This is a genomic window from Nostoc sp. UHCC 0252, from assembly GCF_034931145.1.
Lineage (GTDB): Bacteria > Cyanobacteriota > Cyanobacteriia > Cyanobacteriales > Nostocaceae > Nostoc.
On the sequence record NZ_JAYGHE010000062.1, the window covers coordinates 1 to 43472 of the forward strand.

The window sequence follows — 43472 nt, forward strand, 5'->3', positions numbered from 1 at the left end:
ACAGGATTGGTCTTTAAACTTGACTGCTATTTTAGAAAAGTGTGACATGAGAATTTTGTCCCTATAGTAAAAGTGCGGTATTCTTTTTGAGATGTATATGCATTTTTCGTTTAAGGTATTTAGTCTTGAGCGAATGCACCCTCGCCCAAGACTGTTTTTTTACCGGAACTTAAACGACATTACGGTAGCTTTCGATAAGCCCACGTCGTCAGCCGCAAGTGATTGTAGATTGCGCTGTTCGTCTAACAACTTGATCCGAATTTCTTCCATCTTTTGCTGTAATTGATTGCGCGTATCACTGCCCAGATTCTTAGCTTCAATCGCTGGGTCGGTGACAATCGAATCCAAATGCTCCATCATCTGCTGTAAACTGCTGCCAGCTTCAGGTGAGGCATTTGCTAGTAGCACTTGAACCTTCATCAAATGGCGTTCCATTTTCCTTTTGAACTGTATGGGTTTCCTCCCTGGTTCCCAATCAGCCAACTCTTCAAGCAATTGGGCGGCGAGTTGTTCACCACCAGCGATCGCTGATTCCCGTAGCTTTTGCTCCAGATTTTGGTCATACTGTTGGATGAATTTGGTAATCTGGTCAAGACATTCGGCTTGCTGCTGATTGAGTTGTTCAGAGAGGGCAGGGATAATTACCGGGCGACCAATGACGACTTGCAAATAGTCTTCAAGATCGGTCAGAGTTGGGAATGCTCTTAGCAAGTTGGCTTTGACTGACTCTTGCTTATCCTGTGCTAATTCCCAGGTGTTAAGTGAAAGGAACTGGTCAATCCGCTCTTGATAATCAAGAAGTCCTGCTTCGTAATCAGCTTTTAATTGATTTCGTAAACCAGGGGCGATATTATCTCTGATATTGATTAACTGATTCCAGACGAGTGGAGCTAAATCAATCGGACAAACCCAATCACCAGTATCAGCAGACATCCACTCTTGAACTGAAGCAATCTCTTGCCTTAATTGAGCAGCAGCTTCATCTAGCTTTTTGAAGACCTTAATACCCCGCAAACCGACTTCGGAATTTGTAACTTTCACAAGGTCTGATTCGATTTCAGAAACCTCAGCTTTTAGCACATCGGCCCATTTAGGCGCGGCAGATTTTGTACTTTTCTTTAGTTGAATACGGAAGCGAATGCGAGTTTTATTTAACTGTGAGAAATTGTGGCGCTCGACTACTGCATCAGTTAGAAAATTTGCAGCAATAGTGTTGTCGATTACTTGTACCATGATTATTTACCTCAATCACTATTTTCACTCTCGATTAAGCGAAGCTTTCTTTGTGACTATTTGAATGTGTTTAGTAGCCCTATAGATTACTTTCTTAGAGCTTTTTTGTAACCTAATGTGTCTTTTGATAACTGGTGGTTTATGTATGGACATGGCTCAAAATAGTTGAAGTTGCTGTGAATTATCCTGCGCCACAGGCTTGTTATAAACCATGCCTTCGACTTCATAACAACGGGTCATGAGTTTGTTTCGATTTAGTCGAAAGCTGGCTTTTTTTCTTTGATTTGGCAGAGGTACAAATAGATACTGTGGATGTTGGATGCTACCCTCATCTCCCAAATATCGACAATGTGTACCATTAATTTGGTAAACTTTTGATGAGCTTAACAGTGTCGCGTCATACACTTTAATCAAATTTAATTCCATCTTATTAGCAGTGAAGTGTGCCATAATTTGTTGTGGAATCGATTTTTCTCTACAGTTAGACTGATTGAATCTGACTGTAGAGTTTTTCACGGATAATCTGATTCAATTTTTCCTTTGATTCATCTGACAGAACATTAAAATCAAACTCTTTGGAGTCCCAAACTTCATCAAGGCTTGTAGACTCATCAATAATGTTTGCAATCAAACAAGATTCATTGTCATAGTTCCAGCCATTCGCTAAAAGCCACGGCAGAATTCCCTCAGATTGCAAAAATTTTTCCAGGTCAAAGAATTCAGAAAATAATTGCAGATTTTCGATGCTGGGGTGAACAATTGTAATAGTCATCTGTGATTAGTTGTGAATAGTTGAACAACAAAAAGAGGGGGAAAGGTTAAAGGGGAAAGGGAAAGGGATTCATGAATTAAATCATCCTTAGAAAAGCAAGGTTTTTACCTTTTCCCCTTTCCCTTCTTTATTAGCTGTAGACAAAGTTTGAGCAACTTATAACTACAGTCTCTCAAGCCCTGTTTACAACTCGCTAAAACACCATCTCCGCCGCAGCTTTGGTTACAGCAATTGCCTGCTTGCTGATCTCGCGCCAGTCGCTTTGCTCGTTGTAAGATGCCATCACTAATTCCGACTCTACCCATATCCGACAGAACAACACGTTTTCATCTGTCGTCCCTGGAGTAGGCTGTAGTGTGATGGGAGAATACAATTGTTCTGGGGTCAAAGTTGCGATCGCTGCAAGTATGCACTTTGAAAAATGCGTGTCGTAGCCTGATTCTAAAATATACGTCCGGTCTGCTTGAATAGTTATCAGCAACTTGCAGGTTTCTTTTTTGCGGCGTTCTGTATTCTCAAAACGTAGTTCTTTAAGATATCCAGTTAAGGCAGTTTGAGGGACATCACTCGGTTCACCATTGAGTGTGTACCACAATCCTCCGTGCTGACGATTGCAGTAGATTTTACAATTGCCAGCTTCAGAGTGCAATCCCAGTTTTGGCTTATTGATTGCTGCGACTAACTGCTTGAGTAGTTCCTCTTGGCGCATTAAGGCAGCAAGTAGTTCAGCATTTTCTTGAGGGTTCATTGTTCAATACCAATACATTTCACTTTCACATTGGCGAAGCCGTAGATTTCAGGTGTATCAAGTGCAGAGCTAAGAAAACAGCGCTCTTGTTACTACAAAAGCGCTTCAAAACTCGGTAATTTGTATTAAGTAAACTATTCTTCTGGGCTGTTTCTCTGACGCAATAGCCTGAGAACTTCTTCTAAGCCTGCGTTTAAGTTTCTCAGATCAGATTTCATTTCTCTAATATCTGCTTTCACTTGCCGCATATCCGAAGCTAAACCAGTTGCCAGCGTCATTGTCTGAGCGATGGCAGTTTGAGAAGTTCCAATGGTTCCTGCTTGAATTTTTAGGTTTGTAACATCTTGTGTCAGTTCATTGAGGCGTAGGTAAATATCGTCAAATCTAACATCGTCTGTCATCTAAACCTCCTTCCTGACATCCTCTACTATAATTTTAGCCATATCGCTGTGTCATCTCGTCATCCGTTGAGCGAGGCGTAGCTAAAAACATAAAACAGCAGGCGTGACCGATGAAGATTTCGGTCACGCCCAACATTTCACTTACGCCGCTATTCCCTCTATCCGTGCCAAGTCGGAGTCTGCGAACCCACCGCAATCAAGGGACTCGTCTGAGGGTGGCTGATATTCCCGTAGCTGTTCCTATCATTAGCCGTTAGTCGATCAAACGGCTTATCCAGCAGTTCCTCACTAGATGGTTGCGTCAGTTCTACCATCGACAATACCCACACCGCTTCCCTTGCAGAATCGCACGAAATTTTCTGCTGATGCACTGAAGTTGCCCGAATAACCCACCAACGACCATTAGTACAGCCTACTTCACCAAGCTTTTGATCGTGGTCGTAGATACCATCGTTTAGGATTTCAAACCCGTACTTGTCGCATTCATCAGCAATCTGTACCATGATTTCGTTCCCCGTTGTAGCGACTGGGGTTTCTTCTTGTATGGGCAGTGTTCCGCGCTGGTAATGCCATGTAATGTAGCTGTGGCATCTTTTAAAAGTGTTCGCACGATGGATCTCCTCAGCATTGACCATTACTATCCAAGGTTGCGTTAGGTCATCGTCGTGGGTAATACTAGCTACGAGTTTTTGACCTGCATAGAATTCGTGATCTTCAAACGAAATCTCTACTGATCTCAGTTCTTCAACTGGTTTAACGCAAGAGGTTACAGTTGTTGTTGTTTGTGGCATAATTTTAAAACCTTCGATTAGGTGATAAAGGCGATCGCACAGTTTTGCAGACACTGCGATCGCCTTTTGATTTGTGTACTGATTGACGTTGTGGCTTGCCACAACACCTCATTCTAGAATTGGCGAAGCCTAATATTCTTTTGCTCCTAGCCAGTGACCGGAGCTACCAAGCAGGATACACAGCGCGTCAGGCGACAGGTGAGTTTCAATAACATCATTCGCTAGTCTTCATCCTGTTGGTAATTTTTATTAAGAACTCTCGCAACCCTTATCTACCTTTAGCAGCTTTGACTATCCACTACTTCTGTTACCTGGGGGTATTGTTCTGTTCAGTTTTTTTCAAGGTTCAGTAAGGGCAACTTTTAGCGTTTGGGATGTTGGCAGTCCGCTTTTCTCTAGCCTTATGTACTAATAGTACTCCCATCTAATGGAGGTGTCAACGAATGGCAGCTATCGTCTAATGAGACTTAACTATCAAAATAGAAGTGGTTAATTAGCATCCCTTATCACTGAATGATAGTACCGTTCAATGGTAGTAGCATGGAGGACAGGAGTAGTAGGTAATGCCGATGATTAATGTTTTAAAGGATTTTTTGGCAACCAAAGGAGTAGAAACTGCTTATCAATTTCACAAAAAGACGGGATTACCTCAAGCAACGGCTTATCGCCTTTACAACAAACGGAATGTCTATCCTGATCAAAAAACTCAAGAAATTGTTTGCAGAGTCTTTGATGTTCAGCCTGGGGAATTTTTGCGATATGAACCCGATGATATTGGAAACGAATGTAGCCAATCCGATAAAAAGCCAACTCGTAAAACAAAAAGCTCCACAACAGAAGCACTTTTTGCTGCCGATGAACCCTCTAATTTAGTTAGGAAAGTAGCTTAAAGCGATCGCCGCCGTCCAAGCTATGCGATCGCCTGCTCAATCCGTTAATCACAAAGTGAGCTAATTATAATGCTGACATATTTTTGGAAAAATCTTCCAAATCAGATGCTGGGTTCACTTTGGTTAAATTGCAACACTCCAATTTTCAAGCATTTACCATAGTGGGCAAGAGATATGCTGACACTAGAACCCGAACAAACAACGACGCTGGACTACAGTGTTCTCAACGCCAGCATCCAGGAAACCTTCACTGCCATCGACAAATTCGAGTGGCAAGCAATAGATGAACTGCGCCTTATGCGAGACAACCACTATTACTCTGATGGTGGACACGAAAGCTTTGAAGACTATTGCGAGAACGAGTTAACCAAACACGGGGGATATCGCCGCGTCAGAGATTTGCTGTCTGCGAAGAAAGTAGTTGATACCCTGTCAGAGGAACTGAGGGTAAAAATCACTAAACCCTCTCAAACTCGCCCCTTACTCCGGTTGGTTAAAACTCCCGACAAGTTACACGAAGCTGTTGCGATCGCAGCCAAAGAAAAACCCTTCCCCACTGCCGCCGATTTTGCTCTTGCAGTACAGAAGGTTGTTCCAAAAAATACGTCAATCACTAGAACCAATAGCACAAAACAAGAAAAAGTCAAAACGCAATTGTGTAATTATGTGACTGTTTCTTCCCTTTCGCATCCTAGATATGGGGATTCGGGAGTGATTAAGGCAGACGCACCGAATAACTATCAGCAGATTGTCACCTTTGCTGATGGCGAAAGGTTGTTGATCAACAATGCTGATTTGACTGGTTTAAATGACGCAATTGTGTCCGAATCGAGTGGGCGAACTTACCCAAAAGAATATTCTGAAGCGATCGCTGCACTCAAAGAGCAACACCAGCAAGAGCTAGAGCGCTTACAGCAGGAATTGAGAATTGGACTACAGTCAGAAGCCGCAGCCAGAGCAGAAGAACAAGTACAAGAACAACTCTTGACCTTGCAAAATCTGTACAAACAACAAAGGGAGCAAAACGTTCAATTGCAGCAGCGATTGGATGAAATGGAAGGGTTAAGAAAGCTGGAGATTGAGAATCAGCAACTCCAGCAACGTATCCAAGAACTAGAATACGCTGTACAAGAACGTCCTCAACAGCAGTGGGGAAATACCATGACCCAGCAAGCGACTAAAGCTTTGAACAAGCAGGTCAAGCTTGCCCTGGAGAAAACTATTGATTTGCGATCGCTAGCCCAGGAACCACCCAAAGAGAATGCTCAGGAATGCTTACGACTCATGGGCATGGCATTAAAGAATCTCGCCAGCGCGATGAACAATACCCAAGCACTCGAAGCTGCGGCCATAATTCTGGGCAGTAGTCCAACTCCTGAAGCGATCGCTTACCGAGCCGAGCAATTGTCAATGTTGCCCCAAGCGGTTAGCGACATTCGGCAGATACTTGCAAAACCCGGGTGTACTTGGCAGGAGTTTTGGGCAGTGGCTCAAGAGTACGAGGTAATTAAGTCGGATTACTGGGCAGAACTTACCACCCAGGAAACAGAGTTAATTAAAACTCTCAAAAACACATCTACTGAACCTCGGACAATTGGCATTGGTTCTATTGTTGCTCATGCTGACCCATACCGAACTCTGTATTTGCAGAGGGGCGAAGTTGTGGACGAGGTAGGGGGCAAAGTAGTTGTTGCCTGGGATCACTGGCGCAATGAGTTGAAAAAGACTCAAAGCTATTCCAGGGAAGAGTTGCGGTTTTGGCAGGGCGAAAACCAGTAAATAAAGACTCGCTAAGAGAATAGCCAAAAAACTTAAACGTGGCATTGCAAACATGCCGCTCATATTGTCATGCAAATTTTGGAGGAATTATGACTACAGCGTTAAAAGCAATCAACGGTGGCAGCAAACAGCGAAGTGATCGCAAACAAGCTTTAGAAGATAAATCGATTAGACCACATTGCAAAGTATCAATTGAGGATATTAACTGGGTTCGTCAACAGCCTCCGTCAGTCCAACAGCTTTGGTTAGATAGTGTGGCGGCTGAACAATTCGGGGGTTCTGCTCATAAACTCGATACTAGCCTTACCTACAAATCTTTGCAAAAAGCAGGGGCGGCGTTAACTGCCCAAGGATTATTTCAATTTGAGGAAGTGTTTGGTCGCTTACCCTCTGGCAGACCAGGACTGATTAGCTACCGTGTCCGCAATCTTCACGGTTATTACAATCGCTTTTACTGGGAATCGTCCACGTCAGAAGAAACCAATTCTTGTGACGAGAAAGCCGTCCACGCCGGGGAGAAAGTAAACCAGCCCGGACGGAATCAAAATCATCCTGGCGTGGAACAAATTCAGTCTGATTTGGAATCATTCCAAAAGAATGGTCAAAAAAGTGAGGATTTGCAAGGGTTTCAAAATCCTAACAACGTTTTTAACTACCCGTTAACTACCTACCAACAACCAACTAAGGTTGTTGGTATGGTAGTTGGTTCTGACGCGCCAACTGGAAATCTGTGTGAGGAAGAAACGGCTCATGCGCCCTTGAGGGGCGCGTCGCCTTCACATATCGAAAGCGCGTCAGAACTTGAAGACTCGCCTACGGCGAATGACTGTACATCGCTAACGCTTGTGGAAGCTGTACAGGGTGAATCTACTTCGTTGTTGACTGAAAATCAGGACTGTGGCGTTGAGCCGAAAGACTGTCATGAAGGCACTGATTCCGCCGCGCCCGTTGCCCAAAATGAATTTTCTGACAAGGAAGCGATCGCTAATCAAACAGAGAGGCAAGTAGAACAAAGTAATCCCGCTTCGTTGTTGGCTGAAAAACAGGATTGTGGCGTTGAGGCGATATTCCCTCATGAAGGTACTGGTTCCGCCGCGCCCATGTCGTTAAATCAAAGTGAGATATTTGAATGGTTGGATAGAGCAAACATTGGAGAATGCCCTCCATTGTGGGTAATTCAGTATTTGCTAGACAGCAAGTATTACGCCAGCATGAGAGCAACAATCAGCAAGTTTGAGAAGCAATGGAATATATCTGTAGTCAATTATCAGGTGCAAAAATCTAGTGATACCATTTCACGAAAAATCTGATATAGATGTAAGGCGTGAAAGCTTTGCTGCATTTAATTGCGAATTGCGAATTGCGAATTGGTATGAGGCGTTGTTTACCTCCGAAGGTATCACCATTAGATCCAAGGCTAGACTATTGCGGATGGAGAAACTGAAGATGGCTTCTCTGGTTGGAGAAAATCCTGGTTTTGAGTTCTTGCAAGAGTGCTGGAGTGATGATCCGGTTTTGCAGATTGTGATCAAGAAATTGCTGGCGGAGTTTCCGCAGTGGGGGGTTGCGATTGTGGATGGGGTGCTGATGAAGTGGAATGATTAGCGATGTCTGCGACGGGCTACGCCTACGCTCTCAAGTGCTGACATACTGTGGTACTCGCTCCCACTGCTAACACCATGCTGTTTCTAGCAACAACATTTTTTTGCCGTTGGTGAAGAGGTTTTCTTATATTTTCACAACTTACTAATCGATGCGATTTTACTACTCACACGCTCACACACCTAGTTTTGTGATTCGTATTCTTCATAAATTCTTACAGCAGCTTCGAGGTATCGCTCTAATAGACGAAGATCAGATATATCAGGTAATAATAATTCAACGGCCATAGTAGTCTCCATTACTCCACCATGCTCTTCTCCTTCTTTAAAAGCTGCAATAGAACCCCACAGTCGAGCTATGGCTGTTTGAATTTCTTCCCTTTCAGGCAAATACCATATTTCTCGACTCATCTCAAAACACTGTGAAGAAGTTAAAACATTTTGTTCTTCCAATGCTTGCTGAATATATTTATTAAGCTGTAAAAGTTTATCTGATTTCATCTCGGATGCATATATTTGTATACATTCTACTGCCCAGTGAATTGCCAAACTATAATGATACTTTTGTAATCTGTTTGCAACTGGATAAGCCCAAAGTATCTTTTTTTTCGTTATAGTTTGTTTGACATTTTCTATTAATTGTTTCATAACTGTAACTATACCTACTGATCTAATAATGTTAGTGCGGCTGACTGCCTTATAACTGGTTCTGTATCGTCACAGCCTGAAAAATGGTCACATGAGGCTGCGACCGGAGCGTATGCAGAAACTCAAAGTGGCGGGGAATTCGGGCGAGAATCCGGGGTTTGGCTTCTTGCAAGAGTGCTGGAATGATGATCCGGCTTTGCAAATTGTGATCAAGAAGTTGCTGGTGAAGTTTCCACAGTGGAGGGTTGCGATCGTAGATGGGGTGTTCGTGAAGTGGAATGAGTAGCGATCGCTTTATTACGCTTACTCCTTTGAGGTGAATAAGTATTCGTGCCAATCGCTTAGGGGGCGATAGCCAATCACTTGATAAATATGATTAGCTGTGGGATTGGCTAAATCTGCTATGAGCAAACAATAACGGCATCCCTGGTCTAGCAGTTTTTGGCTTAATGCTGTAACACAGGCAGTGGCATATCCTTTACGACGATATTCTGGTGGTGTATAAGCTAAATTGATCCGACCAATTGTAGGTAACAATTGTTTACCAGATGCAACTGAAACTGGAGTGCTATCAATCCAAAAATAAGTATTCTGCTGTTTCAACCGATTATCTACAAGGTGTTCGACATCTTCGCTCACTGCCTCATCTATTTCAGATAAAAATGCAGAAAGCCACTCGATCAAAAGAGAGCGATCGCCTTGGGTTGCCAGTCTGAGATATCCTTGGTCCGTTGAGATTGTTTGCACTGCTGTTAATTGGTAAATTTTCATTACCACCGACCGTTGATAGAACTGTCCTGTCAGCGCTTGCCAAGTCTGCGAGAATATTTCTGCTTCAGTTGCCAGTCCCATGCTTCCTGGCAGTTGCTCAAGACATAAATCTTGAGCAATCAACCGCAGAGCATCAATATTCTGGGCTTTGGATAGGATCAATTTTTGGGGTGGGGTGCGGATAGCAACAGCCAGAATCTCGCCACTTGTTTGGACGATTGCTAAATAAGGCTTACCCAGGTAACGTTCTGGGTTATGCAACAAGGTATGCAAAATACTGAGCAAAACATTATTTTCTACCTGATGCTGGAGTAAGTAAGTCTGAGTGCAGTGCCAGAATTCCTGAATGTTGTCGAATTGATGTAGTTGCATGATTTGCCTTCTTCACGAATCAAGTAAAGAATTGTGCTATCTACAGTAAAGCAAGTCTTTGGTGAGGAAGTGAAAGATTGTCTTGTACGAATGGCGCGTTTCTAAGAGTTGGCACTTGTTCCGCCGCGTCTGTCACTCAAAATGAATGATGAATATCTACTTTAGTAATACGATTTCAAACTGTTAGCCTTCGCGCCTCCAAAACTTGACTTTCAAACCATCCCTCGGACGAGAAAATGGTAGTACTAAACGTTCTAGATTTTGTCCAGGAAGTATTTCCCATTCATAGTCACGAATCAATAGTACGGCAAACAGTTTCATTTCTAGTCGAGCAAACTCTTTACCTAAGCATTCTCGAATCCCACCACCAAAAGGAATATAGCTTCCGACCTTTTGCCTATGTTGGGTGGATTCAGGTGCAAAACGTTGTGGATCAAATTGTTGAGATTGAGCGTAAACATTCTCGTCTTGATGAGTTTCCTGAATTTGGTAAAATACGTCCCATCCTTGGGGGATACGGTATCCAGCAAACTCACTTTCCTTAAGTACTTTACGCGAACCGCTACGAACGACTGGAGGCAGTATTCGTAGGACTTCCTTTAGCACAAGCTCTAGATAGGTCATTTGGTTGAGACATTCTGGTGTCAGTAGTTGTGTGTGTCCGATTTTCGCTTGTTCCAAACGTGCTGTTTGCCACACTTGTGGATGTTGAGCTAACAATAAACATAAAGAAGTTAATGCTGAGGTTAAAGTTTCGTGTCCAGCAACAAGCATTGCTAACACATTATCTTTCACATCCTCAATACTAAGACGATTCCCTTCCTCATCTTGCGCTTGTAATAGAATTCCTAAAACATCTCGATGGGCAGTAGGTTGTTTTTGACGTTGAACAATTAACTGATCAAATTGCACAAGAAGCTGCTCTCGCGCACGAACTGCACGAGCAAACTTGCTTAGAGGAAATCGAATCGGAATAGATAATAGTCCATTACTCCAAGCCTCGTAAACTTTTTCCAAGTTCTCATTTGCGGCATTATCAACACCTATAAACAAGCTACAGGCAATATCAAGTGTGTATTTTTTCAGTTCAGGATACCAAGTGAAAGTTTTCATCTCTTCCCATTTATGCAGATAACGATGGGTCAACTGTTCCATCGTTTTGGCATAATCAGCTAACGCTCTTGGCTCAAAGGACTTGAACAAGTGTTTACGAAGTTTTTGGTGAGCAGTACCTGTCTTGACTCCAATTGAGTTGGCTCCTAGTAGCACCTCGAAGCTTGTAGTATTAGTCATCTCAAATCGCTGACTTTCATTAGTGAATAGAAAACGTGTGGCATCTGCCCCAATTAAGACAATCGTTGGGCGACCAAATAGATGGGTTTTGAAGACTGCTCCATATTGCTTTTGTCGCTGCCCAATAAAACGTGCTGGCTCTTGCAAATAACTAATGGATTCACCAATGAGCGGCAAGCCAAAGCGACCAGGGGGTAATGGGAGTGAGCGCCCGGTTGAAAAGCTAGTCATGTTTTTTCTGACTTTTGAGTGAATAGAAGTTATATTTACGATACGGTATCGTAAAATATAAGAGAAGTCAACTCAATAACTGTTTGCAAGTTGTCTAAATACCGATGCCTTGAGATGATAATTGCATGAATAAACCCGCGAAAAATCTGCCAGGACGACCTCGTAACCTTCAATCTCATCAAGCCATTCTGCAAGCAAGTTTAGAACTACTATCAGAAGTTGGATATGAACGTACAAGTATTGATGCAATTGCAGTCCGTGCAGGAGTTAGTAAACCCACTATTTACCGACGCTACAAAGGTAAAGAAGAACTGATTGCATCGGCAATAGAAAGTTTTAGAGAAGAAGTTATTATCCCTGACACTGGTCGTCTTTGGGATGATATTGATGCTCTGATTGAGAATGCCGCGCAAATTACGCTTAGTCCTTTGGGACGGCAGACTGTTGCTATGATCATCAGTAGTGCCTCAACTAGTCCTCAATTTGCTCAAATTTATTGGACAAAATATCTGCAACCTCGACGGCAAGCTTTTGCTGTTGTAATTGAACGAGCAAAAGTCAGAAATGAAGTTCACGCAGATTTAGATCCTAGTTTAGTTTTTGATACGATGAGTGGAATTATGCTTTATGCACAAATTTTTCAACCTCAGACTGAGCCTTGGCAAGTATATGTTCGTCGTGCAATACATCTTTTAATCAAGTAGCACGGTGATGCCAAGTAGAACAGAGTCAAACAATTGTAGATTTGAGATTGTAGATAAGAGAATTGACTGCACCCACAAGGGATGCAGCTTGAGGATTCGAGATTGATGATAGCGACGCGGAAAGCGACTGTGCGTAGCGTCTTTTAGATTTATTCCGCCCACAATATGCTGGACTTGTACCAAAAACAACAATAAAGCAATCTGCAATTTTCAATCTCCAATCTTCTCGGTCAAACAAAAGAGAGTTGTTCGTTCCCTTGTTCACCTCTGTCTGCTAGAAAAGCGCAGAATACACTAAAATTTACTCATTTAGGCGGTAATTTTTCGGTTTTTAACTCAAACACTGCTGTAAAACAGTTTCTTTCGGGTTGCTAGAAAAAATATTTCTTAGTATTGTAGAAATTGCTAGAATTGGCTACCTGATATTCCTCTTGAAGAGTTGAAAAGTCATGATGGCTCAAAACAATAGCAATGGCAATATCCCTCATACTTTGTGATTTTTCCAGTCTTTCTCCCAAATAAATCTGCCAATAAATTTCCACATCACTTTCAAAAACTGGCTTCTTAATTTCTGTAACAACACCATTCTGCTTTGGATGAATCGAGGAAGCGCTGTACTTCCACTCATTTCTATCCTTGAGAATGATATCAGGGGAATCACCTATCTGTAATTGGAGATGTAACTCGTTTAGACGTAGCCCCTGATATATGTAAAACATTCTTGATACAAGCGCTTTCGGGGGGCGTGCAGCTACTTCCATTAGGATTGCTTCTTCGCTAAGAGAAGGTAGTAATAAATCAATATTGAGTACACCATTTTTCGGGTAATTGTGTTCTAAACTTTCTAACACATCACTTGAAAATTGCCAGAGTTTCTGAAATTCTGGTTCTTCTTCTCTAACAATAATATTGCCGATTTGATGACCAGAAATGAACTCATCATTAGGTCGATACTGCTTGCAAGCAGCGAAATAACAAGGCTGACCGTTTTTTAGAACAACACTTGTATTGTATAACTGACCTCTAATGAATTCATTCATCTCAAATTCGGAATTTGAATCTACATTGCTTTCACACCAAGCTTTCAAATCATCAACAGTATAGATTATTCTGCTTTTTTCACTTCCGACTCTGATAACTGGTTTGATCAAAATGTGATTACCTAGTTCTTCTAGAACAAACTTTAAGTATGAAACCGGCTCTTTACGGTATTGGTCTTGAGCAAAAATCAGATACTTAGGCACCCGAATCAGGGAATTTTTGAGGGCAGATTTGAGGTAACTCTTATCAGTAAGCTGCTGGATCATCGTTGGGCGATCGCCTGGCAGATTTAGAGCTTCACGCAACTGTGCAGCTAACAGTACTGAATAATCATCGTTGGTGACAATCCGGCAGTTATCATCTAATAGTTTATAGTCAGCCTTAATCTGTTGATAGGTTTGGAGCAGATTTTGTAAATTATAAGGTTCTACAATCTGCACAATATCTAAGTATTGATACTGGGAGGGTACAACCTCACTGAGTCCTCGCCGACTACAGAGTAAAACTAGATTTCTATTCTCTGAGCAGATATGTCTAAAATCAGTTTTGCTCAGAAACATATCATGTAGCATAAAGACAGTCTGCTTATTGCTATCTATCTTACTACTATGTAAAGCAACTGGATTTGCCGATTCGCAGAGCATTTGTTGTACTAAGTGGACAATTTCTTGTGAACATCCCCATGACAACGTTACACCTGACCCTCCATGTCCATAATTATAAAATATGTGTGTGTTTAAAACTCTTTCCACACAAACATTTTCCGATGTTAATGGTCGTAAACCAGTCCTAACAGGCTCCTTCTCATCTAGGGGGAGTTCTTTTAATTCCGGTAGAAACTCTAAACAACCATCATACATCTGTCGAATAATTGGAACCTCAAGAGATAAGTCTGTACCCCATTGGTCTTGCTGTGTTAATCCTCCTAAGACCACCAAATCATCCCCTCTAGGAACTATAAAAATGATGTCTTGCTCATTTAAAGAAGATTCTTCATGGGAAATGCAATGAGCATCCTTCACAACTTTCCCTAGATTTTTAACCCTGACAAGTGCGCCCCTCACGGGATACATGGAACTATCCCCTGTAGTTGCTATTGAACCTAGCCCAGCACAATTAACAATTGCCCTTGCCTTAAAACGGCTAAGTAGTTCCTGTTCGTTTTGAACTACATTGACAGTGATTTTCTCCTGGATAATCTCACATCCAATATCTTTTACATATTGAAGTAGCCAATTCATGTAAACATCAGTATTTGTCATTGGAGCCATGTGTTTATAAGCATCTTTTATCCCTCCTTGAAAATTCAAATCAATCGTTTTTTTGACAATATGTAAACCTCTTTCAAATCCATCAACTTTATCCTTCAACTCATTCATTTTCCTTAGATCAGCAGGTCGATTTTCCAAAACATCCTTAAAATAGAAATACCCATCCCTCAAATAAATCCCTGTTTTTTCTGAACCAAACTCTGTATGTATTTTCTTGAATTTATTATAGGTAGTCATACACCAGTCTTTAGAGCGTTCCAGCGATCTAGGAGATCCATGACGACCACAGACTGCTGGAGGCCATTCCCATAATGCACCTGCCACAATAGAGGTTAAATCTGGGGCAAAACGATCTGCAACAATCACAACATTAAAACCTGCCTCTCTTAGACATATAGCAGTTGTTAGACCACTGACTCCTGCTCCAATTACTAAAATGTTCGTATCATTTTTGGGTAATGGGTTGTTCATTAAAGGTTATCTCGATTTTTTGTACTACAAAATAAATGCATTCTCTTGCACATTACTAATATTAATTTGGGTGCTTTTGGGCTGACGCAGCGTTAAGGAATTCTTAGCATTTGACATTTGCTGCTACCAAAATTATTTATCAATGATTTTCAATTAAAAACTAAGTATAAGTAGTAGTATTAATAATTCCGAAAATGAGTGAATATTTTTGAGTACTAGCTCAATGATAGATGAGCTTCTTAGTACAATATCTAATAAATTTGTGACTAATTGAGCAACCTACTGGTTAGCCTTTAAAAGACTCGATAAGACTACGAACTTGTAAATTTCTTACTTACAGTATGTCTGGAAAGTAAGACAGTCTCCCAATACATACACCACTCATCACTTCAATTGCCTATATCAGCACCGCTTTCGCCAATAAAAGAGAACATCAATTGTGGAAGCAATGAACTACGACTGCTAGAGCAAAAGAGAGAGGAGTTTGACTTCAACCTTCGACTAGCTTGAATCAACACATTGCACACTGAGTATTTAAAAGTAAAAGGCGAAATATTGTTATTGGCAGCCAAGGTGGAGCGAGGCTGTTAAAGCCAGATTAAACTAAGAGTATGAAAATTGGTATTTTCGAGCAGATGACAGTTAATAATGGATTAATTCTTACGCTTTTTATTCTGATTATAAGCCTGCTAGCTCTTGCCTATGGTTTTGGTGTGAAAGCTCGACGTTTACCCTTTACGGCAGAAATTGAGTATAACCAGCAGCAATGGCAATTTCTGCGATGGTGGGTCAAATTAGCCTTGGTTGCTGGAGTTTTATTACCGATGTGCTTATTAGCTCTGGCTTGGAAACAACCATCTTCATGGGTATTTTGGGGAAGTTATCTGTTGATAGTCGCCGTACAACTTATCTCTGAACGTGTTTTTAGTCGCTTCCTAGTGCGAAGTATTGTTGTACCCATTGGCTTTTTATACACAGGTTTTCGGTTGTGGCAACTGCTTGATGGATTCACACAATTACCATTTTCCTATTTAACATTAGTGGGTTTTGGTGTTGTTGTGTTGTTTTGGGTTGCTAACTTGATAATGCTGATGGTGATGGCCATTCCAACGGTCTTTAAAGCTTCGGAGTCAATTTCACAATCAAGATTTTGATGAAACATCTTTACTGCCTAATTGAAAACTGTGTTTCGTCGTAGTTATTTTTCGCATCCAATCCCATCCCCATCTCTGTCAAACCCATGAGGATCTGGGGGCAGCACTTTAAACCTCCGTTGGCTAATATCTCGGCAATTCAAATCAGGTGAATTCTTTGGAATGCAAAAATCTGGGTAAGAGGGATCACAGTTATTCTGTTGCTGCGGTTGAATCGCCTGAGAAGTTGTCTTTTGGGTAGCTCTGTGGCGGAAGTCCCAAGGCATCACAGGATTAGCCTGGCTCCAAAATGCTAAACGCTGTTGTTTGGCGGTGTTTTCACCTTGCAACAAACTATCTTGTGACTCTGGACAGCCTTTGAGATACTGACGATAGACCACAGCCTGTCCCTCTTGCACCATATTCACATTGATACTGCGATTACCAACAAACACCTCTGCAACTAAGCGCTTGTATTTGTCAGTTTCTACAGCGCGTATGGTGATTGCTTGTCCCACTGGCAGCAATTGTTTGAGTCTTGCAGATGATTGTTGACCCCAGGGATTCTGTTTCATCTCTGGTGCATCAATGCAAGCGAGGCGGACAGTCACAGTTTTGTTACCAGTTCTCACCCGTATGGTGTCACCGTCACCTACGCTTACAACTGTAGCGGTAAGATTGTTGGCAAATACGGGTAACGACATTTGAGCTACAAGCAAAGCGGCAACGCTAATCAAGCGAAGTTGAAAAACCATTTGTATTAAAAGTCACTCTTACTTTCTTTAGGATTCCCAATCCAAGCCAAGCAATCGCTAGTTAACTCACAAATTATTTTTATGTTTTAAAGTATAAAATAGTTTCATTGAAAGTGATTGTTAGTACCAATGAAAGTTTTAGGCTTATTCCTGCCAGTCTTGTTGCTGCTAGGCACGCCTTCAATGGCAGTTGAGTTCAAAGGGCAAAATATTGATGGTCAAAAGCTGCCTGCCAAAGCTTACTATTATGCAACTGGTGGGGTCTACAAAGTTCAGGTCAGCTTTCACAACAAGCGGGCCACAATTTATTTTGATGACGGCAACCAAACGACCATACAGTTGAACCAACGGGTAATTACTGACTCAAACAATATTGAAGGTTTTGGAAAAATAGGGCAATATCCTGTAAGTAGCACGTTCAGTCTTGGCTTGGTGTATGACAATAATTGGCTTGGCAGCAATGATAGTCAATTGCAACAATCCAATGCGCTAGATGGGTTGTGGAAAATTAGTTTGGAGTGAATACCTCCCTTTAAAGTAATATCAGCGATCGCAAAAGATGACTAATCTAAGTGCTATTGCTCAAAGCTTTGTAGAACTCCCCCCGACAACTCCCAACAGCAACCAACACTCTCCCTAATGGTTTTGGGTGAACAAAAGTAATACACCATTTTTGAACTCCCTATTGATTAGCTCTTTGTTCACTAGCTCGATCAACTCGCTGCCACAGTTCACGGTCTTCTCGATAAATAGCCAACGCTGCAATCGCATCTTTTGCATCAATATCTTTTCCTTGAGCCACTAATGAAATCAGGTAATCTATTGCTTTATCTTGTCGCAACATCCCTATTGCGAGTAACAATGTGCGACGAAGTTCTACGTTTCTTGTTTGCTGCCAGCAATTTCTGAGATGATCAAATGCTTCCTCTAATCGTGATTCACCCAACGTCAATGCTGCTAACTCACAGATTTGCTCCTTCGGATCAAAAAGAAAACCAGCAACTATTGCAAGTGAATCAGCCGGAGCCAGTTGTAACAAACCACTGAAGCACTCTGAAATCACCTGTGGTGCTTGATCGCCGATGCGGGTTTTCAAACGAAGTAAAGGTACACCTTGGGGATTTCCTGTATAGGCGATCGCTTTTGCAGCAGCAACTCTTGCTTCTGGTTTGGGGTCAGCTAGTAGATCGGCTAATTCATTCATTACATCTGAGTAGTTTATTCTCACTAAACCTAAAGCACATATACCCCGAAGATGGGCAGCAGTGTCTTCAACTCCTCCCCATACTGGCTCCATCTGAATATGTCGAATCCCTTGCAGAAAAAGGTTTTCATCGCTGTATTCTAAGTGATACAGTGTTTGTGCTATTTCTTTCTTGGCAAGACAATTTTGGTCTACTTGTGCGGGTTTGACCATCATTCGAGCAAAAGCTTCTACAAGATCAGCAACCAACTCAGTGATAGTAAATTCGCCGACTATCTTGGCTGCTTGGGCAACAGCTATAGAATATTTACTCTTGAGGACTTGGCGTAAAATTATGATCCCTTCCTCACTTATGGGATGCTCTCGAATTTGGGCAAGAATAGATAAAGTTTCTTCTAGTTTTCGTGATTTTGGCATATATCATCTCACAACCAGGCGCTCTGTTTTGGACTTAAAGCACTTACCAGTAGTAAAATGCAACAAGTATTAAATATGTCTGGTTTGTTATCTGAATCTATTAGTGCTTAATCTCATTTGAGATTAAAAGCTTACTATTAAAGCAACGATCCGGTCGTACTCTTGCTGCACTACTGAAACAGGCAATCGATTTAATCGGCTCTCTAACACCAAGGGAATTCCCTTTGGAAAATTAGTAATCTGAGATAACCACCAAGTATTGGCCGTAATCCGCGAATGTATATCTTGCCGTCCATCATTGTCTGAAATGTGAATTTCTAAAAGTTTCTCTGGTGGAAGTCCCAACCATTCATTCAACAGTATTTCGGTTTTGTCACGCCAAATGTTGAGATGGGCCAAGTCCACAACTATCTTGACCTGGGGAACATCTTGGCAAAATTGAGCAAGTTCTGAAGCATTATCCAAAAGGTTCTCAACAGTGCTATTTGGGAGTGTAGGATACATTGTTTCTACACCCAAAGCAATACCTCGCGTTAGACAAACCCGATGAAGACGATGAATATTTTCTACAAATGTTGTGTATGCTAAAACGCGTTCAGTGGTTTTACAAAAGTTTCCTCCATGTACTGAATAAGCGGTAACATCTATACTAGCTAGATAATCTGCCAATCGTTCAAAATATTTCCAATCTTGAGGTTGAGCTAGATTGAAAGGATAATGGCGTGCGCTGCAAACAAAAGCATGATGCGCTCGATAGACCATTCCCTGTTGTCTAAAATCCTCTACTGCTTGCGCTGCATCAGCATCAGGTCGAGGCCCGATTGCTAGCTCAACATACCGGATTCCTGCATTCCAAAATATTGTTAATGCTTCACGGGTTGAAACTCCACCATAGGCTGACAAGCTCAAATACAATTGCATCAGTCTTCCTCTATGGATGAATAATTAAAAATAGCTCTTCTAGGTTTAAGTGCGAATATTTTGAGGGAGTAACCTACTAATGTGCTGATTTCAGCCGCTAATTGCTGTTTTTGTGACTCTGGATATTCCATATCTCTAAGTAAATATTTTACGTCACCATAAATGTAGTCCTCAATTTGCCCTTTTATAGAAGTTTCACTACACTCATTAACGTTATATATGCGTTTTAATGGTATTTCATTGATCGAATGCTCAACTGAACCTAATTTTAGAGACAGAGTATAGCTATACCCGATAAAGTTACGTTCGTCATCATAACCATTCAGGTCTTCGTGAGTTTGGTAGTTGCTCAAACCTATCGGTAGTTCGAGCATCGCCAATAACCAAGTAGTTGGATCTTCTGCAATACTAAATTCTGATTTGCGCGTGTACCAATTATTACTTTTAGTCTGTTTTAACTCTTGTACAAATGCTCTTAATCCTGGCATTGGCAACAAGCAACGAGCATCAGTAGCCAGAGCATCAGTAATTCGTTTGAGTTCTATTGCTTGTGCTTCTACTAAGCTTTGTTCTGCGTCACGAATTGCTTGCATTCGTGTAATGACCAACTCTTGCAAAGAAGCAATTTGTGGATCGAATTGGCTGGAATGATCTTGTACTAATTCTTCATACAAAGAAAATAGGGAATTAGAATCTGCCATAGCATTCCTCAATTTGGAAGTACAAAATATTAATAACTATTGCAGTTTGAAGCTGTTGAACCTGGTTGATAGTTCTTTTGTACTAATATACCACTAACTCTTTCAATCGATGCTTCAACGCAAAATTATTTTTTATCCAGCAGTTGCTAGGAGGATTTTGATGCCCAACTGGAGTGCGATTGAAGCTAATTTTTTACATCTAACCCAACCACAGCAATTGGGTGAATTAGCATCAAGTCTGGCACACTTGAAGTCTTGGGTACAAAGTAGCGATTGTAACCAAGTTATTCCAGTATTGTTAGACGAAAGTTTGTTGTATTTGTCTTTAATACAGCAAAACAGTGAAATCTATAATGTTGAATTAAACCAACTTCAAGACTTCTTACAAGATTGGCAACGCAATTGGGATACCATCAAGGAGCAATCAAGCCAAAGGGTAAGCATAGCTGATGTTGCTTCTAATTGGTCAGAACGAGTTTTAAATATGTCTGGTTTATTGAGTTCTTAATCAATTAGCCCCTAGTCTGAGCGATCGCTTGAAACAGGCAATATACTGGTACTATGCCGAAACTTCCAGAGTGCGATTGCTGTCTCTTATACTCACATAATCCTCACCTTGTCTGTACCGTTCACCCTGATGGAGTAGAGGGCCAGAGCTGCTTGGACTTTCGACTTGACCCCAACGCCGAAGCAGAGGAGCTATGGCAACCGGAGAGGGCAAGCTACTACAACGGTGAATTAATACTGCAACCACAACAGAGGTGGACGCAACAGCAAAAGCTGGAGTTACTTGATTGGCATCCAATGTTTACTGGTAAGTGTCCCCAGTGCGGTGCATCCTTTGACCGAGACTACACCTCAAGAGTGCATTGGGATTGTGAATGCGGTTGGATGGATGATTCAATTTAAGATGTTCGTACTTTCTTACTTCCTCGCGCTTAATGCCTGCTGACTTAATTGCATCACAATATTTTGGGGCAATGGGTCTATGACAGCATCAGTCGGCAGAGATTTAATAAAAGCTGTTACCTCTTCCCCAGTTTTGTATTTCCCCTCACTCCAGGCATCAGCAATCTGTTTCGCTACCCGATCAGCATCATCAGGGTTCGCATGGGCGGTAATACATTGAATATCATTACCTGTAAATGATATCCATGTCTGCCAAAGTCCCGTAACTGGATGCTGAACAATCCCTGTGGTCAGTTCATTGTCCTCAAGCACTGATTTTTTCTTTGACCCACCGAATCCTTTAAACATAGCTGTATTTAGTAAACGCTACTTTAAAATGCCCAAAATCAACACAGCGATCGCTCTAGTAAGCTGCTAACAGGTTTGACTCCATCTAGTTGTGGGCGATAATCTACTGGTTTGTACATTCCCATTAATCACCTTGGAACCCAACCAGCTAAATTTATTTTCTGATTTGACCGTCACACCAGCACGCAGAGCAGAGACACTGTTAATGAGCCTTGAGGCGCTGTTGAAGTGGAAATCTCAGATTTTTGAATATCAGCACAAGGTGAGAGAGAACAAACCACCACAGCAGACAGCATTATTTGACCTTACCCCTAAGCACTGCGACCCAGACCAAATTGATCCACTCTTACTGCGGCTTGTGCCAATGTCGTTTTATAGGATACCAGCAAACAGCCCAGGTGATGCGTGTCTCTATTTCATCATAGACTCGGCGGCTTCTGTTGTGTTGTACGTGGGCGAAACGTGCCGCAGTAACAAGCGATGGCAGGGTATACACGCCTGCAAAGATTACATCGCCAGCTACCAGGATTTATATTATCGCTATGGGTTAAAAACAGCAGTCAACGCCGCATTTTGGTGGGATGCTCCGGTTGATCGACGCACACGGCAAGAGTTGGAGTTGAACCTTATTTTGAAGTGGCGCAGTCCATTTAATAAGGAGAACTGGGAACGGTGGGGCCAGCCTTTTGGGTAGGGTGGCTTACTTATGCTTTATGGCGCTACTTTTTCTTTAAACTGTTTCCCAGCAGAGAATGCAGGCACTTTGGTCGCTGGGATAGTCATTGGCTCATTGGTTTTGGGATTACGCCCTTCGCGCTCTGAGCGATCGCGTCGCTCGAATGACCCAAACCCAATCAGCGTTACCTTCTCTCCATTTGCTACAGCCTCGGTAACAACTGACAAAAAAGCACTGATTACTTCATCGGCTTGCTTTTTTGTGATGTTGGTTTTTGCCGCTACAGCATCCACTAATTCGCCTTTGTTCATAAATCGCCCTGAAACATTGCAAGTAATCGAAATTTAGCATTATTACCTCTTATTCAGAAAGGGGAAAAGGAATAATTTCTAGCAGCATACGAAAATTAACAATGCACGGCTACTACTGTGTCGATTTTGCACGATAGATAATCGCTATATTGCTCCAGAACCGTCTAATTGGTGTAACGGTTTCATTTTCGGTTAGGTAAATGCATTCTCATATTCAGCCACAAGAGATAGGATATTATACAGTACTCATGTACTATAAGAGGCTGAATGTGAACCTACTTCATTACAAAGGAGAATACGACAATGAGAAAATTAAAACTTCAAGTACAAATGACCGTTGACGGATACATCGCCGGACTAAAGGGCGAAATGGACTTTATGGCGTGGAATTGGGACGACGAATTAAAACAATATGTCAAAAATATAACTGAACCTGTTGACTGCATTATTCTTGGACGAAAACTTGCCGAAGGGTTCATTCCTTACTGGGGTAGCGTGGCTGCAAATCCTGATGACCCGGAGTTTACAGCCGGTAAGAAATTTACGGACACACACAAAGTTGTTTTTAGCAAAACGCTTGATAAGTCAGAATGGAACAATACCGTTTTAGCAAAAGGCAACCTTGTTGACGAAATCACTAAATTAAAAAAACAAGATGGTAACGACATCATCGCTTATGGCGGCGCGACCTTTGTATCGACTCTAATCAAACAAGGATTGATTGACGAGTTTCATTTATTCGTTAATCCAATTGCAATTGGTGACGGAATGACAATTTTTAAAGAACTTGACAGCAAACAATATCTGACATTAGTAAAAGCTACATCATTTGACTGTGGGATTGTTGTTCTTAATTACGAGCTAAAACGCGAAAAAATATGAGATGAATAGTATTAAATGACTGTACTTACTATGAATAAATCGGAGACAATATTAATTGTTTTAATACAATTTACTTCTCTCAAAAACTGCTCCAACTTTCGTCTAGGGCAGTTTTTTTATTGCACAGTATAAACCGGATTATGAACTGCAATTAATGGTGAATGTCTATTGCTATTTGGTTCATCTTGGCTATGACTATAAAGCGCTTCTATTGAGAATATCCCACATATTTTAGCTTTGACTGATTCTATAATCACCTTTTAAGAAGAAATTGTGTGAAGCTGTAAGAGAATGAAGAATCAAACTTTCTTCTACTAATCAGTTCTAACTTACGTAATTGTAAATATGCCTTCAATTTCCTACAACCGCACCGATAGCCAACAACCACAAAGCATTACCATTGAAGGTTATGTTGTCCGTCCCGGATTACACATTCTCACTTACGAGCAACTCAAGTTGCTACGGGAGCAAACACAGCATCATTCTCAGCTTGAACATTTAGTCAGTCAAGGTGTAATTAAGTTGACTGGTTAATAGTCGCCAGCACGAAAATTCTAACTCGCTACATCTAATTCCACAGTTGCTGGCTGTTGTTGCTCCTTGACAGCACCCAGTGACTCAATAAAAGCGTCAATTGCCTTGGCTGCTGACTGCTTACCTGTTTTCAATTGGGAAAGGATATTTTCGCGTATTGCTGAATAATCTGGTAAGACTTGCTGCTCAACGGAAACAGCCTCTTGTGTTTGTAGGGCAACTCCAGCATTACGCTCATCTATTAAACCCTTAATCTGAGCGATCGCTTGGGCTAATTCCTGCCTAATCACCTGTTTTATCTCTTCCCCATCAGATGTAGACGCAGCTAAAGCATTTATTTCTTGCTTAACTATTTCCTTAATCTCATCACCATTAGATAACGCCAGTCCAGCTTTTGTCTGACCCAGGATTCCCTGGAGCAATCTTGTCGCTGTATGATTCAATGACTCATTTTCAGAAATCTGCATTGCCGATAAAGCTTTGACTTCTGTATCAGTTAGCCCAATTGAAATTGTCACCTTAGCCATACTTTTGATACCTGTAAATATTAATCTCGTGTATTGCTAGTTTTGGGTTATACCGTTTGCACACGGTACTTTGATTGCTGATCATAAATGCTGTATAAACAACTTATCAACGACCCAATTATTAAACTTTGCCTGTGAGCAACTTTTACCCTTAATTTTTTAATTTAGCCTCAAATCAATCAAGTTGCATTACTTCAATTCTAACGCACACTTACCGAAGAAGAATTCAGGAGCCACGAGCCAGAGTATAGCTTGGGTATTCTGTGCAAGCGCTGCTAAAAAAACTGTTGATAAATACTGGCAGCATAAAGACAGAGAGTATAAAGAATATCAATAAAAGCTTACTGGAACCCAAGAGTAAAGAATTATCTAGATTTTAAACTAGTTTTTTTACTACTGCAAAAATTTTGTATCTCGTCTCCCACACCGACTACCCGTTATCGCAGTTTTCACAGTCAGATGGAGTTTTTGAGCGGAGAAACTTATTTTTACATTGTCTACTTAGTGTTTAAAATCTAGCTGGAGTTACTTACTTAAAACAAGTTAATCTTAGGAGTAGTTGATAACAAGAAGTTTTGAATGAGCTTGCCAGACGATAACTTTTGCGGAGCATATTTAAGGTCGAGTATGGCATACGCAATCGAAGTGGGCGCAACACAGGACGATATAACCAATAATAAGCTTTTTTTAAGTGATTCCATTTTGAACAGGCTTCTCGATGCAGAAAATCTGAAATGTCTACAACTAACCCTCTACCCTGATGCATCATCACATTACGACCGTGGACATCATGAGGGTGGAGTCCGCGACTTCTAGCGTAGTCCAAAGCTTTATCGATATCCCGTATTACCTGCTGAGGAATTGGTAAGCCCAAGTGCATACAATCGTACAGAGTTGTTCCATAAAGCCGTTTCAAAATTAGAAAGCTATCTTTGGCGTACAAACACTCAGAAAATGCTGGATGAGAACCTAAACGACGGTAGACTTCTACTTCCTCTTCAAAGCCTGCTCGTCCTGGGGCATAAATTTTAACTACACACTCTGGGTAATCGGGATGATAAACTACTGCGGCATAATTTCCTTTACCAAGCAGCTGCCAGGGTTGTGGAAGATAGCCGACCTGAATGGGATTACGGGGATTAACACTTTCAATTTGTAATCTAGGCAGTAGTTCCTGATAAATGCTTCTGACTAACTGTTCTGGGAGCAATTTGTCCATACCAGATAAGTTTCTGACACCAAAGAACAAGATAAACTACTTGATTTATCTCAACTATTACGGCAACAGTTGGAACTGAGCTTAATTTTGAAATGGCAATCCCTATATTGTGACAACAGAGCTAGCAACATGAAGCCATCGTGGAAAACTACCATAATCTTAACTGCGTAGTTTACCGCCGCAGGCATCGCTGGAGCTACCATGATCGCTATCTTGATTTTCCAAAAAACTAACCAGCCATCCATCGCACTCACCGAAGAATGGACAGCTATACAAGTCATCGATGGGGACAGCATCACAATCCGTCAAACCGATGGCAGCCAAATGTCAATCGAGCTTTGTGGAATTGATGCCCCGGAAGTGAAACAAGATGAAGTTCCAGGACAACCATTGGCTAATGAAGCAAAACAGAAACTACTCAACCTAGTCGCTGCTGCCGATAACCAACTGATGATCGTTCCAGTCGCAAAAGACAGCGATGGGCGTACTGTTGCTGAAGTTATGGCTCATGGACGGGGTGAGGCTGAGATTAGTTTTCAGGAAGAACTGCTCAAGAATGGTTTGGCCAGAACGCGTAACTCTAGTGTGGAGTGTCCAAATCAGTTGGCTTTTGAACAGGCTCAGGACATAGCAAAGGCATCCAAACTGGGAATATGGAACCAGTCCAATTTAGAGAGGCATTGAGACTAAATGTTTAGAGTACTCCATCGCCAGCAGTCCCTAGTGTATCTGGTCAAAGCCACGGATGCCGTCCGTAATCCAGTAATACTTGGGATTGCTTTGCGGTTACTTACGAGCGAATGATTTTACTGTTGGCTGGGATGGAGTTTGGATCATCCCCATTGTTGACTCATCCCTCCTCCTGCATTTAAGGAACTTGCATTCCGCGTTGCACAGCCGGACGTTGCTGCACCATGTCCACCCAGCGTTTGAGATTTGGGTAGTTGTCGAGTGTTAAACCCTGAAATTCATAAATCGCTACCCACGGATAAGTAGCAATATCAGCAATAGAATAGTCACCACAGATAAATTCATTGTCTTGCAGTTGTTTATCTAAGACACCATAAATACGTAAAGTTTCCTTTTCATAACGCTCAATGGCATAGGGAAGTTTTTCGGGTGCAAAGCGTTTAAAGTGGTTAAGTTGCCCAAACATTGGCCCGACTCCTCCCATTTGGAACATCAGCCACTGTAGTACTTGAAAACGGCTTTTTTGTTCAGTGGGTAAGAGTTTACCTGTTTTTTCGGCTAGGTAAATTAGAATTGCACCCGATTCAAAGACTTTAATCCCAGTTTCTTGGTCAACAATGGCCGGAATTTTACTATTGGGATTGATGGCGATGTATTCAGGTGTAAATTGCTGCTGAGTAGTAATGTCAATTTTGTGGACATTGTAGGGCAATTCGACTTCTTCCAACATGACGGAAGCTTTGCGTCCATTGGGCGTGGTAAACGTGTAGAGATCAATCATCTGCTGCTATCCCAAAATCTTGGCAATTTCCGATGGTAGTGTAGCTTTGATTGAGAAATTAGGGTATTAGCCGATAGAGAGATAACAGCAATACTGAACAGGTAGGCGATCGCTTTTTTTCTTCGCTTATCCGTCTGGACACTAGCTCTTAAATATGATTAGCGGTGCAGGGGTGATCCGAGGGAAGCGATGCCGAACGCGCGGAGCGATCGCTTGGTGTCAAGAGCGATTTCCAGATTCGACTGTCAACCAAAACTTTTCCTTTAGGAATCGAGTAAGGGCAATCGCTCACTTTCCAAGAGAACCATCGTAACTATGCTCCCACACTGCCATGAACTCTTCCCACTCCTCGTCTGTCTGGGGTGCTTTGTCTTGTGTCAGTCCCACTATTCGCGCTAGCAACAAGCTTCGTCTAAGCTCTCGCCAAGCTCAACCAACTGGTGTTCTAGGTTGGGGTCGTAGCCTTGGGCTAGTAGCTGGGCATACTCAGTATCGGTGATGCCGAGGTTATGGATGTTGGTCATGGTTGGGGTGGGGGGCGATCGCGTCGGTGGTTTTCATGCTCTCGAATGCTGTTATGCGCTCAATGTCTGGTGTAGCAAAATAAGGGATTATTTAGGTAGGTAATATATAATAATTAAACTAATTTAAATATACTGGTAATTATAGCGATAGATTTAATCCGATGAAACCATTAAATCAAAAGTCCAGATGGGAAGAATGGAAGAGATTGAGAGAGGCTGGGCATGACTATAGAACGGCTTATACTCTATCTTCAGATAATCCTTTAGCTACTCATAATAGATTGAATAAATTAAGGGAAGATATTTTAAGCTATATTAATAGTGGTAAAAAAGATAAATCTTCACCCATACATCAAAAACTTAAAAGGTTTCAAGAGAGTAATAGTAAATATCTTCAAGAAAATAGTGAATCAATGAATGATATTCCAGAAGAATACCGAAACCCCTATTATATATATGGTAGGGATTTAACAGACTTATTATCAGATTAATAATAGTTTAAATTGTTTCCAAAATTAAGTTTTAGAAATTGGTATATTTTTTGAAAACTGAGTGATTGCTTCGTTGCATCCGAGAATTGGGTGGGGGGGATCAGCAGGGAGTATCTATAGGAGAAAATTTTTTACTGTTTTGGAAAGTTATAAAATTTGTAATTAATTATCGAATTTGATATTACTTCCCAAACCACTGATTTAAAGATTCCCGACGTTGTTGATTTCTTTCTCCTGGGGTCATATCAAAAGGACTTTGTTTTTTTAATACTAGTGGGTTATAAATTCCTGTTTCCCAGTTTCCATACATAGGATTAGGTATTGCAATGTAAGCAGGTTTAACTATCCCTTTTGTGATATTAAACATACCGTAAAAACTACGGTTCTTGTCTACATGGTCACGACGTTGTTGGTTATTTGTGCCAATTGTTTCATCAAAATCATTGAGGTTATCGCCAATCAAGGCAATTACTGTATATCTTTTTCCATCAGCATTGCCATTTTTAACAGCTTCTACTCGCCATTGTTTAGAAGTATTCTCTTTGCCGTCAATCTTTTTGGTAAACTCCCCCTTTAACAATACTGTCTGTCCGTTGACTCCTGTAAACCCCACAGATTTTAAATTGTTAATAGTAGCTATTTCTAAATCATTGCTTTTAGCATCTTTAACGCTCTTTCCATCTCGATTAGAAATAAAGAATACCTTACCCCCATTTTTATTTACATAATTAATAAATTCAACTGCTCCCGGTACAGCTTTAGCTTTCTCCTCCTTAATCCATTGATTCCAAGTAGTAATTTCAAAACCATTATTAGTATCTAATAACCCTGCTTGATAGGGGCTATTATCAAGAACTGTTTCATCAATATCAACAATGATGGCGGGACGGGTAATATTTTTTGATTTAGCGGTATCAAAAGTGAGTTTGGCTATATTGAACGCTTGATAAGTTAATGCTCTATATTCTCCAGATTGTTGCACCCAATTAACTGCCAACATTGATTGTTCATTTAATTGTCGATTACTAATTCCTCCTTGTGTACTTTGTTGCAATTGTGACAGGAGTAGTACTGGTAACAACGCGGGAGCAGCAAAGAATTTAGTGGGTAATTTAGACATTTATATTTTGGTGATTATAATGATTTTATTTGTGAAAGTTTAGGATTTATTTGAGGATTTTTTTTGCGATCGCCAATCCCAAGGTGCAGTAAATTGTGAATCTGCCCAAATATTTAAACGTTGTTGTTTAGCTTCAGCTTCAGCCTGTTGTACAATACCAGCACTAGCACAGTTTTTTAGGTATTGACGATAAACCATCGCTAACCCTTCTTTCACTAATATCTGTTGTATGAAAGTACCATCCTCTAAGCGTACCTCAGCAACTTTGCGGCCATAGCGATCAGTATCTACGATATTTAATTTGACCTGATCGCCAATTTTGATAATAGATTCTAGCCGCTCTTTTGCTTGGTTTCCCCATAAAAACTGATTTTTATCAGCAGGGTTATCACTATTTTTTTCTGCATCAGACTTGGGTGTTTCTGCCGTATCTATACAAGCAAATCGCACTCTGATTTCTTGATTAGATACATCAGTGACTGTTATTGTATCGCCATCATCGACTTGCTTGACTTGATAGTTTGACTGTATAGAAGATTTTGGTATATCTTCTAAGATATTTAATTGATTAGGCTCTGTAATTTTTAATTCAAACATTCCTCCTTGTGCTTTTTGGGGTGCAATATTTATGATTTTGACTTCTTTCCCTTGTAAAGCAATTGGATTAGAAGCACCGGAAATTTGATTAAGAATTTTTCGAGGTACAATTATCTGGTAAACTGTATTATCTTTTCCTGACAACTTGAAAGACTCAATTTCATTGTTTTGGCGACTCCATCCATTAATTCTTCCTAATATTTCTGAGGTATTATTAGAATTATTAGATTTTTGATTTTGGGAACTATCACTACAGTAAAAATTAACTGGATTTTGCTGAAAATTTGCACATCTCAAAATTTCTTCAGTTCTTTGAGAAATCTTTATTAATTGTGAATAGTCAGATTCTTCCCCTCCACCATAATTAGCTTGTTTTCTAATATTATCTGGTGCATTGAACAAAACTTTTGTAATTATCTGACGGTCAGATTCAGAAAGTTTAGGTGATAAATAAACATTAGCACCAGGAATTTGCTTACTTAAGTGAATAATTTTCAAATCTTTATCATTCGTGACTGCTTCATAAGCAGCAGCACCTACATCAGCTTTTCCAGTTTTAACTAAGTCTTTAATATCTTTTCCTCGATGTCCCATATCTACCCTGAGACTTTTACCAAATAAGTCATAAGCGGGTACATAGAAACTAGATGCTGAATTAAAATCTCCAAGAGCAATAGTATTTGTAGATTTTAAATCATTGAGAGATTGAATACTACTGGTAGATTTTGTGAATAAGGTAGCCTGATAATATGGAGGATTATTTGGAAACATTCGCGCTGCAAAATGATAATCGTTATTTTTAGCAGCTACAGAAAGTATTGGTGATAAAGTAAAGGCAATATCCCATTCTTTGTTTATCATCCTTTTTCTCGCTTCTTCATAAGAAATTGATTCATCGCCATCAATCACTATTTGCACTTTGTTACCAAATTCAGAACGCAAGTAAGCAGTTAGTTCTTGATAGTAACTAGGTTTGCTTAAAATACCTATGGTTAAAGTGCTTGTATTCAACTTCTGTTCTTTAATCCCACTACTAGAAGACGTTAAAGAAATAGTGGGTGTTGGGGATTTTGCTGATTCAATAGGATTACAACCTGATAAACCCAAAACTCCAATAAATACTAGAAACTTTATGAAATACTGAGGATTGTAAGAATTAAACATTTTTGATATCAAATATATAATAGTTGAGTTTTTTTTGAGAGGTTAATTTGTTCTAATTCCAAGAGTTCGCTTGATTATCTAATTCCTGAATGGCACTGCTTAAATTATCTAAGGTTGTTACTCTGTAAAATTGATCTATATTAGATATAATACTATTATCAATACATGAACCTTTGGGAAACACAATAACACCATATACTGGGAATTTGTTGTGAATACCTAGAGTTCTACTTTTCATTAAAGAATCACAGTAAGTTTTTAATTGATGATAGGGATTTTTACCCCAACATGAGAGAATATGCAGTTTTCTACCTGCTTGCTGACAAATCCATCCACTATTTCGTACATCATCAATAGGCTTGATTAATCCCTTATAAGATTTAGCTTCTAAAATAATACAGCAATTATTCATCACAACGATAAAATCAGTAAATCTACTGCCTTGTTTACCAGAACCAACGTCAAATTGTATTTCTACTCTGGCATCAGAAAAATTGTGTTCTAAAGATTTTTTAATAGCTACTTCAAAATCATTTAAGGGATGTTTACCAGTTTCCTCTATATAACGTTCCATTTCTTCAGCTAAGGCCTCTGATTGAGCTTGTGCTTGGTTAGCACATTTTTCTAATTCTTGCTCTCGTTTTCGGGATTCTGATAGGGAATTTTTTAAAACCTCTAATTGATTTTTAAGTTGTTTTTGTACTAACCTTTGATTAGCTAATTGCTGTTCTAATTTAGCAACTATTTTTTGGGAATTTTCCTCATTAATTCGCAATTGCTCTAAATTAGATTCAACTTGAGATCGAGAATTTTTAATCTCATGTATTTGTTGTTGAAGTTCTTCTACTTCATTTTCTTTTTGTTCATGTTTGACATTAGCCTCTAACTGTTTTTTCTGAATAATCTCTAATCGCTGGTTTAATTGTTCAATATTTTGTTGATATTGTTTTTGTTTACCTAGATTTTGTTTTGATTGTAATTTAGTCTTTTCTAGTTCGTTTTGTAACTCTACTGAATCTGTATTCGTTGATAAAATGTTCATTGATTCGCTAAGTTTAACAATTTCCTCTTGAAGTCTAGTATTTACAATGCTTAGATTATTGGCATCATTCGTTAATTTATTGCGTTCATCTTCTCTCTGTTGTTGCAGTAATTTAAGCTCATTAATTCTCTCAGTTAATTGAATTTCTAAAGATTGATTATTATTTATTAATTCCTGCTCTCTTTTTTCAGCTTCTTCAAGATCGCGCTTTATTGTTTGTTCAGCCAATTCACGTTCACGTCGTCCGTTTTCTTCGGAAATTGCAAGATCGCTTAGTCTTCTTTCTTCAGCAATTGCAAGGTCACTTAGTCTTCTCTCTTCAGCTAACTCACGTCCTTTACGTGCATTTTCTTGTCTTGCTTGAGCTAATTCGAGTTTCTGTCGTGCTATCTCTTCACCAACCCGTTTTTTATAAAGAATAAATTCCAAAATACTCCAGATAAGAAAAGTTCCGCCAAAACATGCTGCGAAAGTAGTTGCGTAAGTTTGAATCCTACTACTTCCAGAAAAAGGATTGCTTAAAAATGTTGTAATATCCTCTTGAAACGTTGGTCTTACACCTCTAACATAATAAACCCTACCTATAACACGACCTTGATTAGTGAAACTTGTAGCACTGCGTTCAGTATCTTGAGGTTTACTATAAGTCCATTGTGAAAATACAGGTGGTGGATCAAGCAACACATCATAAGGATGATTTTTTAATTGCTGTGGATCAAGAGCCACTTGCCATCTTTGAGATTTTTCAGAATTTTTACCTGAATACGAAATGATTTTTTGTCCACTAGAGTCTGTTACAATCAACCCAAATAAATTATAGTTACTATCTAAGGTACGCTGTACTTCTTCTGGTTTTCTGTTAATAATTGCATAAGATAGTTTTGTTGGTAAAGTATGAGATAAAATATTAAAATCAACAGTTTGAACGCGGAATATTGTTTGATTCCAGTAGTTGTTATAACGGTCAAAAGTGACTGCCCCACCAATTCCAAAACTAATTATTCCTGTTGTTGCTAGTCTAGCTAAGACTTTTAGTATTCCTCCTCTATTGGATGTTTGAGGTGCTTGGGTATTTTTGCTGTTGACCATTTGATGCTCCTTCCTTTATTTTTTGCAATCACTACATTTAGTTGGTATTAAGATAAAAAATACTCTGAATAATATTGAATGCTTAACACTGATGAAAGTGTGTGATCGCTTGGGTTCTCTCTAGGAATGAAGAGTGTCACTACCCCTTTAGCTCATGAACACGCTGCCACTCCTGCTGTGTGATTTTGTAATTGGTAGCATTGGGCTGACGAATCACAGAAAGATTTTTCAGCACAGAATCTTGTTTTAAGTTTTCCCTCAGCAGAGGCTTTTCTAACAACTTGCTGGTAGATCGAATCTTTGCACAAGGTTTAACACCAATGCGGGTAGTATCTATCCAATATCAGGTGGGTTTACAATAATCTTGGGAGGTTCAATAATCTCTGCAATTGCATAGATTCCCGCCTTATCGCCAAACTTCCTTTCTCAGTACTCCATCACCAGTAACCATGTCTTTGGCATAGCGGGTAGCCAGCCACGGCATCTGCTCAAAGTCGCGGATGCCGTCTATGTGCGATAGTATTTGGGATTGCCTTGAAATAGCCAGTTTGCCATATTGGTAAGCTAATTAATTTTTGATTACTCATCTTCATCTACGGCATCGCTAAATGCTGAATCATCCACAGCCAATACAGGCTTGCCCATAGCAGCTTCAATTTTGGCAAGTATCATCCGTTGACGCGATGCCATGAAACCCTCAAAGTCGTCTTGTCGAAGTGTTATTGCGTCGATTTGATGAGTTGCCAAAATCACATTCATGCCTGCATCGTCTAGCTGAACACTGTCATGCTTTTGAAGCTGAACCAGATATTCGCTTGGAGCTTTACCGCCAATCATGCGATTTGCCTTAAACGATATGGGAGTTTTGTTGAGGATAGAGTTATAGCGAGATGCGGGAATACCCTGCTTGTCACACCAACTCTTGGGGAAAATGTGATGAATATCGAGTTTGCGTTCTTCCCAATCGGTTTCATCCAAATCTCGTATAGCAACTTTCCAGAAAAAGTCTTGAGCGCCTTCACGCTGAACTAAGATATTGATACCTTTATATGCAGCGCTATTGCGGGAACGTAAAGTACCTAACCGCGTAGGCTGGAAGTTAGCATCCCTAACAGTCGAAGGTTCTTCCTTGTTACCCTCAATCCAGTCTATAAGTTCCTGAATGTCCAAAGCTATACGGGTTTCAACAGCCCCACCGTACAATTCACCGAGGATACCACACCAAAACCAACGAGCGATTTTGTCATAGATTTTCGGTTCAAGCCAGCGATCGCCAAGGAATGCCATAACCACAGCAAGCGGAACAAGTTGGGTACGGTAGGGTAAATCGTTGGTAGAGAAAAACGATTCTTGACGTAGAAATTTAGCTGCTTTCCAGTAACCTTGCGTAAGAGGCTGTTTCCATTTTTGGTAAGCATCTAGAGGTAAAGACAAAACTGCTTCGCGCTTGGCAGTTACACCTGTTATTTGCTTGCCAGTTTTACCCGCCTTTAAGTCTTCCCTTCGTTTATCCCAAGTATGCAGTAGTGTCAATCCTTGAAGAAACTCAGTAGGTTGAACCTCGCGTAACAAACTTTGCTTTCTTAGATGCGGTTGAGTACCTTCGATAGCTTCGTGAGCATTACCAAACCATTCATCCCGAAGGTTTACATTATCAATAGCGTAAGTAGCAGTCATGAGTTCAAATACTGAGAGGGAAACACCTCCGGTATTGACTTTCTCAAAGACAAGGCAGACTGCTTCTTTCTTGTTTTCTTTGCTGAGTTCAATGATCGGAATGTTATAGTTACGAAATTCATTCACAACCTGTTTACGAAATTGAGCATATCGCCCGAATTTTGTAACGTCGTAGGCAAGCAATCCCTCTTCCCATTCGTCAGAGTTAAGGAGCTGGTTACAAGGAAAGTAAAAGTTCTCATATTCCTTTTCTGGAGTGCTGAGATCCAGCTTTAGATCGCGTCCAAAATTTTCTCGCACAGTCCGATCAGTATCAACGCTAATAATCGCACTTTCATAATGCTCTTTCCCTAATAGGGCTGTTTCGATATCAATGTAGTAATAGCGATGAAGTAGTTTTTTCTTGTAGTCACGAGTTTGTACTGGTTGTGTAAACATTAACACTTGCGTTAATGAAGTCAGTCTCTGTTGTCCATCAAGAATCAACTTTTCTAATTTGCTGAGTACTGCTTTTGTTAGCTCTACTCCTTCAATGGGACGCGCTTTAAACTTCGCATCACCACCTGCCTCTAGTAACATGATTGCTCCGACAGGAAAGGCACGAGCAATACTTACTAACAGGGATCGGATATGTTCGTCATCCCAAACCCACCCTCGTTGAAAATCGGGCAGTTGAATTTTGCCAACTACAATATCGTTTAGTAAAGTGGCTAGACTTGTCTTGGTAGAATCAAATGTAGACATATAGATATTTCTTCTGATAGCTTTTTTGAATGCTTCGTGAAAAGTGTCGAATATCAATAACCAGTTCAAAATTACTTAGTGAGAATAAGCCAAGGCATCTCCTCAAAGCCGCGGATGCCATCACTAATGCGATAATACTTGGGGTTGCCTTGAAATAGCCAGTAGGTCATTGTTTAGTAGATGTGCTTGTTTGGTTGGAATTGGCGATCGCTTACTAATTATTCTGCTGCGTTCCGATCCTCACGGAGGTAGAGCGAAAATTCACGCAATTCAATTTCAAACGCACTCAACAGAAACTTGATTCTATCTCGAATAGCATTAGCTGATAAATTGCCTTCCGCACAGATACCACTGTTAATTTCGATAGCTTTTCTCAAGCTGCTTTTATCTCTAGAGAAAAATACTCCACCACGAACAGTTTTAGCATCAGGGCTGTCTACAAACTCTTGAAAACGTTTTATATCCTTAGCAGCTAATTGCTTACAAAATAGTTCATAGAGATACCGCCAAGTATTAATACCCTTATAAGCTTGTCCTTGCAATATAAAACCATAAGGACGTTTGTAAGTAAAACTTTCATCAACTGTATATGGCTGAGTTGTATCAAGCTCTTGAGTAATACGCTCATGCTCTGGCGTTCCCTTTTGGGCAATATCCGCTACTTCAATATGAATGTTAGTAAACTGTTCTATTAGTTGTGAGATATCAGAAGCATTCTGATTAAAGTTATCTAGATTCTGATTAAAAACTAACTTAAATTCAAATCCTTTTTGCAGTGCTTGGGAATCATTATGATCAATGTTGAGCCAAATATCATCAGAAAGCGCTAACAGATTTTCTTGTACTCGTTCAAGGTCAGCTAAAATTTGTTGTACTCTTTTCTCCATTGTTTTTCTCCATTAATAAGTAAATTAGAAAACATTAATTAGAATTCAATTTCTAGTGAACATCAAGTTAGATTCTGTGCTTAATCAGTTCTAGAACAATTATGGATATATAGGTTTTACACCTTTACCACCATTAGGCGTTTTGCAATACCAGCGTAAATCACAGCTTTTACAATCTTGTTCACTGATATTACCTGGAGCAGCAGCTTCCCATTGATTACTACAACGTGATTCCTCAATCTGATTTACAGTTTTAGTAAACTCATTTATAGCTACTTCAATTTCATCAGGTTCAATACTGACTTCAATTAAAGCATTAACTGGACGCTGAGATGGGCAAGTATCACCATCAAGTTCATTAAGAAAATACAGAACTGCTTTTTTGGGTAAAACACCATATTTACGTTGGTAAAGGTAAGCATAAACCCGCATTTGAAACTCATAAGTTTCTAAATCTTTTGGATTTAAACCAAGACGGCTACTACCTTTGTAGTCCCACATCTCACAGTTTGCAGGATCTGTATTTTCATTGATTGAATCTATCAGTAAATCTACAACTCCATGAAGAATATGACCTACTTGATCTGCTTGTAATCTGTGTTCTGTATCTCTAACTCTTGGGTATAATGCAGCACCTTCTAAAGCGTTGAAGTATTGTAAAATCTTTACAGCTTGAACTCTGGTATTTGACCTAATGGCCAGAATTCCTTTACTATTTAGACCATTCTCAACCTGAAGAAAATATTTAATAATATCGCTTGGTGGTAATGGTACTGTCTTTTTATCCTTCTGTGCTTCTTGAACTTCATCAAAATAGTTACGGATTTCTTCTTCTTTTAGTGTCAGCCCATTATCAGGTAGTAATCCTTTGGTTGATGGCTCAGTTACTCCATGAAAATGAGCATGGCATCGATCTAAAACTTGATGAATTACAGTACCAAAGTAAGTTTGTGTTTGCTGTGCAGGTGCATACTTATGGACATTAAAAGCAGCATATTGAAGCCCACATCGTCGAAAGGAAACGACATCTTGAGTAACGCTATATCGACGCTTGATAATCGTCTTATTAGATGCAGGTATAGAAATACCTTTAAAAGGTTTTGACATAATTATTTAAATTAAAATTGTATTTCTACGGAACTCAGTAGGATTACGAAACGGTGCAGCTACATGGTTTTTGATATGATCCTGAGTACCTACTAAAACCAGACCATACTGTGCGCGTGAATAAGCCACATAAAGCAAGCGAATATCATCTTCAGTTGCTAGTAGGTCTGGAGTTCTAGTACTTCTAGAATAAATATCTTGTCGAAATGGCTCTAAATCACGCTCAAGGATTTGCGCTGCTCCAGCTTTTTTCTTTTCACCAAGTTGTGCAACAAAAACAAAAGGAAACTCTAACCCTTTTGATTGATGAATAGTCATGATAGGAAGATAACCTTGAGGCACTATTACTTCTTCATCCTCATCATCGTCAATCCCAGCATCGATTAAGTAGCTGGTAAACATCATATAAAAACGATTTAGGAAATCTGGCTCAATACCATTTTTATCTATGTTTGAACGCAGACCATCTAACTTAAAACTATGATAACCATCAAAAAGACGGGTAACTTTGGAAAGCCGTAAATTTCTTACTGGATCTTTCTTCCATGTCCTGAATGGCTCTAAAGCAAGAATACGATAGATTATTTCTAGCAAATTGAGGTTTAGAAAAACGCTTTTCGTAGTAGATGCACAGAGTCTAGGTAGTTCTAGATTACTACGGTTTAAGTAGTCAAATAATTCACTAGCAGAGTAATTAGGGTTTTGTTTTAAACTTGAGAGAGTCTGAAACCATTCCTGGATAGTTTTGACCCATGAAAGTGGTTCTCCTTTGAAGCCTTTATAATCATTAAATGTATGTTTTATATCGATAACTTGTACTAAGGCTGCTAACAAACATTGTACTTCCTCCGATTCCATAAAAGATTTCGACCGAGGATTATAAACGCGAATATTGTGTTGCTGAAATGCCTGAATATAAGGCCCTGCATTTTTTGGTGAATCTTTAGCACTACGTAAAAGTAAAACGCATTGACTGAGATCGGATATAATTCCATCACCCATTAAATGGTCTTTGATTAATCCAGCTACAGCGTTTGGCAAATCTCCCGCTTTTTTCCGTTCAAGCCAAGAAACAGCAGGGTATGTACCTGCAATAGAAGATGCAGCCTTAACTGGATTTTTATCAGGCGCACGTACTCCAGGGGCTATCATCTCTGGAAACGAAGTAATGTATTTATTGAAAAAACTAACTATATCAGTGTGCGAACGATAGTTCTGATCCAATTGAATTTTTTTAGGAGATTTACCTAAAGCTGCCATGCAAGCTTTATCAAAATTGACCATGCAAGATACATTTCCACCTCGAAATCGATATAGTGCTTGATCGTCATCACCCACTACAGTAATACTATGTGAACTTTGATTAGCAAGAGCTAGGTAAATTCTTTCTTGAATCGGGTTAGTATCTTGATATTCGTCAACAAGTATATGTAGCAGAGGCGGCTGGTTTTCTCCATCTCCTTCTAAAAATCTTTTTCCAGCAGCAGAGGTTAAAAATTTCAGAAAACAACCTTGAAGATGAGCAAAATCACATCTGTACTTACTTCGTAACTCTTGAGTATACTGCTGATAAGAATCTGCTAGTGTTGCCCAGTTATCTCCAGCTAGAAACATTTTGTCTACGTCAATATTGTCTTCTACAATATGGTTGAAAAGAGTTACTGCTGCCTTGGCACGTTTCCACTTACTAGGACAGTAATCTTTACTTCGCCAATCAGGAACAGTGTGAGCAAACTGTGTCCAAAAGTTTAAATCTTGATAATTTGCTATTGAGGCAGAACGATAAACGAATAAATCCTGCTCTACCTGATTTAGCAAGCGAACATTTTGGTATTCTTCATAACGGTATTCTTGAAGAATATCATTGCATAAACTATGTAGTGTGCCTATTCTTATGTCAGCTAAATCTACTGATTGAAGGCTAGAATCTGCCTTTTGAAGCGCTGCCAAATAACTTGCAAGGCGGTCTTCAAGATTACGTGCCGCTTTTTGAGTAAAGGTAGTTAATAAAATAGAGCGCGGTTTAACATTATCTACACAAAGTAGCTTTAAGGTGCGTGTAACCAATACTTCGCTTTTTCCCGAACCTGGCCCTGCTAAAAGCCATAAAGAACCTCCGCTATACTCAACGGCTTCTTTTTGCTTGTTATCCAGGTCATACCCACGAGCATTAGGTTGAGCAAGACAGGTATGAAAAGTTGTTAAATTTATCATTGTTACTTCACTTCTACTGTTGCACTGGCATCATTGCCGAAAACATCAACCAGACGAACTGCGATCGCACGTTTCCCGGCTGACAGTTCTGGGCTTGTAGCCATAGTTACCACAGTTGATGCTTGTTTCCCATTACCACGGATAGCCTGCCAAGTAGAGCGGAAGGTTTTTCCGTCATAGTCCCAATCAATCGCCCAATAGTCGATGAGAGCAGCAAAGTTGTCTTTAATAGCCCTGCGGAGTTCTACCTGCTGTGCTTCTGGAATGGGATAGTTCATCAACACATAGCGGTCAATCTTCAGAGTAATGACTACTTTGCCATCGCCAGCATTGCTCACTTCTGGCTTGCTAACTTTTAGGTAAGGCTTTTCATGGAATGTAATTTTGTCCCGCAGACTGTCTAACTCGGCTTCATTCTTAGCTTTCTTAAGATAGTTGTAAATTTCTGGGGGAATGGTCAGAGGTTTGATGTCCACCTTGAGCGGGGTTCTCAACGCCGCTTTTCGGTTCTCTAGTTCGGTGTTGAAATTGTAGTCATAATCCCAAGCCAATACTACTAGTGTCTTATAGCCTGTACCGTCGAGAATTTCAGCTTCTTGAGCCAATTCGATTACTTTTTTAGCTGTAACGGGTCTATCTGGATAGCCTACATACACCAATTCAGGTTCTTCCCCATCAGGGGTGTGGCTTCCAAGGTCGGGGCGATCGTTTCTAGGCGCTGCTCCGTACAGCTTAAGGATAATTCTTTGCATTTCATTGATTTTGCTACCAGAAAGATAAATCATGTGGCGCTGGTAGTTACCAATGTTTTCTAGCAGAAAGGGTTTAGCACCCTGATTAACTAGGCGGTTACGAGAGACTTGGATACCTACTTTGTCCAAGTTGCAGCCAATCCATCGGCGGTTTAGTTTTTCTGCTACTGCCATTGTTGTACCACTGCCGCAGAAGAAATCAGCAACTAAATCGCCTTCATTGGAGGAGGCTTTGATGATACGTTCTAGCAGGGCTTCTGGTTTTTGTGTGGGATATTTTGTATCCTCTAATGCCTGAGAATTGACAGGAGATATATCTGTCCAAATATCATCTACAGGTGTACCAGGCTGTTCATCTAAATACAAGCGTTTCTCGTAACTTCCATCAGGTCTTTTTACAACCCTTCCTGTTTCAATATATTTATCAATTGTTTCCTGTGTAGTTGTACCAAGCCAGTGTTCACGGTATCTACGACCGTTTTCATCAACTCGATTGTAATGACTCTTTATGTATGAATCTGTGTAAGGTACATATTGAGGATTAAAAATAAATGAAGCACTCCTTGAGTACCATAAGATTGAATCATGAGCGCGTCCATATTTTTTTAGTCCTTTGTATCCTGATGAAGTCTGCCTTTTCCATCGGATACAAGATTGATAAAAAGCGAATCCATATATCTCATCCATAACTAGCCGAATAAGGTCAATTAGTCGCCAGTCAAGATGAATATAAATACTGCCCTGCTCACTTAATAGCCTCTTCGTGAGTTGTAATCGGGGGTAAATCATATCGAGATAAGAGTCTACTCCCGCTTCCCAAGTATCTGTATAAGCTAAACGTTCAACAATGCTGGCTTCTTTTTCTACCTGCTTACCCTCTATAGTTATGTCATAAGAGTAATCAGCATCACTATTAAATGGTGGATCAATATAAATTAAATCAATCTTGCCAGCATAGCCTTGTGTCAGTAGTGCCTGCATTGCCAACAGATTATCGCCCCAAATCAGACGGTTCATTTTGGACTTATTTATTTCATAATTGCCCATATATTAGTCCTTTTATTTATTCTAGTATTATTGGATTTATTCAAATTCATGAATTACAAATAAAGGAAAGTTGCCTTGGTCTAGCTGAGGATTTGGAATCACAATTTCAGCCGTTTGAAACTCAATATCTCTTGGATTTGAAGCACGTTTTGGCTTGGTATCCCACCCAAGTTTTATTGAATCTTTGCGTCTACGTCTCGTTGGTTCAGTCATAATTGCTCCTAAATATTCAAACCTAATTCACCATAAAGCCCAGCAATCAATGCTTCGCGTTCCATTCGCATTATTGGCAGCAGTGCATTAAAGGAAGCACCTTCATTTGCCTCAAACACGCTCTGCTTCAGGATGATGTACTCCCACTCTTGAGGCTGCGATCCTGGCGGGGTTACTGTAGAAGCAGCCTTACACCAAGCAACAGCAGCTTGAGCCTTCAAAGCTGTGCTAGGGTCGCCTATTAGATGGTCGCCCTTTGTCTCAAACAAAAATATCTTGTCAGCAGTTTTAACCAGAAAATCTGGCTCATACTTGCGCTGAATTCCTCGGTCATCTCGCCACGCAATAATCAAATCGTGCTTCCGGTCTAGCTTGGCAAATGCTAGAACTTCCGGCGATGGATTCAGCAATTTGCTAATAATCTTACGTTCAAATCCTCCGTTAACAGTTTGCACAGCCTGATAGGGATAAATACAGCGCTGTACAGCTACCATGTTTAACTGTCGCATCAATAGCCGAGAAACATCAGACAGCTTGCGCCATACTGCCCCAGGCTGATATTGCAAGTCACCCGTCGCCCGTGCGATCGCTGAACGGATTTGTTTAACGATAAAATCAACTATCTGCTGACTCTGGAGAACTAGATAGTTATCAGGGTCAGTAAAATCAATGTCTTCGATGAATAACCAACGGCTGACATATTCATCCGCTAAAGCAGTAATCTCAGAACTGAAAGCAGTTAGGTGCATCATCTTACCTGACTGTGTAACCGTCCTGGCTATTTGCTGTAGGAAAAAGTTGTAGTCAAAGTAATCGTTTTCCAGTACCCAAGTTTTAGCTTTCGTTTCTGTCTCAACGTGAACGTCAGTTATCAACGTTTTAGCTGACATCTGTTTTTGTAATGAAAACTTGACTGGGTAATGCCCCAAAGAATTCACTTCAATATCAGCCAAGTTGGGAATAGGGGTATTGTCAAAGATTTGTATCGGCCAGCAAATGTCATACTTGGGAATTCGTAAAGTATCAGCATCTACTACAACTAAATCACCCGCGGCCTTTTGTCCCGAACTGTCACCTGAGCCAACAGTGTAACCCTGGGATCGCAAGTAGTTCTCGTAAAAGTCCTTAAACTTGGGGTGTTCCACCAGGAACAAACAATCAAAAGCGTTGCTGGGCTGTTCCCGATTGAGAAGTTGTTGCCGTGCTTCTTTCTTTAGGTCTTGGATTTGGTCATACTCAGGTTTGTAATCTGGGAACATTACCCGTAGACCACGCCCAACAACTTGCTCTAGGAGTAGGTCAGCTTCACTGGCTCGGAGCATGACAATTACACAAATGTTATGACGGTCAAAACCTTCTCGAACTGATAGCACCGAAACTACCACCCGCAAAGGTTTATTGTCGATGTCGATGTCTTCTAGCTTTACCTCAGCAGCCTTATAGTCAGCGTCTTTCAAGTTGGAGTGATAAACCACCACGCGATCGCTGTCGTAGTAATTACCATCTTCATCAGGCAAGGCGGCGAAGTGTTCCCCTACAAGGTCAGCAACATCCGTTTCCTCAGCTAATACCAACATTACAGGCTTGCGGTTAATCCCATTAACTTTGAATTCCTGTGTCAGCTGCTCTAGTTTGGATTTGCCAATCTCCAGCATGATTTTCTGACCACGGGACAAGCCAATAATTTCACCCCGCTTTCTTCCTGTAGCTGGTGTGCGTTCTGCCCTAAAGTCCAAATCAGCTAAGTTAGCCCCCTGGCGCTGTTCCAAGAATAGCTGC

At 40.4% G+C, this 43472-nt stretch carries 46 protein-coding genes and 1 pseudogene; 15 read left to right on the forward strand and 32 right to left on the reverse strand.

Annotation, left to right across the window (positions count from 1 at the left end; translation table 11 throughout):
• Positions 1 to 159 precede the first annotated feature (159 nt).
• From VB732_RS26555 to VB732_RS26580, 6 genes are all read right to left on the reverse strand, one after another.
• Positions 160 to 1233, reverse strand: a complete 1074-nt coding sequence (locus VB732_RS26555) for a hypothetical protein (protein ID WP_323233872.1) — start codon at positions 1231 to 1233, stop codon at positions 160 to 162.
• 156 nt (positions 1234 to 1389) lie between these two features.
• The gene (locus VB732_RS26560; protein ID WP_416235780.1) at positions 1390 to 1683 is read right to left on the reverse strand and encodes a hypothetical protein; all 294 of its coding nucleotides are present in this window, start codon (positions 1681 to 1683) and stop codon (positions 1390 to 1392) included.
• A gap of 31 nt (positions 1684 to 1714) precedes the next feature.
• Positions 1715 to 2005: a hypothetical protein gene (locus VB732_RS26565; protein WP_323233873.1), complete on the reverse strand. Its 291-nt coding sequence runs from the start codon at positions 2003 to 2005 to the stop codon at positions 1715 to 1717.
• 193 nt (positions 2006 to 2198) lie between these two features.
• Positions 2199 to 2753 (reverse strand): hypothetical protein, encoded by a 555-nt coding sequence (locus tag VB732_RS26570; RefSeq protein WP_323233874.1) that lies wholly within the window; start codon positions 2751 to 2753, stop codon positions 2199 to 2201.
• A 134-nt stretch (positions 2754 to 2887) separates the two neighbouring features.
• Entirely contained in the window at positions 2888 to 3154 is a 267-nt protein-coding gene (locus tag VB732_RS26575) for a hypothetical protein (RefSeq protein ID WP_138506138.1), read from the reverse strand.
• Between the two features lie 158 nt (positions 3155 to 3312).
• On the reverse strand, positions 3313 to 4047 hold the full coding sequence (locus VB732_RS26580; protein ID WP_323233875.1) for a hypothetical protein: 735 nt from the start codon (positions 4045 to 4047) through the stop codon (positions 3313 to 3315).
• 467 nt (positions 4048 to 4514) lie between these two features.
• Between VB732_RS26580 and VB732_RS26585 the strand changes: the two genes are divergently transcribed.
• From VB732_RS26585 to VB732_RS26600, 4 genes are all read left to right on the forward strand, one after another.
• Positions 4515 to 4835: a helix-turn-helix transcriptional regulator gene (locus tag VB732_RS26585; RefSeq protein WP_323233876.1), complete on the forward strand. Its 321-nt coding sequence runs from the start codon at positions 4515 to 4517 to the stop codon at positions 4833 to 4835.
• Between the two features lie 174 nt (positions 4836 to 5009).
• Positions 5010 to 6614 (forward strand): hypothetical protein, encoded by a 1605-nt coding sequence (locus VB732_RS26590; protein ID WP_323233877.1) that lies wholly within the window; start codon positions 5010 to 5012, stop codon positions 6612 to 6614.
• Positions 6615 to 6703: 89 nt separating this feature from the next.
• Positions 6704 to 7924 (forward strand): hypothetical protein, encoded by a 1221-nt coding sequence (locus tag VB732_RS26595; protein WP_323233878.1) that lies wholly within the window; start codon positions 6704 to 6706, stop codon positions 7922 to 7924.
• Entirely contained in the window at positions 7899 to 8219 is a 321-nt protein-coding gene (locus tag VB732_RS26600; RefSeq protein WP_323233879.1) for a hypothetical protein, read from the forward strand. Before VB732_RS26595 ends, VB732_RS26600 begins: the two co-directional genes overlap by 26 nt.
• 179 nt (positions 8220 to 8398) lie before the next feature.
• Here VB732_RS26600 and VB732_RS26605 read toward each other — a convergent pair whose 3' ends face one another.
• From VB732_RS26605 to VB732_RS26620, 4 genes are all read right to left on the reverse strand, one after another.
• Complete coding sequence (locus tag VB732_RS26605) at positions 8399 to 8863, reverse strand: hypothetical protein (RefSeq protein WP_323233880.1); 465 nt, start codon at positions 8861 to 8863, stop codon at positions 8399 to 8401.
• Between the two features lie 49 nt (positions 8864 to 8912).
• Positions 8913 to 9200: a hypothetical protein gene (locus VB732_RS26610; RefSeq protein ID WP_323233881.1), complete on the reverse strand. Its 288-nt coding sequence runs from the start codon at positions 9198 to 9200 to the stop codon at positions 8913 to 8915.
• The gene (locus VB732_RS26615; RefSeq protein WP_104902054.1) at positions 9167 to 10006 is read right to left on the reverse strand and encodes a GNAT family N-acetyltransferase; all 840 of its coding nucleotides are present in this window, start codon (positions 10004 to 10006) and stop codon (positions 9167 to 9169) included. The genes VB732_RS26610 and VB732_RS26615 overlap by 34 nt, the downstream gene beginning before the upstream one ends.
• A gap of 183 nt (positions 10007 to 10189) precedes the next feature.
• Positions 10190 to 11530 (reverse strand): cytochrome P450, encoded by a 1341-nt coding sequence (locus tag VB732_RS26620; protein ID WP_323233882.1) that lies wholly within the window; start codon positions 11528 to 11530, stop codon positions 10190 to 10192.
• A 125-nt stretch (positions 11531 to 11655) separates the two neighbouring features.
• Between VB732_RS26620 and VB732_RS26625 the strand changes: the two genes are divergently transcribed.
• Positions 11656 to 12234, forward strand: a complete 579-nt coding sequence (locus tag VB732_RS26625; RefSeq protein WP_323233883.1) for a TetR/AcrR family transcriptional regulator — start codon at positions 11656 to 11658, stop codon at positions 12232 to 12234.
• Here the strand turns inward: VB732_RS26625 and VB732_RS26630 are convergent.
• Entirely contained in the window at positions 12223 to 12441 is a 219-nt protein-coding gene (locus VB732_RS26630; RefSeq protein WP_323233884.1) for a hypothetical protein, read from the reverse strand. The genes VB732_RS26625 and VB732_RS26630 overlap by 12 nt on opposite strands.
• 164 nt (positions 12442 to 12605) lie before the next feature.
• Positions 12606 to 15017: an FAD-dependent oxidoreductase gene (locus VB732_RS26635; protein ID WP_323233885.1), complete on the reverse strand. Its 2412-nt coding sequence runs from the start codon at positions 15015 to 15017 to the stop codon at positions 12606 to 12608.
• Between the two features lie 611 nt (positions 15018 to 15628).
• Here VB732_RS26635 and VB732_RS26640 point away from each other — a divergent pair.
• On the forward strand, positions 15629 to 16171 hold the full coding sequence (locus VB732_RS26640) for a hypothetical protein (protein WP_323233886.1): 543 nt from the start codon (positions 15629 to 15631) through the stop codon (positions 16169 to 16171).
• A 44-nt stretch (positions 16172 to 16215) separates the two neighbouring features.
• Here the strand turns inward: VB732_RS26640 and VB732_RS26645 are convergent, their stop codons facing one another.
• The gene (locus VB732_RS26645; protein WP_323233887.1) at positions 16216 to 16905 is read right to left on the reverse strand and encodes a thermonuclease family protein; all 690 of its coding nucleotides are present in this window, start codon (positions 16903 to 16905) and stop codon (positions 16216 to 16218) included.
• 129 nt (positions 16906 to 17034) lie between these two features.
• On the opposite strand from VB732_RS26645, the gene VB732_RS26650 reads away from it, so the two are divergent.
• Entirely contained in the window at positions 17035 to 17427 is a 393-nt protein-coding gene (locus tag VB732_RS26650; RefSeq protein WP_323233888.1) for a hypothetical protein, read from the forward strand.
• Between the two features lie 160 nt (positions 17428 to 17587).
• Here the strand turns inward: VB732_RS26650 and VB732_RS26655 are convergent, their stop codons facing one another.
• The 3 genes from VB732_RS26655 to VB732_RS26665 form a co-directional block, all read right to left on the reverse strand.
• Positions 17588 to 18526 (reverse strand): hypothetical protein, encoded by a 939-nt coding sequence (locus tag VB732_RS26655; protein ID WP_323233889.1) that lies wholly within the window; start codon positions 18524 to 18526, stop codon positions 17588 to 17590.
• 123 nt (positions 18527 to 18649) lie between these two features.
• Positions 18650 to 19447 (reverse strand): sugar phosphate isomerase/epimerase family protein, encoded by a 798-nt coding sequence (locus VB732_RS26660; RefSeq protein WP_323233890.1) that lies wholly within the window; start codon positions 19445 to 19447, stop codon positions 18650 to 18652.
• A complete protein-coding gene (locus tag VB732_RS26665; RefSeq protein ID WP_323233891.1) occupies positions 19447 to 20148 on the reverse strand; it encodes a hypothetical protein in 702 nt (233 codons plus the stop codon). Before VB732_RS26665 ends, VB732_RS26660 begins: the two co-directional genes overlap by 1 nt.
• Before the next feature lie 109 nt (positions 20149 to 20257).
• Here VB732_RS26665 and VB732_RS26670 point away from each other — a divergent pair, with 109 nt between their 5' ends.
• Entirely contained in the window at positions 20258 to 20656 is a 399-nt protein-coding gene (locus VB732_RS26670) for a hypothetical protein (RefSeq protein ID WP_323233892.1), read from the forward strand.
• Positions 20657 to 20808: 152 nt separating this feature from the next.
• Positions 20809 to 21057 (forward strand): hypothetical protein, encoded by a 249-nt coding sequence (locus tag VB732_RS26675; RefSeq protein ID WP_323233893.1) that lies wholly within the window; start codon positions 20809 to 20811, stop codon positions 21055 to 21057.
• Positions 21058 to 21072: 15 nt separating this feature from the next.
• Here VB732_RS26675 and VB732_RS26680 read toward each other — a convergent pair whose 3' ends face one another.
• Entirely contained in the window at positions 21073 to 21405 is a 333-nt protein-coding gene (locus VB732_RS26680) for a hypothetical protein (protein WP_323233894.1), read from the reverse strand.
• 91 nt (positions 21406 to 21496) lie between these two features.
• Here VB732_RS26680 and VB732_RS26685 point away from each other — a divergent pair, with 91 nt between their 5' ends.
• Complete coding sequence (locus VB732_RS26685; RefSeq protein ID WP_323233895.1) at positions 21497 to 22099, forward strand: GIY-YIG nuclease family protein; 603 nt, start codon at positions 21497 to 21499, stop codon at positions 22097 to 22099.
• Between the two features lie 17 nt (positions 22100 to 22116).
• On the opposite strand, the gene VB732_RS26690 is transcribed toward VB732_RS26685, so the two are convergent.
• Positions 22117 to 22392 carry an HU family DNA-binding protein gene (locus VB732_RS26690; protein ID WP_292723339.1) on the reverse strand — a complete coding sequence of 92 codons (276 nt, stop codon included), beginning with the start codon at positions 22390 to 22392 and terminating at the stop codon, positions 22117 to 22119.
• Between the two features lie 303 nt (positions 22393 to 22695).
• On the opposite strand from VB732_RS26690, the gene VB732_RS26695 reads away from it, so the two are divergent.
• Together VB732_RS26695 and VB732_RS26700 are read left to right on the forward strand one after the other, a co-directional pair.
• The gene (locus VB732_RS26695) at positions 22696 to 23274 is read left to right on the forward strand and encodes a dihydrofolate reductase family protein (protein ID WP_323233896.1); all 579 of its coding nucleotides are present in this window, start codon (positions 22696 to 22698) and stop codon (positions 23272 to 23274) included.
• Positions 23275 to 23619: 345 nt separating this feature from the next.
• Positions 23620 to 23808: a hypothetical protein gene (locus tag VB732_RS26700; RefSeq protein ID WP_185582443.1), complete on the forward strand. Its 189-nt coding sequence runs from the start codon at positions 23620 to 23622 to the stop codon at positions 23806 to 23808.
• Positions 23809 to 23828: 20 nt separating this feature from the next.
• On the opposite strand, the gene VB732_RS26705 is transcribed toward VB732_RS26700, so the two are convergent.
• Positions 23829 to 24335, reverse strand: coding sequence for a hypothetical protein (locus tag VB732_RS26705; RefSeq protein ID WP_323233897.1), 507 nt, complete (start codon positions 24333 to 24335; stop codon positions 23829 to 23831).
• 529 nt (positions 24336 to 24864) lie between these two features.
• Complete coding sequence (locus VB732_RS26710; RefSeq protein ID WP_323233898.1) at positions 24865 to 25554, reverse strand: serine/threonine protein kinase; 690 nt, start codon at positions 25552 to 25554, stop codon at positions 24865 to 24867.
• Positions 25555 to 25755: 201 nt separating this feature from the next.
• On the opposite strand from VB732_RS26710, the gene VB732_RS26715 reads away from it, so the two are divergent.
• The gene (locus tag VB732_RS26715; protein WP_323233899.1) at positions 25756 to 26238 is read left to right on the forward strand and encodes a thermonuclease family protein; all 483 of its coding nucleotides are present in this window, start codon (positions 25756 to 25758) and stop codon (positions 26236 to 26238) included.
• Positions 26239 to 26422: 184 nt separating this feature from the next.
• Here the strand turns inward: VB732_RS26715 and VB732_RS26720 are convergent, their stop codons facing one another.
• Complete coding sequence (locus VB732_RS26720; protein WP_323233900.1) at positions 26423 to 27025, reverse strand: glutathione binding-like protein; 603 nt, start codon at positions 27023 to 27025, stop codon at positions 26423 to 26425.
• Positions 27026 to 27179: 154 nt separating this feature from the next.
• On the opposite strand from VB732_RS26720, the gene VB732_RS26725 reads away from it, so the two are divergent.
• Positions 27180 to 27338 (forward strand): hypothetical protein, encoded by a 159-nt coding sequence (locus VB732_RS26725; RefSeq protein WP_323233901.1) that lies wholly within the window; start codon positions 27180 to 27182, stop codon positions 27336 to 27338.
• Positions 27339 to 27420: 82 nt separating this feature from the next.
• Here the strand turns inward: VB732_RS26725 and VB732_RS26730 are convergent, their stop codons facing one another.
• Positions 27421 to 27549, reverse strand: coding sequence for a hypothetical protein (locus VB732_RS26730; RefSeq protein ID WP_265578566.1), 129 nt, complete (start codon positions 27547 to 27549; stop codon positions 27421 to 27423).
• 161 nt (positions 27550 to 27710) lie between these two features.
• Here VB732_RS26730 and VB732_RS26735 point away from each other — a divergent pair, with 161 nt between their 5' ends.
• Positions 27711 to 28040, forward strand: a complete 330-nt coding sequence (locus VB732_RS26735) for a hypothetical protein (protein WP_323233902.1) — start codon at positions 27711 to 27713, stop codon at positions 28038 to 28040.
• A 181-nt stretch (positions 28041 to 28221) separates the two neighbouring features.
• Here VB732_RS26735 and VB732_RS26740 read toward each other — a convergent pair whose 3' ends face one another.
• The 10 genes and pseudogenes from VB732_RS26740 to VB732_RS26785 all read right to left on the reverse strand — a co-directional run.
• Positions 28222 to 29094 (reverse strand): 5'-nucleotidase, lipoprotein e(P4) family, encoded by an 873-nt coding sequence (locus VB732_RS26740; protein WP_323233903.1) that lies wholly within the window; start codon positions 29092 to 29094, stop codon positions 28222 to 28224.
• A gap of 105 nt (positions 29095 to 29199) precedes the next feature.
• The gene (locus VB732_RS26745) at positions 29200 to 30921 is read right to left on the reverse strand and encodes a PhnD/SsuA/transferrin family substrate-binding protein (RefSeq protein ID WP_323233904.1); all 1722 of its coding nucleotides are present in this window, start codon (positions 30919 to 30921) and stop codon (positions 29200 to 29202) included.
• 52 nt (positions 30922 to 30973) lie between these two features.
• Positions 30974 to 33052, reverse strand: coding sequence for an NERD domain-containing protein (locus VB732_RS26750; RefSeq protein ID WP_323233905.1), 2079 nt, complete (start codon positions 33050 to 33052; stop codon positions 30974 to 30976).
• Between the two features lie 579 nt (positions 33053 to 33631).
• A complete protein-coding gene (locus tag VB732_RS26755) occupies positions 33632 to 35473 on the reverse strand; it encodes a GmrSD restriction endonuclease domain-containing protein (protein WP_323233906.1) in 1842 nt (613 codons plus the stop codon).
• 218 nt (positions 35474 to 35691) lie between these two features.
• Positions 35692 to 36360: a hypothetical protein gene (locus VB732_RS26760; protein WP_323233907.1), complete on the reverse strand. Its 669-nt coding sequence runs from the start codon at positions 36358 to 36360 to the stop codon at positions 35692 to 35694.
• 99 nt (positions 36361 to 36459) lie between these two features.
• Positions 36460 to 37467: a PD-(D/E)XK nuclease family protein gene (locus VB732_RS26765; RefSeq protein ID WP_323233908.1), complete on the reverse strand. Its 1008-nt coding sequence runs from the start codon at positions 37465 to 37467 to the stop codon at positions 36460 to 36462.
• 6 nt (positions 37468 to 37473) lie between these two features.
• On the reverse strand, positions 37474 to 39681 hold the full coding sequence (locus VB732_RS26770; protein WP_323233909.1) for an ATP-dependent helicase: 2208 nt from the start codon (positions 39679 to 39681) through the stop codon (positions 37474 to 37476).
• Positions 39682 to 39683: 2 nt separating this feature from the next.
• On the reverse strand, positions 39684 to 41450 hold the full coding sequence (locus tag VB732_RS26775; RefSeq protein ID WP_323233910.1) for a site-specific DNA-methyltransferase: 1767 nt from the start codon (positions 41448 to 41450) through the stop codon (positions 39684 to 39686).
• Positions 41451 to 41516: 66 nt separating this feature from the next.
• Positions 41517 to 41693: a hypothetical protein gene (locus tag VB732_RS26780; protein WP_323233911.1), complete on the reverse strand. Its 177-nt coding sequence runs from the start codon at positions 41691 to 41693 to the stop codon at positions 41517 to 41519.
• An 8-nt stretch (positions 41694 to 41701) separates the two neighbouring features.
• Positions 41702 to 43472: pseudogene (locus VB732_RS26785) on the reverse strand (hypothetical protein); the annotation flags it as partial.

What these genes read in the sequence shown, in the direction of transcription:
- VB732_RS26655 (WP_323233889.1), bottom strand. Translation starts at nt 18,526, where the DNA reads ATGCCAAAATCACGAAAACTAGAAGAAACTTTATCTATTCTTGCCCAA.
- VB732_RS26700 (WP_185582443.1), top strand. Translation starts at nt 23,620, where the DNA reads ATGCCTTCAATTTCCTACAACCGCACCGATAGCCAACAACCACAAAGC.
- VB732_RS26690 (WP_292723339.1), bottom strand. Translation starts at nt 22,392, where the DNA reads ATGAACAAAGGCGAATTAGTGGATGCTGTAGCGGCAAAAACCAACATC.
- VB732_RS26670 (WP_323233892.1), top strand. Translation starts at nt 20,258, where the DNA reads ATGCTTCAACGCAAAATTATTTTTTATCCAGCAGTTGCTAGGAGGATT.
- VB732_RS26590 (WP_323233877.1), top strand. Translation starts at nt 5,010, where the DNA reads ATGCTGACACTAGAACCCGAACAAACAACGACGCTGGACTACAGTGTT.
- VB732_RS26770 (WP_323233909.1), bottom strand. Translation starts at nt 39,681, where the DNA reads ATGATAAATTTAACAACTTTTCATACCTGTCTTGCTCAACCTAATGCT.
- VB732_RS26555 (WP_323233872.1), bottom strand. Translation starts at nt 1,233, where the DNA reads ATGGTACAAGTAATCGACAACACTATTGCTGCAAATTTTCTAACTGAT.
- VB732_RS26620 (WP_323233882.1), bottom strand. Translation starts at nt 11,530, where the DNA reads ATGACTAGCTTTTCAACCGGGCGCTCACTCCCATTACCCCCTGGTCGC.
- VB732_RS26725 (WP_323233901.1), top strand. Translation starts at nt 27,180, where the DNA reads ATGATTAGCGGTGCAGGGGTGATCCGAGGGAAGCGATGCCGAACGCGC.
- VB732_RS26680 (WP_323233894.1), bottom strand. Translation starts at nt 21,405, where the DNA reads ATGTTTAAAGGATTCGGTGGGTCAAAGAAAAAATCAGTGCTTGAGGAC.
- VB732_RS26665 (WP_323233891.1), bottom strand. Translation starts at nt 20,148, where the DNA reads ATGGCAGATTCTAATTCCCTATTTTCTTTGTATGAAGAATTAGTACAA.
- VB732_RS26715 (WP_323233899.1), top strand. Translation starts at nt 25,756, where the DNA reads ATGATCGCTATCTTGATTTTCCAAAAAACTAACCAGCCATCCATCGCA.
- VB732_RS26760 (WP_323233907.1), bottom strand. Translation starts at nt 36,360, where the DNA reads ATGGAGAAAAGAGTACAACAAATTTTAGCTGACCTTGAACGAGTACAA.
- VB732_RS26775 (WP_323233910.1), bottom strand. Translation starts at nt 41,450, where the DNA reads ATGAACCGTCTGATTTGGGGCGATAATCTGTTGGCAATGCAGGCACTA.
- VB732_RS26575 (WP_138506138.1), bottom strand. Translation starts at nt 3,154, where the DNA reads ATGACAGACGATGTTAGATTTGACGATATTTACCTACGCCTCAATGAA.
- VB732_RS26710 (WP_323233898.1), bottom strand. Translation starts at nt 25,554, where the DNA reads ATGGACAAATTGCTCCCAGAACAGTTAGTCAGAAGCATTTATCAGGAA.
- VB732_RS26640 (WP_323233886.1), top strand. Translation starts at nt 15,629, where the DNA reads ATGAAAATTGGTATTTTCGAGCAGATGACAGTTAATAATGGATTAATT.
- VB732_RS26605 (WP_323233880.1), bottom strand. Translation starts at nt 8,863, where the DNA reads ATGAAACAATTAATAGAAAATGTCAAACAAACTATAACGAAAAAAAAG.
- VB732_RS26635 (WP_323233885.1), bottom strand. Translation starts at nt 15,017, where the DNA reads ATGAACAACCCATTACCCAAAAATGATACGAACATTTTAGTAATTGGA.
- VB732_RS26660 (WP_323233890.1), bottom strand. Translation starts at nt 19,447, where the DNA reads ATGCAATTGTATTTGAGCTTGTCAGCCTATGGTGGAGTTTCAACCCGT.
- VB732_RS26565 (WP_323233873.1), bottom strand. Translation starts at nt 2,005, where the DNA reads ATGACTATTACAATTGTTCACCCCAGCATCGAAAATCTGCAATTATTT.
- VB732_RS26645 (WP_323233887.1), bottom strand. Translation starts at nt 16,905, where the DNA reads ATGGTTTTTCAACTTCGCTTGATTAGCGTTGCCGCTTTGCTTGTAGCT.
- VB732_RS26750 (WP_323233905.1), bottom strand. Translation starts at nt 33,052, where the DNA reads ATGGTCAACAGCAAAAATACCCAAGCACCTCAAACATCCAATAGAGGA.
- VB732_RS26585 (WP_323233876.1), top strand. Translation starts at nt 4,515, where the DNA reads ATGATTAATGTTTTAAAGGATTTTTTGGCAACCAAAGGAGTAGAAACT.
- VB732_RS26705 (WP_323233897.1), bottom strand. Translation starts at nt 24,335, where the DNA reads ATGGCTAAGGTGACAATTTCAATTGGGCTAACTGATACAGAAGTCAAA.
- VB732_RS26695 (WP_323233896.1), top strand. Translation starts at nt 22,696, where the DNA reads ATGAGAAAATTAAAACTTCAAGTACAAATGACCGTTGACGGATACATC.
- VB732_RS26650 (WP_323233888.1), top strand. Translation starts at nt 17,035, where the DNA reads ATGAAAGTTTTAGGCTTATTCCTGCCAGTCTTGTTGCTGCTAGGCACG.
- VB732_RS26625 (WP_323233883.1), top strand. Translation starts at nt 11,656, where the DNA reads ATGAATAAACCCGCGAAAAATCTGCCAGGACGACCTCGTAACCTTCAA.
- VB732_RS26745 (WP_323233904.1), bottom strand. Translation starts at nt 30,921, where the DNA reads ATGTTTAATTCTTACAATCCTCAGTATTTCATAAAGTTTCTAGTATTT.
- VB732_RS26615 (WP_104902054.1), bottom strand. Translation starts at nt 10,006, where the DNA reads ATGCAACTACATCAATTCGACAACATTCAGGAATTCTGGCACTGCACT.
- VB732_RS26570 (WP_323233874.1), bottom strand. Translation starts at nt 2,753, where the DNA reads ATGAACCCTCAAGAAAATGCTGAACTACTTGCTGCCTTAATGCGCCAA.
- VB732_RS26720 (WP_323233900.1), bottom strand. Translation starts at nt 27,025, where the DNA reads ATGATTGATCTCTACACGTTTACCACGCCCAATGGACGCAAAGCTTCC.
- VB732_RS26755 (WP_323233906.1), bottom strand. Translation starts at nt 35,473, where the DNA reads ATGTCTACATTTGATTCTACCAAGACAAGTCTAGCCACTTTACTAAAC.
- VB732_RS26595 (WP_323233878.1), top strand. Translation starts at nt 6,704, where the DNA reads ATGACTACAGCGTTAAAAGCAATCAACGGTGGCAGCAAACAGCGAAGT.
- VB732_RS26780 (WP_323233911.1), bottom strand. Translation starts at nt 41,693, where the DNA reads ATGACTGAACCAACGAGACGTAGACGCAAAGATTCAATAAAACTTGGG.
- VB732_RS26560 (WP_416235780.1), bottom strand. Translation starts at nt 1,683, where the DNA reads ATGGCACACTTCACTGCTAATAAGATGGAATTAAATTTGATTAAAGTG.
- VB732_RS26730 (WP_265578566.1), bottom strand. Translation starts at nt 27,549, where the DNA reads ATGACCAACATCCATAACCTCGGCATCACCGATACTGAGTATGCCCAG.
- VB732_RS26765 (WP_323233908.1), bottom strand. Translation starts at nt 37,467, where the DNA reads ATGTCAAAACCTTTTAAAGGTATTTCTATACCTGCATCTAATAAGACG.
- VB732_RS26735 (WP_323233902.1), top strand. Translation starts at nt 27,711, where the DNA reads ATGAAACCATTAAATCAAAAGTCCAGATGGGAAGAATGGAAGAGATTG.